Below are 57,671 nucleotides of genomic sequence, written 5' to 3'. Positions count from 1 at the left end.
ATATCTTGTTTACTGATCGTACTAGCATTTAAAGCGATCCCCATTTGCTGAGATAATTTGGCCACTGACAGCATTAGGATACCATCATCAATGCGCAGCTGTGTTACGCCAATGTGAGTTAATTCGTTTACTTTGTCTAAACTGATACCTAAACGTTCTAAAGCTACTGTTGAAATATCCACAGTTAGCTCTAACCGCAAACCACGACACTCAGAGCCTAAGTCTGTCAAACGTTGCAATAAAACCGATGGATCATCCTCTGGCAGGTTCAAAGAAGTAAAAACACCCTCGAAACCAGATTTAGCCAAACGAGCTACTCTATTTTTTGTACAAGCTGTAATTGGTGCACTTAAGTACACGGAAAAACCAAACATAATATTCCCTCCATAATTTTCCCATTTTAACCGAAATAAATTGTATCTTTTATAAATAACCATTTCCCTGAATTATTCATACTTTTCCCTTAAGGACTACTTTTTGTTGTTGTCATGCTAGTTCGCATCTTTTTCGTTTTTCACCTGTTGGGTGTACAAAAAGAGCACATCCTGTGCTATTGTTAAGTCGTTGAAAACCACAAAGAACAGGAGTGCTCCTTATGTCAACTTTACATCATGAAAAACTTTTATTCAATGACCAGATCAACATTTCTAATGACGGTGGTGAGTTAGCGAACGATGCCGGAACTTTATTAATTGCTGAATTTCTGCACCAAATTCACTTTGACCAGCTCTTAGAAGATAACTTGCATTTTAAAGATGACCGTAAATATTGTACCTTTCCCTTGAACAATTTATTTAAGCAGTTGCTGTTGCAATTGCTGGCAGGATACTGCCAAGATCAGTCGGCTAATACCTTGTCACACGCCGTTGATTTTAAGCTGGTCTTGTCTCAAGCGGTCGCTTCCCAGCCGACACTTTCACGCTTTATCAATCACATTTCAGCGTCTGGGCTCTTTTCAGTCAAATCATTGCTCGGCTCGGTAGCTCACTTTGTTCTTGGGCAGCTAAATCAACATCAGCTGATCCTTGATCTAGATTCGACACATGCCGATACGTTTGGTGACCAAGAAAAGAGTGCTTATAACGGTCACTACCAGACCAACGGTTATCATCCTTTACTAGCCTTTGATGCTTTATCGGGCTGCTTGTTGAATGCTCAATTACGCCCCGGCAATCGCTATACTTCCCAAGGTGCGACTAAATTTTTATTACGGAGCTTACGGGCCTATGACGGATCTTCCCTGGATGTCTTAGTGCGAGGAGATTCTGGTTTCGCAGCTCCAGGGATCTACCATGCGTGTGATAAAAAGCAGGCTAAGTTCGTGATTCGTTTAAAAGCGAACTACCAGCTCCAAAGTCGGGCTGAAAACCTGATCCAAGTGGGTGACCAGGACTTCACCGAAGCTGAAGTCCAATGGCATGTCCTGCGAGACTATTGTCCTCAAAGTTGGTCACGACCTTATCGTGTGATTATTAAATCAACGCGGCCGGCGGGCAACTTTCTGTTTGACCATGAGTTTATCGTGACCAACTTGGAAGAATTAAGCGGTCCACAAGTCTTTGCCCTCTATCACCAACGCGGTTCCATGGAAGACTTGATCAAAGAAGTTAAACGTGGCTTTCACTTTGATAAAACGGACAGTTCTAGTTTTGAGGCCAATGAGTTCCGGATGCTGGTAGCTGGGGTCGCTTATAATATACTGCAAGCCATGAAGAACTTAGTTTTACCAACAAAGCTTAAACACGCTCAGGTCGGGACGATCCGTTTTAAATTACTCCATGTGGCAGCTAAGGTCACGCACCATGCGCGTCAAATCTGGGTCCATTTATCTCAGACCAATGTGTTCGATAAATTATTTTGGCAGACACTGTTCAAGATTCAAAATCTAAAAATATATCCGCTGTGAACTCACAAAATAAAAAATGTTTTTCTTAGGGAAAGGGTGAAGTCTGTCCTTTTTTAAACAGTCCGACAACAAAACTAACAAAAAGCTGCTTTTTTTACACACTAAAGTAACTTTGCACAAAGTTTTAACTGCAACGAAAAGTATGAATAATTCAGGATTTCTATATGGAAAACAATTCCAGATACTTTCAAGAATTTCAACAATCAAATATACAAATTACCAAATTCAATATATCATAGATATAATTGAACGTTTACAAATTAAACACTAAATACAACATTTTGGGAGTGTCAAGAAGTTTGTGTAAATGAAAATCCCTTCTCCTGGCAAAATAAAGTATTAATCGAAAAGTGATTCTAACGTGTCTTTGACTTGACCAAATCCGCGATGGCTACGATTGAAGTACTTTTCGTTATAGCTTATGACTTGAACTCCAATGAAATTGTCTAAAGATTTTTCGTTTGGAAATTGTTCCTTTGGTTTGGTCTTGCGTTTGATTCTTTTGTTCAGTGATTCTAAGATATTGGTTGAATAAATTGTTGGTCGAATGGCCGGGGGAAAACTCAGGAAAGCTAATAGTTCATTTTCAATGGATTTAAGTTGCTGGATCAGATTGGAATACGATTTCCCCCATGCACCATAAAAATCATTTAAGATCTTGTGTGCTGCAGTTACATCGGTCGCTGAATGCAACTCTTTAAAGTCATTTAAGATCGCCTCACGATCTTTTAAACGCACATGCGAACCAATATTGCGCATAACATGTACTAGGCATCTTTGAAATTTAGCTTTCGGGAAAGCGTGCAATAATGCTGGCTGCAGACCAACCATTCCATCTGCAATGATCAACTGGACTTGTTCTAATCCACGTTTTTTAAGATCTTCTGCCATTTCTGACCAAACTCCTGTATTTTCACTTGGAGCGATTCGATAATCAAGAACTTCTTTGATGCCGACAGATGTAATACCTAAAGCAATATAGACCGCTTCTCTTTGAACTGAATCGCGGCGCAAAGGTAAGTAAGTTGCATCTAAGAAAAGACAAACATAGTTTGCCTTAATAGTTCGTTGATGAAAAGCTTCAATCTGTTTTGTTACCTGAGCAGTGATATTAGAAACAGTACTAGGTGAATAATAAGAGCCATACATTTTTTCAATCAAATCTGCAATTTCACGGGTCGTAACGCCCTTGGAATAAAGCTGAATGATTGTTGTTTCTAAAGCGTCCTGACGACGAGAATAAGCTGGAAGCAGGTGGTTATGAAAATGGCCTTTACGGTCACGCGGCACAGCAATTTTCAACTTACCATATTCAGAGTCAATTAAACGATAATACTGGCCATTACGAGAATTGCCAGTATTAAAGCCACTGCGGTCATAAGGATCATAACCAAGTAAGGCAGTCAGTTCAGCTTGCAAGATGTGATTAATAGCCGTTTCGAGTTGTTGACGAAAAAGTTCTTTAACATCGCCATTTGACAATAGAGTTTTGGTTAGATTTTTGTAAACTGATCCATGGGGAATCCCTCCGTTTTGGTTTGATTTGGATGATTTAATCATACGGGGAAGGGATTCCCTTTTCAACAGGACTTTTATTCATTTACACAAACTATTTTATACTCTCACTCAATTTTATAAAACGGACAAAAACATCAGTCAAATATCTCTGAAATTCAAATTTTTAGAGCAACAAATACGCTTTATACCTTCAAATGTTTACCAAATAAATCAACCGTGTTTTCATGATACTGTTGCAAAACAATCATCTTAAAACAACATTCCAATTTATTCCCCATAAAAATGTCTCATCTTATTCATCTAGATTTTGACCAGCTATTTTAATTTAAAGCAAATATTGTGATAAATTTATTTAATTAAAAATGCCTATTATAAAGATAAAAACACAACATTATGGCAAATTAGATAATATTTGTTACTTTTTTGACTTGACTATCAACTGCTTTTTATCTATCATCTAAAGTGTTAAAACCGTTTTTAAAGAAAGAAGGATATACAATGAAAGCAGCCGTTGTTCGTGATAACTGTGATTTAAAGACGTCACTTTACGTTCTTTACATGAAGGTGAAGCTCTTGTAAAAATGGAGTATTGTGGTCTATGTCACACAGACCTGCATGTTGCCGCTGGAGATTTTGGTAAGGTTCCTGGACGGATCATCGGACATGAGGGAGTCGGGAAAGTCATCAAGACAGCTGGAGATGTAACTAACCTGAAAGTGGGAGACCGTGTTTCGATCGCCTGGTTCTATTCTGGCTGTGGCCACTGCGAATATTGCACAACTGGCCGAGAAACTCTATGTCGGAATGTTTTGAACTCTGGTTTTAACGTTGATGGTGCCATGGCAGAAGAATGTATTGTCCCTGACGATTATGCAGTGAAAGTACATGATGACCTTGATCCGATCGAAGCTACTTCTTTGACCTGTGCGGGCGTAACAGTTTATAAAGGACTTAAAACTGGCAACCTAAAACCGGGGCAATGGGTCGAATCAATACGCCCACAACGTTTTTGGGGCTCATGTCGCAGCTGTCGATATCAACGATGAAAAATTAGCTGCTGTTAAAGAATTAGGCGTTGATTTGACGATCAACTCTCAAAAAGAAGATGCTTCACAGCTTTTACAAGATAAAGTCGGTGGTGTGAATAGTGCCGTCATCACAGCTGTTAGCAAAGACTCCTTCACAGATGCCGTGAATGCTCTGCGCGCTGGCGGGACATTAGTAGCGATTGCCTTGCCTCAAGGTGATATGCAACTTAACATTTCTAAAACCGTTTTAGACGGGATCAATGTTGCCGGCTCGTTAGTCGGGACTCGCCAAGACTTGGCAGAGGCTTTCCAATTCGGAGCCGAGCGAAAAGTAAAGCCGATCGTGCATACGCGTAAACTGTCAGAAGTCAATGACATTATCGATGAAATGAAGAACAATGAGATCGTCGGACGGATGGTCGTTGATTTCACTTAAATTCAGCTTTTCCTTTAATATAATCTAAGCAGCAGAAACTTTTGCAGTGAAACAGCCATTAACTGCAAAAATTCCTGCTGTTTTTTTAGATCCAACTTAATAAAAAAACAGCGTTTAAACCAATAGATCTAGTTGGTTTAAAACGCTGCGCTTAATGCTCATTCAATCAGTTTTTTTAGCTGCTCGATCCGGTCATCCAACGGCGGATGGGTATCGAGTAAATTTGTCAAATTAAACTTACGCTTCTTTGGCTCTTCCAAATCATTGTCCTTCATTTCTTGCAGATCTTTTTTAGACAAAGGAGTTCGGAAACATAAAGTAGCCGCCTTGCTGGTAGCATACTCACTTGGCACTTGATCTCCCTTTAATTTGGTTAAAGCATCGATCAATCCTTGCGGATCCTGGGTCATATCTACCCCGGAAATATCGGCCAGACTCTCACGTTGCCGAGATAAGGCCAATTGCATCAGTGTGGCGATCGGGACACCGATCAATTGAATCAGCCACCCGCCGATCAGCATTACTAAACCGATCATTGCACTACTTTTGTCATCATCTTTTTTGCGATTGCTGCGGCCGCTATCACCAAACCACAAAGTGTCTTCACCAAGTTCAACCAAAAAATATCCTGCTCCAGCAATAAAGCTTGTCAAAGCAACAGTGATCGAACCTGAACGAATGTCATAATTCTTGATATGCGACATTTCATGGGCCAAGACACTTTTTAGTTCTTCACGATTCATCATTTCTAGCAAGCCAGTGTTAACACCAATGGCTGCGTGCTCTGGATCGCGTCCTGTCGCAAACGCATTTGCTTCTTGGTCCTCGACCAAATAAACCTCAGGCAACGGGATCTCAGCTGTGATCTGTAATTCATCGATCACATTAAGCAGCTGTTTTTCTGCTAACGAGGCGTTTTCCGGTTCCAACTTTCTGCCATTGACTGAACCCATAAAGACACTGGTCGTATTGTAGTAAATATATAAGGAATAACCTAGTGCCGCAACCAAAAAAGCTCCCGCAACGATCAAGGTGATCGTCCAGATTCCCCCAGCATCATCGGAGGTCATCCACCCTGCGAGATAGCCGATAAAAAGGCCGATCACAGTCACCAAAGAACTAAAACCGATCATGACGAAAGTTGAATTGCGTTTATTTTTCGCAATTTGTTCCTCAATGGTCATAACTCAGTCGCCGCCTTAAAATTTAACTTGTGGAGCTTCCCGCTGGGCCTCATCAGTAATAACTTCCAAGTTTGGCTTTGTGCTAAAATTGAACATCTTAGCCACTAAATTAGATGGGAAAGTAGTCACAGCATTGTTATAAAACAAAATGTGTTTGTTATACATCTGTCGAGCTGCAGCGACTTTATTTTCAATCGTTGTCAGCTGTTCTTGCAAGTTCAAGAAGTTGGTACTTGCCTTAAGGTCAGGATAATTTTCAGCTACAGCAAACAAATTACCCAAAGTATGCGACATCTGCTGATCGGCCTTTGAGCGCTCATTAACATCCAAGCTGGAATCAGCGACTTTACTACGCATCTCCGTCAACTTAGTAAATGTTTCTTGTTCATGCGTGGCATAGCCTTTAACTGTTTCCACAACATTGGGGATCAGATCAGCCCGATATTTCAATTGAATATCGATCTGCTTTTCTGCAGTATTGATACTGTTAGTAGCTCGTTGTAATTTATTATAACTTGACCATAAGTAGATCGCAATAATTGCTACGATCACAATAATAATGATCCAAACCATTTAAACTCATCCTTTCATGTACTTTACTATGCTCTAACTGAGATTATAACAAAAATGTCAGTCTAAAAGCCATCAACATGAACTTTAATTGTGAACAACTTCTTTTCAGCCATTCTTATTACTTTTTTATTTCTGGGAAAAGTGTTTTTTCTTTTGGACTTATTAGCACAAACGGGGGTTCTAATATCGTAAAGTTCACCTTAACAAGGCATTATGTTAAACTTTCTGTCGAAATCAACGAACTGCCAAGATATGTTGCAAATTTTTGTTTGGTTGCTAGTTGGAGAGAACTCTCGCTGACCTTTAGCCAATTTGCTTTAATTGGCTAGAACTTTCGCTGATTTTTAGCCGATTTACTTTAATTGGCTAGAACTCTCGTTGACTTTTAGCCAATTTGCTTTAATTGGCTAGAACTTTCGCTGACTTTTAGCCGATTTGCTTTAATTGGCTAATACTTTCGCTAACTTTTAGCCGATTTATTTTAATTGGCTAGAACTTTCGCTAACTTTTAGCCAATTTATTGACAAAAAAGAGCACCCCCTATTGATCGAGGTCACTCTTTCTTAGCACTTAACTTAAGTACTTCTTCGCGAATCTTTCATAGAACTCTGCTGCTGCCAAATATTCGTCAACGTCCACATACTCATCGATCTGATGAACAGAATCATTTCCTGGTCCTACCACGATCATCGTTGGTGCAGTCGGACTTTTGACAAAATTAGAGGCATCCGTTGCGCCTGGTTCTCCGACGATTTTGACCGAGTGACCTAAAATATCAGTCAGCATCGTTTTAGCCGTGGTAACATACTCACCTTGTAGGTCACCATCGACTGCCTCGCCTAAATAGTCATATTGCAGCTCAAATTTATGCTGCGGCATTTGGTTAACTTGCGCCACCACGTTCTCCAATATTCGTTGGATCTCAGCGACACTATACAAGGGATTGATCCGAATATTTCCACGAGCCGTGATTTTGCCGGGAATACTGTTGACCTGGTCTCCGCCCGAGATCATCGTAACGTTATGCACCACAGGTCCCAATGTTTCATGGATCTTTGGCAAATGGCGCAGCTTTTCATTGGCTAGTTGGATAAAGTCCAGCATGTTGTCTAAAGAATTGATCCCAGCACCGGCCTGCGAACTGATTTCAACTTTACCATAGGAGGTGATCGTATAATCGATGTCACCGTTGCTGGCATAGACTACATTCAGATTCGTCGTATCCTCACCGATCACCAAAACATCCAAGTCATTGACATAACCTTGTTCAGTTAATTTTTTTGAACCCCACATGCCGGTTTCTTCACCGACCGTCGCCAATAGCCGCAATTCACCTTTTAAGACAACATTTTCATCAAGCAAAGTTAAAAAAGTTCCGATCATTCCAGCAAGACCGCTCTTCATGTCAGTCGTTCCACGACCATACATTTTACTGTCATTGTCGTACAATTTGCCAGAAAATGGATCGTCTTTCCATGCTGAGCGGTCGCCTAAATTGACCACATCCATATGCCCAGAAAAGCCTAACGTAAATGAACCATTTTGCGGGCCGATCGAAATTACAACGCTTTGCCTATCTTCTTGATAAGGAACACGAGTAAAACGAACACGCTCGCCATAAGAAACAAATAACTTCTCCAAATAATCAACGACTTGTTTTTCATGATCATCGATCGTTTCAATTTTGATCAAGTCTTGCAAAAGTTTGATCTGTCTTTGTTTATCCATTTAATTATCTCCTTACAATACGGCCAAAATCACCAAATAAGTACAAGAGATCAGCAGTAACCCCAGCGCCATCTTCCAAGCCCATTTCCACCAAGTCGAAATATTGATATGTGCGATCTGCATCGCACCAACAACGACCGCTGACGTTGGTGTCAGCATGTTGATCAAACCAGAAGCGGCCTGATAAATGCTGACAACGATATTGGAATCAACTCCGGCAAAATGCCCCATTGGCCCGATGATCCCCATCGTAGCTGCTGCTAAACCGGAGGTCGACGGGATCAAGAAAGTCATTGGTAAATAGAAAACATAAGTTGCTAAAGTGTACATGATTTTGTTCGAACCTTGCAAGGCTAACTCGCCCCAATGTAAAACTGTATCTGTGATCATGCCGGCATCCATGACTACCTGAATTCCACGAGCTAATGCAACAACTATCGCAACGCTGGCAAAATCTTTGACTCCATCCATGAAATAATCAACAAATTTTTGTTCAGGTATGTGGTAAACAAACTTGATCAAGATCGACATCCCTAAAAACAACATCGTGATCTCGTTGAAATACCAGCTGCCAAACGCCACGGTATCTTTGCCAATTAAGGCACCTAAAAATGGTACATTTCTCAACCATTTTAAAAATGTCTCAAAAAATGTCCAGTTCGGGTTAATAGTCTGCCACGGCACCAAGCCAATGATCATAATGACAAATGTTAGTCCAAAGAGCCAAAGGACATGTTTTTGTCCCTTGCTCAACTTTGGTATATCTTCAATTTCTTCCTCATAGGATTGAAGCTCGCTAGCATCTTTATTTGCATATAGTAACGATTTCGTCGGATCATTTTCGATCTTAGCAGCATAATGATAAATGTACCAAATAGAAAAAACTAACGTAAGCGCTAGTAAAACTAAACGGGAGATCAAACCATCACCCATGGAAATGTGGAGCGTTTGTGAAGCAACACCTGTCGCAAACGGATTAACGGTCGAAGCTAAATTTCCGACCTGCGTCCCGACCAGCGGGATCGCCACAGCGACCAACGAATCCAGACCCATTGCTTGCATAATTGGGATCAACAAGGGGTAAAATGCCATCGTTTCTTCTGACATTCCAAAAGTAGACCCTCCCAATGCAAACAGCACTGTTAACAATGGGATCAACATTTTCTTTTGTTTGGAATATTTATGAACCAAAACCTTGATCCCGTCATTTAAAGCACCAGTTTGATTGACAACACCTAGGAATCCGCCAATAACAAGGATGAACAATGAGATCGATATCGCGCCAGTAGTCTTCGCATTACCGACCATTCCGATCACGGGAGCCATTAACACGTCCCATAATCCTTGCGGCTTGTTAGCTACAGAATGATAACTATGGCTAATAACATTTCCGGCTTGGTCAATATTGTATTTTCCAGCCGGAATGATCCAGGTTAAGATCTCAATTGCAACGATCAGTAAGAATAAGATCGAAAACGCAGACGGCATCGAAAATCGTCGTCTTTTATTTTTCTCTGACATAAAAAAGCCTCTTTTTTAATAACAAATTAACGTACTGTTGGATAACGACTCCCTAGTCATGAAATAAAGTAAGGGAAAGATCGTTACCTGTTTAACATAGCAAAAATATTGTCGCTTGTGGGTTAAATGAAGATTTTATTCTTATATACGATTATTTTTTTAGCCATCTCTCATAGAAAAATAATTTTGTATGCGAAACATAGTTCACTCCCCTATTTTCAAAAACCAACTACTTTCGTGGTAGAATAAATATAATTTTAAGTTGAGGAGATCAGTCATGAAACGAACCGTCAGCAATGCAACTTTAGCAAATTGGCAACGCTTGGGCAGTAACAACAAAAAATTGCTGCATCGTGCTAATAAAACAGATTCGCTGCGCAAAATTTTCCCAGACAAATACATAATTAATAAAGATAATAAAAAACAGATCCTAGATATTGCTGACTACATAGCCGAAAACAAGCTTGCCCCTACAAGATTCATTTGCCAGTTGGCAGTCCATGAAGTCACTTTTTCTGCCAACATTTGCCCAGCAAACAAAACACGTTTTTGCCAAGAAGCACTCGCGCTGGTACCCAATCTAGCACAATTGCCGGACTCAAAGTTATTCAAAGTTGATTTACAAGAACCTGACTTTCTGGGAGCACTCTACCAGACGTTGCAAGCAGAAGGTGCACGAAACAAAAACGGTCTGTACTATACTCCGGCTGATGTAGCTGATAAGTTGCTAGGCCAAATGTCGTTTTCTTCTGACCAAGACTTCTTTGATCCGGCAGTGGGAACGGGAATTTTTTTGATCGAACTAATTAAAAAATTTGCAATCCCAGTTGCTAATTTGCACGGCAGAGATATCGATCCCATTGCAGTCCTACTGGCAACGGCCAACATTTTGCTGCAAGCACCGGCAAACGACGATTCATACCCGGACATCAAAGTGGGTGATTATTTAAAAACACCTGTGGTCCAAAAGTACACCAATATCATAGGCAATCCGCCGTGGGGTGCGAAAAAAGTGACTGAAGCTGCTTTTAGTAAATTTAAAAAGGCTGATTCATTTGCCTATTTCATTGAAAAAAGTTTGCAAACCTTGAACATGAACGGCTCGTTAGCCTTCGTGTTGCCGGTCTCTATTTTAAATATAACTAGGCATCAACCGATCAGACAGCTGATCTTAACAAAAGGCTTGCTTAAATCTATTACCTACTTACCCAAGCTATTTCAGGGAGTTGTGTCGGATGTCGTGTTATTGGTGTTGAGAAAAGGCGAACCTGCCAATAATACCGTCACGTTTATTAATGGACCCCAGCAAATCGAACTAGCACAAGAAGCATTTAAGTCGCTGCCACACCAGAACTTGTTGCCAGTAAGGTCGTGTGATAGAAAAATCTTGCAAAACGTTTGGCATACTGCTCACGCTGATCTTTCAAACAGTATCTGGGGGCTAGGCATAGTGACCGGCAACAACCACGAATTTGTGTTACATGAAAAAACGCAAGGCACAGAACCACTGATCACTGGTAAAGAAGTTCAGCCGTTTGTGCTTCGCCAACCGCAAAGCTACTTAGAATTTCAGCCAGCAAAATTTCAACAAACAGCGGCCGAATCAATTTATCGTTCGCCAGAAAAACTGATTTACAAATTTATCAACAATCATCTCGTCTTCGCTTATGATAACCAGAAGCGTTTAACTTTGAACAGCGCCAATATTTTAGTACCCAAAGTCTCAACGCATAGCACCAAAACGGTCATGGCATTTTTGAATTCCCAGCTATTTCAATATCTAAACCAAATACTATTTGCAAGTCCCAAAGTGTTGCGGGGAAATTTGGAAGAACTGCCAATTGCGATACTTTCGGATAAAGAACGCAAAAGTTTGGAAAAATTAGTAACACGGCAATTAGCAGGTCAAGATTTAAGAAAAGAGATTAATAAATTTATTTTCGCCAAATACGGATTAACCCAATTCCAAATAGAGCGGGTCAAGCAAGTCCTAGCGGCAAACATTTTTGAATAAATAAAACATCCCTCAGGTGGCAAGCTTTTAAAGCTGACATCTGGGGGATAATTCTATTTTCAACTAATTTCGTTCTAATTGGCTAATTCTTCCACCGACTTCTAGCCGATTTGTCTCAATTGGCTAGAACTTTCGCTGACTTTTAGCCGATTGGAACTTAATTGGCTAGTACTTCCACTGACTTTTAGCCGATTTACCCTGAATTAGCTAATACTTCCACTAAGTTCTGTTTTATTTGAGCATTAAAAGAATTTACTTTTTATCATTTGTCTTCCAGTTACATCTTTTTTGCAGTGCTTTAAAATATTCTTGCTCATTTTCAAACCAATACTCAAATTTTGAGCCTAAATTACGATATCCTTTTTGACTGCCGTTAGGACCAACTAATTCAAAATGCTTTTTTAACTGATAACGAAGATAATATTCATTTCCGACTTCCCCCAAAAATTTCTTCAATTCTTTGCGCTCTAAATTACTGTTAGAAAACAGTACTCCGTAGTCACAAATCGTTTTGACATAAGCTAACTCTTTGCTTTGACAAAAGCCGCAGTGATCACAATACAAATAATAGCGATGGGAAGTCCAGGTAAATTTCTTACACTTCGGGCAACAAATTCCTAGCTGCAAAGTGCGCCCAACTTGACTACTGAAGTCATTGAGCGGGCAATATGGCGGAAGCAAAGAATCTGTTATTGCATCACGCCAAAGATCAGGACTAAGCTTGGGATACAGTTGCACTTCTTCTTTTAACTTCATTAACCAAGCGGCAACCTCTTCGACTCTTAACACTGTTTGTACTATTGGTTGTTTGATCTCGACTTTAACTGCAAGATCCATGAAGATCAACACACGCCGGATCTCCATGTGAAGTCTTTTTGCGCTAAAAATCTTCTGCAAAATATCAGAGGCGCGATCGATTTGCCGAAAGATATTGTTTATTAAAATCCTCTCACCACGATACCAACTATTATTTTGATAAGTATAACTTCCTCGGTAATTCTTGACATCTATCAAATAGGCAATATTACCGATGACTATCAACTTATCGACCTGAATGACTTCTTTGTTATACGCTAAATTCAAATTATTCAGCACTAATTCCGACTGATTGAAAAAAGTGTCAACAATTTTATCTAAGTTGCACTCGCCCAGATACCCCTGAACCAAACGCTGTAAGTTATTTTTTTCGTTTGCGTTCAATTGTGTTCTTTCTGCGAGGACTTGCAAATATTGATGTTCAAACGTTTGCTTTCTCATTTGACATGCCTCCCCTTTATAAATACGCAAAAAACACAAATTCGGAGCAAATTTTTGCCAAAAAATGTAAAAAAAATAGCCACTACCGTAATTTCGGCAATGACTGTTTTTACCTTAGCCTTGTTCGACAACATCGTTTTCAATATCTGCATACTTAATATTATTGATCCGGTACGCATCTTGAACCTTAATTTTTTCGATCGTATTTTCATCAGCCAGATCAAAGTAGCGAGCATCGCTGTGTTTAAGCATGCTTGTCGTCGGTTTTCCTTTGGCAGAGATCATTACAATGTGCCCCTTGCCAGCCTGCCCCTCAACAAATACTGCGTGAGCGTCATCATCAGCGATTTTTATGCTGATTTGTCGAAATTGCGCCATAAATAAGACTCTCCTTTTTCAAATTTATCCATTAAATTAGCATATTTTCCCGCTAAGTTAAAGTTTGTTTACCAAATTTTTGAAAAAGAAAGCATCCTGCCATTTGACAAGATGCTTTCAACCCTATTTAGAGGTCATTATTATTTTTTTAATGGTTCCCAGTTCCAATTTTCTACTTCTGGCAAATCAGTACCTTCATCACGAATGAATTGATTGTGTTTTGCAACCATGTCATCCATCCGGTTTGCGAAGTAAGCACCTTTTTGAGCATAGGCAGGAATTGCTTGAACTGCATCCTTAGCCAAATGGTAACGGTCCAATTCATTCAAGACACGCATATCAAATGGTGTTGTGATATCACCATTTTCACGGTAACCATGAATGTGAACGTTACGGTTATGCCGGTCAAAGAAGATGTCTTTGATCAAGTCTTCGTAGCCGTGGAATGCAAAGATCACTGGTTTATCCTTCGTGAAGTATTTGTCGAATTCTTCATCCGTTAAACCACGAGGATCGTTCTTAGGTGAACGTAACTTCAAGATGTCAACCACATTGATGAAGCGAATCTTCATTTCAGGGAATTCTTTGTTCAACAATGAAATTGCAGCCAAAGCTTCCAAGTTAGGTTCACTGCCGGCAGCGGCAAAGACTACGTCAGGTTCTGCGCCTTGATCAGTCGAAGCCCAATCAATATAGCCTAAGCCCTTGTCAACGATCTTCTTAGCTTCATCGATGCTGTACCACTGACGACGTGGATGCTTGGATGAAACGATCACGTTAATTTTTTCATAGTCGCGGAATGCCTTGTCACCAACAGCCAACAATTCGTTAGCGTCAGCTGGGATATATTCACGGATAAATTCAGGTTTCTTTTCAGCCAAATGTGTCAACAAACCTGGATCTTGATGAGTATAACCATTGTGATCTTGCTGGAAGACAGTCGAAGTGTCAACAATGTTCAGTGAAGGATATTGCTTTCTCCATGATTGTTCTTTAGCTTTACGCAACCACTTGAAGTGCTGAGTCAACATTGAATCAACGACACGACCAAATGATTCATAAGTTGCAAAGAAACCGTGACGTCCTGTCAAAACGTAACCTTCAAGCCAACCTTCAGCTTGGTGTTCTGACAATTGTGAATCGATGATACGACCAGAGTTGGCTAAGTTATGATCATTGCCTGGTTTGATATCTTCCATCCATTGACGTTTTTGTCCATCAAGGATAGCGTACAAACGGTTGGATTCACTTTCGTCAGGCCCAAAACCACGGAAGTTCGTTGGGTTCAATTCAGAAACCTTGTTCAACCATTTTGCCCATTCGATCATATCTTGATGTTGTTCAACCCCACGTTTGTCAAATTTAACGGCAAAGTCACGTACATCTGGGAATTTCAACGGCTTAGGATCAAGACCGCCGTTAGTGATCGGGTTAACTGACATCCGTTGGTCACCTTTAGGAGCGATAGTACGGATCTCATCTTTCAAAGTACCATTTTCGTCAAATAATTCTTCTGGCTTATATGACTTCAACCAGTCTATCAACATGTCTTTGTGTTCCATATGCTCTGCATCAACAGGGATCGGAACCTGATGGGCACGGAACGAGCCTTCGATCGGGTCACCGTCAAGATTGAACTTAGGACCAGTCCAGCCCTTAGGTGAACGGAAGATGATCATTGGCCAGTGAGGCAGATCAGCTTCCCCATCAGCTGCTTTGGCTGCTGAACGAGCTTTCTTTTGAATATCCTTGATCTCTTCGATCACTGTATCCAAAGTCTTAGAAAATTCTTCTGAAACCTGCATATGATCTGTGTCAGCATCTGCTTCAACAAAGTACGGCTTCCAACCCATTCCCTTGAAGTAGCTTATTAAATCTTCATCACTCATCCGTGAAAGGACAGTTGGGTTGGAGATCTTGAAACCATTCATGTTAATGATCGGCAATACAGCACCGTCTTTGACTGGGTTGATAAATTTATCAGAGAACCATGAAGCTGCCAATGGGCCAGTTTCTGATTCACCATCGCCGATTTCGACAGCGGCGATCACATCAGGGTTATCTAAGATCGCACCTGTACCGTGTGATAATGAGTAACCTAATTCCCCACCTTCATGGATGGAACCTGGTGTTTCAGGTGCGGCATGGGAAGCAACTCCTCCTGGGAATGAGAATTGTTTGAACAATTTCTTCATACCTTCTTCATCCTGCGAGATCTCAGGATAAATGTCAGAATAGCTGCCGTCCAAGTATGAGTTAGAAACCATAACTTGGCCGCCATGACCGGAACCTTCAATATAAAACATGTTCAAGTCATATTTGTTGATGACACGGTTCAATTGAGCATAGATAAAGTTCTGAGAAACAATTGTCCCCCAGTGGCCGATCGGCTTAACTTTAACATCAGATGCTGTCAAATCGCGCTTCAACAAAGGATTGTCACGCAAGAAAAGCTGACCTACAGAAATGTAGTTAGCTGCGCGCCAATATTTATCTAAAAGTTCTAAATATTCTTTTGAATCATAATTTACAGGCATAATTTAAGCACACTCCTTATATAAGTTGCTAAACCCTTGATTGCTATTTATCACTGACCGGTGACCCGATCTTCATTTACTATGATAAAGCATTTCAGTTAAAAGTCAACCTTTTAAGAAATTGGTACGTTCCAATTAAAAAGACCGCCGTTTGCCCACTACAGACGAAAATAGCAGCAATTTTTCAGTAATATTTAACAAATTCTATTCAAATTTTTGGCAAATTCAACTTTTTCCCATCAGCTGTGTTTGATTTTGCTCACTGATTATGCCATGCTGAAACATAGATTTTATTTGTAAGGGGGAACTGATTTGAAAAAACCATCTTCTACTATATTCCGCAATTGCCTGACTATCATCTTAGGCTCTTTCGTCTATTCAGTTGCGGTCAATGACTTGCTGCTCCCACACCAGATCGGTGAAGGCGGCGTGACTGGCCTGACGGCAATCGGCTATTATGCATTACATATTCAGCCAGCGATCACCAATATCGTACTCAATACGATCATTTTGCTGATCGGTTTCAAGTTGCTAGATAAAAAAACAATTTTCTATTCTATCTGGTGTGTTATTTGGATCTCCTTTTTTCTCAAAATGCCATCGATCTTGCACTATCATACCCAGCAAACGCTGATCCCCGCCATTATTGCCGGCGTTTTTATGGGCATTGCTTTAGGTTTGATCTACCGTGCGAATGGCACGATTGCCGGCAGTACGATCATCGCTTCGATCTTGAACAAGTATTTTGGGATTCAAACGGGAACTGCTATGCTTTTATGTGACCTAGTCGTGGCACTGCCTTCCGGTTTGATCATTGGGACCGAGCGCATGTTTCTCACAGTGATCGAGCTTTACATTTCTGCAGTAGTTCTAAATATATTCAACAATATGTTTGGTGCTAAATATTCACTTAAGATCATCACCCCAAATGTTGAGCAAATGTCGGCCGCCCTTTCTGACCAACTGAAGCAAGGTATCACTATGGTCCATACTCATGGCTACTATAGTGGAGAAAAACGAGCAATGATCTACATCATTTGTACTAAAAAACAAGTGGCTCAGCTATTTCCCTTGATCGAACAGATCGATCCTGATGCGATGATCGTCATCGAACAAGTTCACAGTGTTGCCGGTCACGAGCTGAACATGCTGAAATAAATAATTTGACGGACAAAAAACGGCTCAAAGCGGCCGTTTTTTTAATATTCAAATTGATACTCGATATCCTTATCAAGTGAATTATGAACGGTACAACGTTTGAGAACTTCATCAATAAATTGATGCTGATCACCGGAGCCAAGATCTGATTCCATATCAAAAACAACCTTGATCTTGGCAACCTTGGATGATTTATCCGGGAAGCGTTGGGTCTGACCCGTGGTTGTCACGTCAAACTTTTTCAGATCAACACCACGACTGGCAGCTAAAGATTCTGCGGTGATCGAAAGGCAGCCGTTTAACGCCATTAAAAGGTATTGAACCGGATTAGCACCTGCGTCCGTTCCTTTGGATGAGACCGGTTCATCTAAAATAATCGAATGTCCGCCAGATTCGGCTGCCACCTGACGACCAATGTGCTTGATACTTGATTTAGCTATATTTGCCATATAAATTCCTCCCATCAATAACAAAGTGCAACGCGGCGTTTATGAGACGAGCATATCGGGCTCAGACAGGACAGCGTGCTTTTGCGCTGTATTGCCTGAGTGGGATAGGCGGAATCTCTTGTCGCGCGAAACTTGACTAAATAACAGAGTGCAGCGCGGCGTTTATGAGACGAGCATATCGGGCTCAGACAAGACAGCGTGCTTTTTTGCGCTGTATTGCCTGAGTGGGGGATAGGCGGAATCTTTTGCCGCACGAAACTCAACTACAACCTCTATTTTAACTATTTTATGACTCAGTCCCAAATATTCAGCTTAAAAAACGCCTCCCCTATTAATTAGGAAAGACGTTGTTAGTTATTCTTCTTGTTCTTCTTCATCAGGATCCACAATGTCTGGAATGATTGCAGTATATGGAACTTCATCGACCCGATAAGCTTCACGGACTTTAATTTTAGAAATTTTGTTTTCTGCGGTCAGTTTAAACTCACTGCCGTCGCGATGTGCTAACATGTTCGGTTCAAATTCACCGCCGGAACAGATCACTACCAAATGACCCTTACCACCAGTGATATCAGCATCATTTTCTTCCTTTGTTCCCATGTAGACACAATACGATGGTTTCCCGTTGACTACTAACTTGATTTGCTGAACAACTCTAGCCATTGATGCAATCCTCCTATATATTAAAAGCACCATACATCGCGTATAGTGCCTAACGATCAATTAAATATTTTAATTTCAACTGTACTTCTAGCAGCAAAAGCTACCTTAACATCTTTAGATTGTACCATAATTTGTGCTATTTGTCTAAATCAGCGCTGTTCAAGGAACCCACCATACCCTGGCACACTTCCAGTTTTGGCACAAAAACGCAAGTATTCTTGGTACACCGCATTTCTTTGACTAACTGGAATCTTTTGCCATGAGACTAAATCTGGCAAACGTTTGATAAGGTCAGCATACGGGCCTCCTATTGTTACCACTTGCGGGCTACGAAAAGCCTGCGTGGCCAACTGCCTAACTTGTGGGTCAAAAGGATGTTTGACATCCAGATAATAATGGGTATGATCCTTAGCTGGCAAATCATGCTGCTGTCCCTTGGGGATCCCATAATTGAAGGATTCCGTGTTGGCAATTTGATACAACTGTTTTTTTGAATAATGCTGTGGATCTGAATCCACACGCCCATCACTTTCAAAACAATAAGCATCCCATTCACTAACAAAATTTCTTGTATCTAAGTCAATAATAAATTCAGCCATACGGGCGTTATTGAAGTTGGAAGAAGCGGCTGTATTTGCCGCAGAGATCTGCACTTTCATATTTTGCGGATAACGAAAAACCTGAGCAGACCGATTGTGAAACGCCGCGCTCGTGGTCAGATCTAAGGGGATTTTGGCGGTGGTGGCGTATTTTTGAAGTTTGGCAAAATCAGTAGAGCCAGTATAATTTTGCCGAATATATCTAATATTTTGCAGATCGATCCAACTGCGAAATAAGTGCAGGCGCTGACCTAAAGCATCTCTGTTTAGGCCAGCCTTGCCGGGATATGCCTGCCAGACATCTGCGCGAAAAGCTGTATAAAAAACGGCATGCGGCACAAGATTTCTTGCAAACTCATGAGTACCTAAAAGTTGCAAGAATCCATGATCGTCAACCACTGCTCCCAGCTGACGCAAGACCAGACGTAATTTCTTTTTAGCCTTCAACTGGCTGCCGACATACATTTGTGTGTAAACTTCAGAACCCACCTGCTGTGTTTGTTCAAAACTTTCAGCTAGTCTCTGGAAAACAGACACCTGTTTGACAAACGCAGGCTGGATTTGTTTAAGATATATTTTTAATGCAGCCTGATCCCAATGATCATGTTTTTGCAAAAAGCGTAGCTGCTTTTTAAGCACGCTTAGGGTAGAAAATCTTAGCCAGAAACCCCAGTCAGCCGGCAGCTCAATTTGGTAAGCTCTTTGAAATTTGGTGAGACTACTAAAATGCCCCACAATGCCCGCCAAAATTGTAGGCAATGCTATGAGATGAAACTTTGCCAATTTGTTCTTCATTAGTTACGACCTCTTGTCTGGATCATCACGTTTCAAAAATGTGGTGATCAGCAGCGCAAATATTGCAAAAACTATGATATTTTCCAAATTCATGGCCGCACCCCTTTTCACCCCTATAGTAACAACCTTTTGACCAAAACAACACAACAATGACTTACTTTTCGAATTGGCTAATTCTTCTACTGACTTTTAGCCTATTTATCTCAATTGGATAGAACTTTCACCGACTTTTAGCCGATTTAACCTTAATTGGCTAATTCTTCTACCGACTTCTAGCCGATTTGCCCCAATTGGCTAATACTTCCACCGACTTTTAGCCGATTTGTCTCGATTGGCTAATACTTTCGCCGACTTCTAGCCGATTTGTCCGAATTGGCTAATACTTTCGCCGACTTCTAGCCGATTTGTCCGAATTGGCTAATACTTTCCAAATCTTTTAGCCGATTCTTGCAAAATCTGCTGAGGGACATCCCTCTTTTTCTCGCCGACAAGATAGCTTATAATAAATATTATTAAAAACGGACAGGAGTATCGCCCTCGTGATTTTAGAACGACATTTTCAAATCAACCACATGCCCCATCCACTAACCGTTCGTCAAACTTTGCAGCAATGGTTAGTTCCCAAGAAATGGCAGCATGAATTACGGATCGACCGCTCCATTCTAGTTAATGGTCGTTACCTTCCCTATAATAATCTGGTACAAAATGGTGATCAGATCGATCTAACTTTAAACACCAACATCAACATGCAACACTATTTGCCAGCGTCTGACGTCAATTTTAAAGTCGTTTTTGAAAATTCAGACCTGCTCATTGTTAATAAACCAGCCGGCATCAAGACTCATCCGAATCGCCCAGACGAAAACGGAACGCTTTATAACCAACTCGTGACTTACCTTGACACGCCTCCACTGATGCTACACCGGCTGGATATGCTGACTAGCGGACTGATCATGATAGGCAAAGATCCGTTGGTGATCCCGATTTTGGAACGCCAGCTAGCTCAAAAAACGATGCAGCGCAATTACGTCGCCGTGACATCATTTGATCGAGACATGCCGCTAAAAGGAGTGATCGATGCGCCAATTGGACCTGATCTCGCTGACAAACGTAAGCGAAAAGTGACCGCCACCGGACTGGCTGCACGAACTCATTATGAAGTTTTACAGCATAATGACAAATTTGCGCTAGTGAAGTTGACATTAGAAACCGGGCGCACCCATCAGATCAGAGTCCACCTTGCCAGTCAAAACATGGCGATCGTCGGCGACCCCCTATATAGCAACATTATCGCAGACCAAATGTATCTTTACGCTTATCAGATCACTTATTGTCTACCATTCGACTGGGAGTTTAAAACAGTTGAAGATCAGATCCCAGAAAGTTTTTACAAAATGACAAAATAAAACCATTGCCAGTTTATCCTAAAACAAGCAATGGTTTTATTTGTGACGATACCACCGATAAATTTCTTCAGCTTTCTTCTTAGGCAAATAGCGGACTTGCACCACTTGCTTTTCATTACCTGAACGTAAAATTATTTTAAGATGACTCAGCTCGACCCTTGCCATCAACACCGTCTGTTGCATACTCATTGCTTGAATCCGGCCACGCGGGATCAAATACAGTTTTCGCGTTAATAAATGACCGTTTTGGGCCAGCAAAACATCTGCGTTAGTTAACGCCAACCTATTATTAACACTAGCGTAGTATCCGATCCAAAAAGCAACAGGCAACAAAACAACCGACAACCAGCCATATGGTTGAAAGAAAAGTCCGATGATCACTACCAGTAAAATTGTTGGCAACAGTATATTACGGATGATCTTCCACCTTTCAAAACGCCTACCCACAGGCAAGCGCGGTATTTTTTGCGGCAACCATTTGACCAAACGACTTGCATTTTTTAACGCCAGCCCTTGGCTAAGCACTGGCAGCAAAACTAATTGATCATCTTGTTCCTCATCTGCGGCTTGCGAGGCCAGCACTAATTGGACTGTCGCTAGCTTTAACGCTTGGCGCAAAAACGATTGCGAGATGACCACCGCTTGAATCTTTTCTTGACTGGCAGTCACGATATTTTGCTGTAACAAGCCTTTACTCGTGACTAATTGTTTTTCCTCTGGATGGACTTCAAAATGGAAATAGCGGTTGATCACTACCAAGTAAGAAAAACCCAGCGCCAACAAAATAACGACGATCGCTAACAAACTTAGGACCACACCACTTCTATTTTCTAAAGTTTTCACAGCAGCATTAATATACTTTTGTGGTATCACATCAGATAAGCGATTATATATCGCTAAAAAGCCTAACATCAAAGGCAGGAATCCCAACGAAGTCAAAGCATATAAATTGAGATCATGACCCTTGATCTGATAAGAAAACTCAGAACTTGCCGGAATATGCTCAGTTTCACTGTCTCTGTCTGGAAAGAAAATCTCAGTTTGCCGATCATTTTTCAAAACGGCATCACGTTTGGCCTGGATCTGTGTAACCACCGCGCGCGAGATCACGGGTAAAACTGCTTCCGGTTCATCAGCTGCTTGACTCGATGTCTCGATCTGTAAAGATAATAGACCAAACGGACGTAAATAAAACCACTGCTTAGTCTGCAAAGTTTGGATCTTAGCATACGAGATGTGTAAATGTTTGGGAAAAATGACCCCAGAGTGCAAGATAATTTCTTGTGCAGCGAGCTCATAACTATATCGCAGATATTTTAAAATTCCGCCGACAACTGTGGGCAGCAATACAGCAAACAAAGCCAACCAAAAATAGCCGGTAAACCTCTCATTAAAATTAAAGGCCAGCAAGATGAAAAAATACAGCAAGCCGCTTTTGAGCGATTGATACCAAAAATATAGTAAAGCTGCCGGATGAAGTCGCTTAGCTTGCATTAACATCCTCCTCTTGTGTCAATTCCATCAGACGTTGCTTTAACTGTACCGCGCTTTCTGGCAGCACTCCCGCAATTTCATGCGCAGCCGCAGCAGTTTCTATTTTCACACTTTGCAAATGGAAAAGTTGAAATAATGGTCCTGCTTGCAAAGTGACATTTTGAATGCGCGCAATCGGGATCGCAGTTTGCTTATGTAAGAAAAAGCCAGACTCGATCTCAACGTCTGTCGTTGTGATTTGGTACAGCCAGAAACGATAACGGTAGGGAATTATCAGCAATTCGACCACAAAGTCAAGCAAGACAAGCATCCAAGCTATATAGTTGATCCATCCTGGCCAGTCAAAATGATCCACCACCCAGTAGATAACGGCGCACATAACGGATCCAACGACTAGCGATAATAGCGCACTGATCTTCCACACTTTTTTTATTCTTTCTGGTAAGTGCTGTGATTTTTCCATTTGTTTTTCTCACTCCAAAAAATATTATTGACAGTAAACACGGTTGATCACCTAAAATTGACCAGTAAAGTATCAGTAAATTCTGTTCTTTGTGCTAAATCAAGATTTAAGTTAAAGAAAAACACCCTGGTCAGTTGCATTTAATCAAAGTGTCAGTTAATTTGAACAATAAGTTTTATTCATTCACAATTTGCGCAAACTTCTGTTTTAATTCCTGATTTGCAGTTTCGTTAAAGTGTAAACGATGATCATCCATTCCCTGATTTTGCATAGTGATCAAGACTTTTGGCGTGCCATCGATAATTGTAAAGAAGTAGACATGTTTTTGCATGTATTGTTGTGTTTCTGAATCAGCATAAACCGCAACTAACCCATATACTCCTGACCCAGCTTGACCATCTGCTGACCACTCCACATCAACTGGTACATCATCAACTGCAATATGTTCCTTTGCGTTTTGACCTAAAACCTCGCTAGGCAACTTTAACCCATACTGATCGACACTATTATCCGGCGTATACTCTTTATACTGTTGCTCCATTTCTTCACTAAAATGAGTCATAAATTGCTGCAGCTTCAACGCTTTACTATCGTCCCAATAGCGCTTTTGCTGCGGTTTCGCAGATTCTTTATCTGTGGATGAACTGGCAGTTGAATCTTTTTTTGAACTAGCACTTGCTTCACTTTTGTTTGCCTTTGAAGAACTTGTTTTTTGTGCGGTTCTTTCCGTTGCCTTATTATTGCCGGTACTTGCAGAATCATCAGCCTGCATCGAACAACCAGTCAGCAATAATCCCGCTATAACCAACACGCTCCATATTTTCTTGTTCATCAAAACCCCTCCTAGCAAAAAATAAATTTATTCTGTAACTTATGTACTTTCTTTACTATCAGCTTAGCAAACTTTCTGTTCTCTGACCACAAAAAGAGAGCAGGCCAACGAAGTGCCCCATAATTGTTAGTTTTTGTGTCTAACAATTATGGGGCACTTTGGAGTTCACATATCTATTTACGCCGATGTTTAACATAAGTAGCAAAGTGCAAAATACTTGCCAGCAAAGCAAAGAAAATCACTACAAATGAACTGTAACTCAACCAAAAATGTGTTTTAGGGAATAATCCCAATCCCACCTGGATCCCCATCGCTGCGAGCGCCATGATCGCAACCATAAAGAAAAGTTGGATATATCTTTTCACTGTACTGTCATCCCTTTTCTGAACTGAACTTAGTTGTTGTCCTCGTTTTAAACATTCGGACTTTTTGGCCGCAGGTAATTCCTGAATGCCCCATGTGTTGGTCATAACTATCTCGTTGACTTTGATCACACCCGCAGCAGACATGACCTGATCGATCGTCCGTAAACTCTGGTCAGTGACACCCGTTACCCAATTTTCAAAGGTCCCAGTGTAACAGTCGGTAATACTGAGGTAGTGTTTATTCTTAAAACGATCTGGGTGAGTTTCACCTTGTTTGTCAAAGCGAACTAACCTTTGACGCAGACAGTCAAAAAAGTCTTTCATCTTGCCTGTTAAACTACGCCAATAAGTCGGCGCGGCGATGATCCAGACATCACTTTCAAGTAATTTACCTTCTAATTCATCCAAAACCGGATCTTTTCTTTCATATGTATCGGGCTTAAAATCATAATCTTCCAAATATATGATCTCGGTCTTATTGGCAGGATCTACTCCCTGTAAGACTGCATCTACTAATTTTGCCGTAACTCCATCACGTCGGTGTGAGCCCAAAATCCCGAGCACTTTCACAACAAAGCCTCCTTGTATAACTATAATTTCTAAATCAGAAAAAATGGAGTATTCCTAAAACCACTGGCGGTATCAGCAAAGCTGGCAAGAAGTTCAAAGTATTGATCTTCTTAATTTCCAAAACTCCTAAACCAGAGGCAAAGATCAACACACCACCCACGATCATTAATTCATTAAGCAAAGACGCGCTTAATGCTGTCCTTAAAAGGAGCACCAAAATATACAGACCGCCCTGCCAGCAAAACAGCACAGCCGCACCCCAAGCGATCCCGATGCCATAAGTGGCGCCCAATACGATCGAAGTGATCAGATCAAGTGTACCGTTTGTCAGCAGGAAAGTATAATCGTGATGCAAAGCAGCGTTGATCGGACCTAAGATCGACAATGACCCAAAACAATACAATAGAACTGCTGTTGCCAATCCTGCGCTTAAATCACTGTTAGTAAAGCGTTGCACAACTCGGTCAAAATTTTCTTGAATATTCCAAGCTGTCCCTAAAGTTCCACCCACGGCCAAACTAATAATAAATAAAACTGGCAAATGGCTATTGTCTAATGGTTTGATCACGGTATGAATACCAACAACGATCGCAGCCAAGCCGATTGCTTGCATCAACACCGTATGATACTTTGGTTTAAGGCGGCTTTTAAGCAGACTCCCAATGATGCTGCCGACAATGATCATCGCAGCGTTAAAAATCGTCCCGTACAAGTAACATCCCCCCTCCTTTATGTTAATACTAAAATCTTACCATTTTAGTCAGCAAAAGAACTGCTTTTTTAAAATTTTCCTGCTAAACAGTTTAGGCTTGAACGATTCACTGGTCACTCTTGCAACACTCATTACCGTGCCTTTAATAATATTCTTAGCCCACAAACTTCAATGCTAGTTGTTTGTAGAATTCGATGGCTTTCAAATAAATAGCAACATCGACATACTCATTAGCTTGATGCGAAGTATCTGAACCTGGCCCACAGACTAAACTGTTAAAATCACCCTTGGCCTGCAAGAATTCAGCTCCGTCATTTGCACCTAAACTTCCTGTTAGTTTCAGCATTTCATGAAAAACATCCTGATAAATCTTAGCGGCCGTCTTTGCCAATGGTGTATCCGCTGAGCCAATGATCGATTCTTCCGGAAAACTGTATCTTAATGAAAGCTCATAACCTTCTTTGGAATTTAGTTCAGCTAAAACCGACTCAAGTTCAGCGTAAAACATTTTGTTAGGGTACTCTGGGATCGTTCTTATGTTCCCCATGTATTTTGCTTGTGCTGGAATACTATTGACCTGTTCACCCCCGCTGATCTTAGTTATCTCGTGAGTCACATGACCCAAAATCGGATCACCATGAGAAAACTTACTCAAACGTTTTTTAGCCAAATGATAGAAATCCCATAAATTATCGATTGCATTGATCCCTAGCCAAGGACGAGCACTATGCGCACCCTTACCGGTCGAGGTCACCTCATAATCTATCACGCCGCGTGCAGTATAAACCATTTCTTTCATATCGGTACTAGGTTCAGCGATGATCAGTCCGACCAGATCATCAGCATACCCAGCCCTTGTTAACTGAGCCGCTCCATACTCACCGGTCTCTTCACCCACAGTAGCTAACAAACGGATCTGTCCGTTCAATTTAGTTCCCGTTTCAAGCAACTCAATCATTGCGCTAACGATTGCCGCCAATCCACTCTTCATATCCGAAGCCCCGCGGCCAAACACCTTTCCATCTTGTATTGTTCCCGAAAAAGGTGCAAACTGCCAGTCAGCTTCATTACCCGCTGCAACAACATCCATGTGCCCGGACAAGCCAAAGGTCGGTCCGGTAGGATCTCCAAAGGTCACAACCAGGTTATCACGACCCGGAGCATACTCAACTTTTTCAAATTCAACTTCCGGATAAGGTGCAAACAAAGAAATTATATAGTCAGCAACATCTGTTTCATGCTCGTTGACCGATGGGATCTGAATCATCTTCTGTAATATTTCTATTTTTGAATTTTTATTCATCTTAATGACCTCACTGACTATCTTTTAATTGCTCTTTTTGAGCTTGATCCAACATTTTGTCTAATTCACCTGATTTTTTCAATTTATTGATCACTTTGTCGATCCGCTTTTTCAAGTCTTTATCGTCCTTATTTAAACCTACGCTGATAGAACTATTTTCGACGGAAATCTTTAATTTGATCTTAGAAATTGTATAAACATCTGGATACTTTATTTGATACGCTTTGGCATCTTCTTCACCTAAAACGACTCCATTAAGCTTACCGACCTTCAACTCAGTGGCCAATGTTCCCAGATTTCCTTTCAATTTCATCACCCGCCCTATTTTAGTTAAGTCAAATTTACATTAAATTCTATCACATTTTATTTTAATGATATACACTATTTTTGAATATTTATTAAGTTTTTCAAAAAGCAATCACTTTTGCTGAATATAGTGTATGTCTTATTGCTTGTTAAAGTTACATGAGACAGACTGTTGTGCTTATCCAACTTCTCAAATAAGTCGAAAAACACGACTTGTTGGAGAAGCCCGATCGTGCTCAACTTTTGCCCGGTCCTCTCCGGCTTGTTTTTTATAGTGTAAGCATCTTGAAAAATAAGCTAAATACCGCTAATATAGATAAGGTCTAGAATTTATGTTGTACGATACCAATAGATATAAAAAGTACCAGAAAGGAAATCAATAATGGTCCAAGTAAAATCTGCCTACTGGCAAAACGTAGTCGATGAGGCGCAAAAACATCCCGCAGTTCCCGGCTTAGATAAAATCCCCTTCTTTTCAATGGCCCCAATGGAAGCTGTTACGGACTCTGTTTTTCGGCGCGTCGTTGCCCATGCCGGTGGACCAGACGTGTATTTTACTGAATTTACAAATGCACGCAGCATTACACATCCAAAAGCAAAATTCACGGCACAAGCACGACTGCATGTCGCAAAAGGCGAAAAAATGCCCGTGGCACAGATCTGGGGCAATCGCGGGATCGATTTTGAAACTGCCAGTCAAGATTTAAAAGAACATGGCTACCAGGCTATCGACATCAATATGGGGTGTCCTTCAGGTACTATCATTAAAAATGGCGGCGGTTGTGATATGATCCGCCACTTCGATGATGCGGCTACAGTGATCGCCAGTGCTAAAACAAGCGGCTTGCCGATCTCGGTCAAAACCCGTCTAGGCTTTAACGAACTCGACACATTTGAAACATGGATCCCATTCTTGTTAAAACAAGATATTCCTTTATTAACGATCCATGTCCGTTCCCGTAAAGAAATGTCCAAAGTTCCAGCCCACTACGAATACATCGACCGTTTAGTACAATTGCGCGATGAGCTAGCACCACATACCTTGTTACAGATCAATGGCGATGTCAAAGACCGGACTGCCGGATTAGAGTTAGTCCGGCAACATCCTGGTGTCGACGGTGTCATGATAGGCCGCGGGATCTTTGAAAATCCTTTTGCCTTTGAGGAAACACCAAAAGAGCATACGCTGGAAGAAACCTTGAGTCTATTGCGGATGCAGCTGGATCTATATGATAAGTTCAACGCAGATTACGGCCCACTGAACTTCAAGAAATTGCGCCGTTTCTTCAAAATCTATGTCCGTCACTTTAATTATGCTTCCGACTTACGGATCGCTTTGATGGATACCAAAAACACCACACAAGCTCGCGAGTTATTGGATAAATTTGACCAACAATGGGCAGCACAAAAAGCTGCAGACACAATTGCGATCACACAGGACCGTTAATATCTGCAGATGTTACACTGTCTGCTTTTCAGGCAAACTTGCTATGGTATAAAATGAAAAGGAGCTACCGGCTGCCACCGCTAACTCCGATCACAATTTAAAATGACTTTCGAGAAAGCTAGTCTAAATGATTAGCTTTTTTATTATCGTTGGAAAAATCCAGCAGTTACTTTACACTAAATACTCACACAATTGGATTTACGAGCTCGAGTTTGCTTCACATTTCCAATTGTAACTCAAAGTCCGCTCGAGTTTGCGTCACATTCCCGGTTGTAACCCAAAGTCGGCCCTAGTTTGCGTCACATTCTCGTTTGTAACTCAAAGTCGGCCTTAGTTTGCAGCACATTAAACATTTGCATCAACGATTTCTCCAAAACAAGTCGCTTACTGTTAACAGTTGCCATTAAAATTAGCACTCACTACTTGTTTTTCTTTGCCGGCAAGTTGATCAAATTAACGACCTGCATAATCGTGAAGATCATTGATCTTTTTTTGCGATAAGCAATGTACTTGGGTTTCCAAGCTGAAACATACTTTTCCTTATAGTTCCGCAAGCCCTGAAAACCATAGAGTTTATAACCATATTCGTAAATCAAATGTGATATCCGCTCTTCAATAAAGCTAAATCGCGAGCTGCCGACTCCGGCTAGAGGTGCCATCCCCAAGTTAAATTGCTCGTAACCCTGCTTACTCATTTCTGCAAATAAAGAAATGAACAAATAATCCATGATCCCAGAAGGTGCTTGATCACTAGAACGCATCAAATCGATCGAAGTTATTTTACAATTTCCTTGGGGCATGAGCGAGGCAAATGCAACCGGCTTATTGCTGTGATCACGCACAATTGCTACTGAGGCTTGTTGTAAATAAAACTCATCAAAAAATCCTAGTGAAAAGCCCTTTTCAATTTCATGCCCCAACCATTCATCCGAAATATTTTTCAATTCAGCCATGAACTGTTTGTCAAACGGCGGCTGGCATAGTTCAAATTGATATCCTTGCCGCTTAAATTTATTGACTAAGGCCCGCTCTGACCGTAATTTTTTACCAGCCAGCGTAAAGTTTTTTAAATCAACATAGCCTTCCTCACCATTTTTAAAGAAATCAAAACCTCTTTCATGCAATTTGATGATCAAAGATTCGGCAGTTTCATAAAAAACCAGGGAGTAATCATCCAGATCCGCATCATTCATAAACTTGGTCAGTGCATCATCCAAGTGATCCATATTACCAAAGGGTTCGCCTAAGATCACTAGTTTGTCAGCAGTTTTTTTATACAGAAAGATCACTTGGTCTTTACCGTCAACTTGGTAGCAATACATTTGCTTATCAAATAAATATGCCAGGTGAGAAATTTCATTACCGCCATATTCATCAATGACCCGCCTGACCCGCTCACTATCAACTGAAATATTTAAGCGCGGATTTGTCGTGTAAAAAAAGTAATGTAATAAACCGATCAAGACTAAAGCTGCTAGAATCAAACCAACAAAGCCCATCAGCCAAATTTTTTGTGATGGGAAAAATAAGGCGTTGGGTACAATAAACTTATGGTGCAGGTGCAACATCTTTTGATTCAACACGCCAACGACCGTATATACAATAAACGTGCCTAAATAAGTAAACAGAGTCCATGAGATTGCACCCCAAGACGGCGCCATCCTCTCACGATAATACGCACCGCGAGAAAACCATGCCACCAGCATGATCAGCGCCAAGAAAACAAACATCTTCCAAGAAAACTCACCATAAAAAAACAACCAGCGTAGTGTATTTAAGATTGCAATCGTTAAAGCAATGATCGTTAAACTAAATGCCTTTTTCACACGGGCGGCCGTTCCAATACCAACCCCAATCAAAATAAAAGCCATCACGATACTGATCAGCTGATTTAAAAAGTAAAAAGTATATGGATAAACATCTAGGAAATACTTATTAGTCATCGCAAAATTAGGCGTAGTGGAATTGATCAGCATCAAGACCCCTGAGAAGAATAAAAAGCCGGTTAGCAAAAACTGTGCCAGCCTCTGCAAAATATTTTTAGGCAGTCCCTGCAAATATGCATTGAACCGTTTGCCCATATCATGGATAAAGAAGAAAACACCCAAAGCAAATGGAAAAATATAGTAAAACAAACGGTACAATAAAACCCACACGACTGCAATATTTTTATCTACACCAACCAAAGCCAATTCCATGATCATAAAGACATCAAAAGATCCTAATCCGCCAGGAACTAGCGAAACTTCGCCGATTACAGAGGCAATCACAAATAAAGGTATAATGCTCCAAAAGTTCTGCGGGCTGGCGTGAAGCATAGTCCCGATAAAAATAAAGAAACTAACACAGCCAAACCACTCAAAAAACGAGCCGGTGATCAACCGGGACGCATTAGCCAAAGTCAGCCCTTTCAAGATCCCCTTGTCATTAAAACGTGTTAATAATAAAACAAACGGAAAATATAAACTGCCACCGAACAGCCAAATCAAATAATGAGTAACAGTCCGGTCTTTCAAACTAAAAACGATCATTAAGGAAATAATACAAAAAAGCGAAAGCCCAGAGACCAGAAACAGGGCTACTTTAGCAATAGCACCAACAATCTTTTTTTGCGAATCTTTTTTGTTACTTGAAATGTCAAATTAAGTTAGAAATAACATAGCTGTTTATCTGTGATGTTTTCCATGAATACCTCAATTGGTGTTTTATAATTTAATGATTTTCTTGGAATATGATTACGCCGGATACTGACTTGTTGAACTAAAGCATTTGGTAAATTGCGAAAATCCATGCTCTTGTTGAGACCATCTCGTCTAATTAGTCCATTATTATTTTCGTTTAAGCCACGCTGGTTAGGAGCCCCAACTTCGGCAAAATAAGTACTAATATCATGCTTATTTGCGATTTCTTTCCAACCAGTGAATTCTTTACCATTATCAAAAGTAATTGACTTGAAAAGGTGTTTTGGCTGTTGGGACAACCATTGATTAAGATGTTTATTAACGCATTCAGCCGATTTTTGTTGGATGTTTAAAATGATTTCAACTTTGGAGAGACGCTCAACTAAGGTCATAACTGCACCTTGATGTGCTTTGCCTTGGACGGTGTCTGCTTCTAAATGACCAAATTCATGTTGAAAATGAGGATAATCCTGATAGCGTTGATAAATACTTCTGCCGAGTCGGCCAGCTTTACCACGCCGTTCAACGTAACCATTTGGATGCCTTTTACCTTTCATTGGCAACAATTTCACATTGAAAACACCTCTTTGAAAAAGTCGGTATAAGGTTCTCATACTACAACTGATCTGTATCTCAGCTCGACCAATAATCGTATCAGGGGTCCAACCTAATGCGAGTTTCTGCTTAATGTATTTGGTTTCATCTTCTGGTAATTCAATTGCTTTTCGACCGCAATGAGTTTTATTAACTCGATAATTTTCTTGAAATTGACTAATTGAATTACCAGCATCTAGAAACCGGTAAACACGATAAACGGTTTCGCTGGAACGTTTAAGAGCTTTAGCGGCATGATAGGCTTTAATATCTTGTTTCCAAAAATTATATATAAAGGTTAATTCACGTGTGGTAAGATGTTTATAAGTCATTTGTGGTTACCTCTCTTTTGATTAGGGATATTCAAAAGTCTACCACAAATGGCTTTTTTATTTCTAACTTAATTTTACAAACGACGTTATAAAAAAGTGCACGCAAGCTGGCACCCAAAACGCCGCCAAAACCACCAATATTCGTAAAGGTATTCGTGATCCAACTTGTTTTTAAAACATACAAAACTGGATATTTATCGGGCAAAAACTTTGTGACCATGAAATCGTAGTTTAACATAGGGGTCACAGCCGCAAAGCCCAAGAGCAGCATTAATAACACCTGCCACGAACTTTGCGATGATAGTCCCTGACTGATTTTAGACACACTCACGTCTTTTGCGATCCTGCCAACTTCATGGATCACAAATAACAGTACGGAAAAGATGAAGACGCCCTTGATCAAACCCATCCGTCGTGAAATAGAGTTTTTTACTGCATTAAATATATTTTTCATAGACTAGGATCCTTCTTAAAAATAACCATACTTATTTTTATTAAAAGTATAGCATAACTAATTTCTTCCTAACTAAGAACTTACCAATATGCCGTCGAAAACAAGCATTCATTTATCCGTTATAGGTCAAAAGTTGCCAGATGTATGTTGCTTCCCTCAACTGGGTAAACATACACCTGGCAAAATTTAGCTTGTGACTTGATTCTTACGCAGTAAATATTTTCTGCCTTCATCCAGCAATACTAAGGGCACTGGTAAACAAAATAGGAAGAGCCATGAAGCTAGATTCAACGGCGCTGTATCGAAAATGTCTTGTAAAAACGGAACGTAACACATACACAGCAACAATATTCCTTCCAAAACGATACCCGTATAAACTAAGGAATTAGAAAAGAAGTTCTTGTGAGTAAATAAAGTCTCAGTTTCAAAGCGACAGTTCAATACAGTCGCCATTTGGCAGAAGATCACGGCTCCTAAGGTGACCGTTGTTGCTTGCCGATAGTCAAAACCAGATGAAGCGAGTGCCGGATAATAATGCCCGTTTAACGCATTATTCAAGAAATAACCGCAAATTGCCAGCAATGAAGCCGATGCGCCATACCATATGAACGCCTTTAACAAAACCTTCTTATTGATCAAGTGCTCCTGTGGCGCACGCGGTGGCCGGTCCATGACTTCTTTTTCTGCTGCCTGCCGGCCTAAGCCAAGCGCTGGGACCATGTCGGTTCCTAGGTCGATCGCTAAAATTTCCATAACCGTTAATGCAAGAGGAATTTTGCCGCCGCTGAACAGGAAAAGTGCTGAAGGGATTGCTTCCGGCAAGTTGGAATTTAAGATATACAATAAAAACTTCCGAATATTGCTGTAAACTCCGCGTCCTTCTTTAACCGCAGCTACGATCGAGGCAAAGTTATCATCACTCAAAACCATGTCGGCCGCTTCTTTAGCAACTTCAGTCCCCGTCTTACCCATAGCGACTCTGATGTCTGCTTTTTTCAAAGCAGGAGCGTCATTGACACCATCGCCTGTCACCGCAACAATGTGTCCTTCTTCTTGTAACAAGGAAACGACCCGATATTTTTGTTCTGGAGCCATTCGTGCAAAAACAATTTCTTGTTTTAAATCTTGCCGTAAACTATCGTCATCCATCTGGTCGAGTTCCTGACCCGTGACTACTTTGACTGGATTATTACTATCAACGATCCCAATTTTTCGTGCGATCGTCTGAGCAGTCAAACCATTATCACCAGTAATCATAATCACCTTGATGTGAGCACGGCGACATTCTTTGGCAGCAGTCAACGCTTGTTTACGTGGCAGATCATACATCGCAGTTAAGCCTAGAAAAGTCAATTTGCTTTCAACTTCTTGCTGATCGAGGCTTTCAGGATCTTTGACTGCTTGCGGATCTAAAACTTTGCCCGCCACAGCTAAAACACGCAGCCCCTGCTTAGCATAACCGTCATTGGCTTCTTGGATCTCATTGATTTTTTGTTTGGTCAATAACTCTGTTACTCCATTGTTGAAATAAGTCGTACATTTTTGCAAGACGCTGTCTGGGGCACCCTTCGTAAAGCTGTCGAAAAAATGCTCATTATTTTTAGCAATCACGACCGTCATCATTTTACGTTGAGAATCAAACGCAAATTCCCTTTGGCGCGGTTCTGACTTGCGTTCTTCTTGTGGATCAAGCCCTCCCTTTTGGCAACAACTTCTAAACATCCTTCAGTTGGATCGCCGATACAAACGTAGTCGTGATGTTTTTTGTCTGGCGGTTGGATCTGAGCGTTATCAGCTAACAAACCACCAGCTAAGAGTTCTTTTAATTCTTGATCTTTCGTAGCAGTTATTTTCTTTGGCCCATCATAGATCCCTCCATGAGGAGCATATCCTTGCCCACTCACATGATATGAATTTAAAAGAGTCCACAGGTGAACAACTGTCATTTGATTTTGTGTTAAAGTTCCTGTCTTATCTGAACAAATTACTGATGCTGAACCTAGAGTTTCAACACTGGATAACTTTTTAACTAAGGCATTTTTTCGTGCCATCCTAGATACTGCTCCTGCTAAAGATAACGTCACAGTCGGCAAAAGTCCTTCTGGAATAAAAGCTACGATCATCCCCAGCGCAAAAATAAATGATTTGACCAGTGGATATTTGACGAAAAAGACTGCTGCGACAAAGAAAAGTAACCCGACAAATATCGCCAATAAAGAAATCTGTTTGGTCAGCGTATTCAATTCTTTTTGCAACGGACTTAATTCATCTTTAACGTTTTGCGTCAAAGACGCGATCCGTCCAAAATCAGTTTGCATGCCTATCTTGACGACCACCCCAGTCGCGTTACCCTTCATCACTGAAGTCCCGGAATAAACAAAGTTGGTAATTGCTGCATGCGAGCTGTCCTTTTGGGTGTCTGGCTGTGCATTTTTGCTGACCAGATCGACTTCGCCAGTCAATGTTGATTGATTCAAACGCAAATCATGAGCGGCTAACAACCGAATGTCAGCCGGCACGCTGTCTCCTTCAGCCAGTTCAACAATATCGCCTGGTACTAATTGGGCAGCGGGTACCCTTTGGGTAGTTTTATTGCGAATAACCTGACTCGATTCGGCCAGCATGTCATTTAAAGCTGCAGTTGCTTTGCCAGCCTGATATTCCTGCCAAAAACTAAAAAGTCCATTGATCACATTGACCGCCCAAATGGCGATTCCTAATTCTGTAAGTTGCGCGATAAAGGAGATCCCACCAGCAACCCACAATAAGAGTGCCATTAAACTGGTAAAGTTTTGCAAAAAAATCAGTATTAAGGGAGTGTCCTTCTTTTTTGCCAAAACATTTTTCCCATATTGTTTCTGCCTTTGAGCAACTTCGCTTTCATTCAGACCAGCACTATTGGTCCCCAGTTCTTGGTATACTTTATCCTGCGATAATTTAGCTACATTTTCAATTTCAGTGCTTTTAACCTTCCGCATCTTAGCACGCCTCCATTCAAATTCAAAAACTGATAAATGGTGAAATTAAGATCGTTTGTCGCATTTACTGATAATGAAATTCAATCCAATCTCTCATCCTAGATTATAGTTCAAACATTTGAATATGGTGTACTTAAAGCCACATTAATGTTAGCGTTTTTATTAAACCTGATCTTGCCCATTATAAAATAAGAATCGGGTAGGAGATAGTTCGCACTATCGATCTCCCACACCACCGTATATGACGGTTCAACAACTTAATTGAATTAACTGATACAACTTGGACATGTTTAGCGATCCACGTTGTGTCAGTCTTTTATGGTTACAGTCATACACAGTGTTTTACTATGTACATTACGCCAATATTCTTTACGAAAATTAACATATGTCCCAGTTTGCTTGGGTGTCATGCCTAATTTAATCAATGCTTTATAATGAGTCCTGATATTCTTCCACTGTTTCCAGGTATACTGGCGAATGCGCGAGAGCAACCATTCGTTTTGCTCGAGAAATTTTTTCATCTTCCCAATGGAATAATATTGGATCCCGCCCTGTATTTTCTGCTTAATTTCGTGCAGGATCCTATCAAAGTTGATACCTCTGTTTCTCTTCGTGATTCTTTTCAATTCTTGTTTGATTATTTGTTTACTGTTTATCTGCTGATTTAAATTATTAAAATATTGATCATACTTTTATTACATTGGTATAGTTCATAGAACATTATGCTTCTAAAAAGCTGGACAATATCTGTCTTAATGTATACATGTTGGTCTATACCTATTATTTTGCACAATTTTATATATATAATTTTTTATGTTAAGATTCATGACGTTTATACCTCCATACCGACAAATAGCTCTGGTCAAGGATGCCTGAACGTGGAGGAGAAACTTCTTTATTACAATAATTGCTAGCAGATATTAAGGAAGGAATGAAAAAATAAAGTACTAATAGACAAGACAATTTAAATTTATTAGCAGTTTTTGTAAACGTTCTACCTTTACTTAAAAAATATTCAAGATTTGGGAGATTTTTGAATGGAAAAAAGGATTATGAATTATCATCAGTCGAAAGTGAGTTTTGTTTTGCTATTTATTTTACAGAAAGAAGTTTGGCCAAATTCTTCTCAAAAATTTTAAAAGAATTCAAATTAACCTTCACACAGTATGTTACTTTATTGATTTTATGGCAAGAACAAAAGCCCGTTAAAATGAGTGAGATCACGTCACATTTACAACTCGGTTATGGGACAACATCCCCTCTTTTTAAAAGAATGGGAAAAAATGAGTGGATCACCCGCAATTATTCACCCGAAGACAAACGCAAAGTATATATCGAACTTACAGAAAAAGCAAAGAAAAGATCATCAATGAACGCGTTAAAGAATATTTGAACTCCGTCAACAAAACTACTGATGAATACAAAAAAGAATTGAAATCAATTTACCAGGTAAACAACAAACTAAAAAACGCCAATGACTACCTCGAAGATTTGTTTTGATCACTCGGCGCAAGTGTTATTACTTTTTAACGAAAAGGAAATTTTTCTGACTCAAGGCAAAACTATCTTCAGAACATATCTACGCCTTGTGCTAATTTTAAAAGCAGTTTTTACCGGCTGTTTCGTAACAGAGCTATGTCGAATGATCTTGCAAAATTTAAAAATGCTGATTCACAATGATTTTTGAAAAGTCAGCAAAAACTTAACCTTTCTAGGAAGGTTCTTTAGGTGATCAAATGAAATTTAATCAGGAGAAAATGGTACTTCTTAAAAAAATCTCAACCGGACAGATCGATCCAGCTGAGATAGAAGAAAATCAATTGCTCAAACAACCGATTTTCAAACAAAAAATGATTAATTACACCCTCAACTTTAGTCAACGTACTGGAAATTATTAAGTTTCGCAGTTGCAATTAACCAAAAAAGGAAAAGATGAATTAACTTCTTTACTTCGCAGCAAACGTCAGGGTAAGAAAAATAAAGTTAAAATACCCTTGTTTTTTGCAGTGGAAACATTTGCCGGAGTTTTAATGTCAAGCTTTCTTTTCTAATTGTCTATCGAAAGTAAGCTTTAGAATTAGCAAAGATTTTTTTCATTTATTCTTTTTACTTAATTAATGAATAAAATCCTGAATTATTCATACTTTTCCCTTAAGGACTACTTTTTGTTGTTGTCATGCTAGTTCGCATCTTTTTCGTTTTTCACCTGTTGGGTGTACAAAAAGAGCACATCCTGTGCTATTGTAAAGTCGATGAAAACCACAAAGAACAGGAGTGCTCCTTATGTCAACTTTACATCATGAAAAACTTTTATTCAATAACCAGATCAACATTTCTAATGACGGTGGTGAGTTAGCGAACGATGCCGGAACTTTATTAATTGCTGAATTTCTGCACCAAATTCACTTTGACCAGCTCTTAGAAGATAACTTGCATTTTAAAGATGACCGTAAATATTGTACCTTTCCCTTGAACAATTTATTTAAGCAGTTGCTGTTGCAATTGCTGGCAGGATACTGCCAAGATCAGTCGGCTAATACCTTGTCACACGCCGTTGATTTTAAGCTGGTCTTGTCTCAAGCGGTCGCTTCCCAGCCGACACTTTCACGCTTTATCAATCACATTTCAGCGTCTGGGCTCTTTTCAGTCAAATCATTGCTCGGCTCGGTAGCTCACTTTGTTCTTGGGCAGCTAAATCAACATCAGCTGATCCTTGATCTAGATTCGACACATGCCGATACGTTTGGTGACCAAGAAAAGAGTGCTTATAACGGTCACTACCAGACCAACGGTTATCATCCTTTACTAGCCTTTGATGCTTTATCGGGCTGCTTGTTGAATGCTCAATTACGCCCCGGCAATCGCTATACTTCCCAAGGTGCGACTAAATTTTTATTACGGAGCTTACGGGCCTATGACGGATCTTCCCTGGATGTCTTAGTGCGAGGAGATTCTGGTTTCGCAGCTCCAGGGATCTACCATGCGTGTGATAAAAAGCAGGCTAAGTTCGTGATTCGTTTAAAAGCGAACTACCAGCTCCAAAGTCGGGCTGAAAACCTGATCCAAGTGGGTGACCAGGACTTCACCGAAGCTGAAGTCCAATGGCATGTCCTGCGAGACTATTGTCCTCAAAGTTGGTCACGACCTTATCGTGTGATTATTAAATCAACGCGGCCGGCGGGCAACTTTCTGTTTGACCATGAGTTTATCGTGACCAACTTGGAAGAATTAAGCGGTCCACAAGTCTTTGCCCTCTATCACCAACGCGGTTCCATGGAAGACTTGATCAAAGAAGTTAAACGTGGCTTTCACTTTGATAAAACGGACAGTTCTAGTTTTGAGGCCAATGAGTTCCGGATGCTGGTAGCTGGGGTCGCTTATAATATACTGCAAGCCATGAAGAACTTAGTTTTACCAACAAAGCTTAAACACGCTCAGGTCGGGACGATCCGTTTTAAATTACTCCATGTGGCAGCTAAGGTCACGCACCATGCGCGTCAAGTCTGGGTCCATTTATCTCAGACCAATGTGTTCGATAAATTATTTTGGCAGACACTGTTCAAGATTCAAAATCTAAAAATATATCCGCTGTGAACTCACAAAATAAAAAATGTTTTTCTTAGGGAAAGGGTGAAGTCTGTCCTTTTTTAAACAGTCCGACAACAAAACTAACAAAAAGCTGCTTTTTTTACACACTAAAGTAACTTTGCACAAAGTTTTAACTGCAACGAAAAGTATGAATAATTCAGGAAAATAATTCGGGTAAAAGATATCAGTTTCTTGTGTAAATATTCTTTTATCTGCATTTTGATGTGCAGCAGCAAAAATTTTTTTAATTTTTTCATCTTTTACCAAGTTAATATCCTCTAAATCAACTGGGAGGTTTGCGAGAGCTAAACAAAACTCAGCTCCAGATCGTTGACTGATATCTACCAGCCTTTGAGGAGAAGATTGGTCATCAACTGGAATATACGGGTGGCCAGCCTTGACCACCCTAGAAAACATGCCAACATAGAGAAAGTTTGCCCTCCGTAAACAATAACAGGAGAACCAATAGGTAGTTTCTGTTGTATCAAATAATGTGCTATATTATCAGAATATATCTGCAGTTGCCGATAATCCTATTTATTCTTCCGTTAACTTGTCATGAAACATGGTTAAAACGTGTTATTTAGTTGGCTTACTGTTCGTCAGCCGATGTGCGTCCTATGCCGACTTCCTGGGCTGGGTGCCAATTGCTGGAACGTAAGCCGACGTCGATTTGAGCTAACGCAGGCTTCAGTGGCACCGAGCACGTTTCGGTAAGCCGCTCGAATGGCTGATAAACAACCACCGAACTTAGCGCAATTTATCGTTAACTATTTTGATACTGGAACTTTAAACAAAGTGTTAGGTGCATTAGCACTTTGTCGGGAGATTAAATCTTACTACGCTGATTCAGAATCAGTGAGTTATCTCAATCTCAATTTCAGTCTGACAGTCGATTGACAAAATTACCGGTTATGAAAAGCAACGACAAAGCCATCAAAAGTTAGGTACATCTTCGTCCGCCATTCGAACACTGTCCCGACTGGAAGGCGTTTCGGCCAATCCTCAGCGGTGAAATTCCACTTAGCAAGCGTCCTTGGCTTGGTTAGTGGAAGACCAGTATTTAAGACGTGGTCTTCGGCTTAAATCTGTGTCCACCGCGTTCCAGCAATTGGCAGAAATGCCTGGAAGTCGGTGTAGGACGCGCCAACTAAGCAATTTTACGCTAACTCGGACTTTTTCCAGCGGGCCTAAGCTGGCTGCTTTTGGATTTAAAAAATAGCACGTTTTAATCATAATCACTGTCAGCAATAATCAGCCCATCCGAAATTAATAATGTTATTTTGCAAAACTTGACACCTATCAAGTTGCCATCAAGCTGAACTCACTATACTAGGGTCATCAAATCAAATAAGGAGTTGCAAATTATGAAATTCCAATTATTTCTCACTAAACATACGAATCAAATTACATTAGTTACGGGGATTCTGATTGTCCTTGGGATGCTCAGTAAATATCTCTTACAATTTACGCTCGGTTACCAAGTCATTTTAGCAGTTGCTTCAATTATTGCCGTCATTCCGATTGCGGTTCGTGCTTGGAGCGCACTTCGGAACAAAGTTTTCAGTATTGAACTGTTAGTTAGTATCGCAGTGATTGGGGCATTCATTATTGGTGAATTCAACGAATCCGCAATCGTTACTTTCCTCTTCTTGTTTGGCTCCTATCTCGAAAGCAAGACCTTGCAGAAGACGCGGACCGCAATCAAAGGCTTGACTGACATGTCACCAACTACCGCAACCTTAGTTACTGATGATGGCACCGAAGAAGTCGACGTTGATGATGTGGACGAAGGTGACGTTGTCCTAGTTAAAACTGGGAGTCAGGTTCCCGTTGACGGGATTGTTGTTGAAGGTAACGGCTACCTTAACGAAGCCTCAATTACGGGTGAAGCACGCCAAATCAACAAGCAACTCAAGGACTCGGTTTACTCCGGAACAATGGTTGAAAATGGCTATCTGAAGATCAAAGCGACTCAGGTTGGCGACGACACGACTTTTGCCAAAATTATTGAATTGGTCGAAGAAGCTCAAGATACCAAGTCCAAAGCTGAAAAGTTCATCGACCGCTTTGCTCAATATTATACGCCTGCTGTCCTCGTTTTAGCAGTCTTAGTCTTCGCCTTCTCCCGTGACTTCCGCTTAGCAATCACGGTACTGGTTCTCGGTTGCCCAGGTGCCTTAGTTATCGGCGCCCCAGTGTCAAACGTTGCCGGAATCGGGAATGGTGCCAAGCGTGGTATCCTGATCAAGGGTGGTGAAGTCGTCGATACTTTTGCCAAAGTCGATACCCTGGTCTTCGATAAGACCGGTACTTTAACGGAAGGTAACACTGCCGTTACAACCATGCACACTTACACAAACAGTGCGGATAATCAACTAGCTCTCGCTGCCGCTATTGAGGGCGTTTCCGACCATCCGTTAGGCCAAGCAATCGTCAGTTATGCCGACCAGCAGTCAGTGGGGGTCGCTCCCGTCCTAGATGACACTGGAACCGTTAAGGGGCAAGGAATCTGTGCACAAGTCGGTAAGCAAGAAGTTGTCATTGGTAATCAAAAAATGTTGACGGCTCATAATATCAAACTAAATCCTACTCAACTCAAAGATCTCAATGATTTACAAGCTGGTGGTCAATCAACCGTTATCATGGCAGTCGACGGACAAGTTCAACTCATCTTCGGGATTGCCGATACGATTCGTCCAGGCGTGAAGGACTCCCTCGCCGCATTAAAAGCCCAAGGAATCAAGAAACTCGTTATGTTAACTGGAGACAATGAACTCACCGCTCAAGCCGTTGCCAACGAATTGAACCTAGATGAAGTTCACGCCAACCTCTTGCCAGAAGGAAAAGTCGAATACGTTAAGAAACTAAAAGCAGCCGGTAACACGGTCGCCTTTATTGGGGATGGCATCAACGACAGTCCTTCAATCGCTAACGCCGATATCGGAATCGCAATGGGTAGTGGGACTGACGTTGCCATCGATACATCCGATGTCGTCTTGATGCAATCAAGCTTCCCCGCATTAGTACACGCCCACGGTCTCGCCAAGAAAACTGTCTCGAACACTCGTGAAAACATCTTCATCGCCATTGCCACCGTGGCCTTCCTACTGATTGGGCTAATCTTCGGTTATATCTACATGGCCAGTGGGATGTTTGTCCATGAAGCTAGTATCTTAGTCGTTATCTTCAACGCTATGCGGTTAATCAATTTCCAAACCAAGTTCGACAAACAACAAACAACTAAAACCATTCAAGCAGCCACAGCTTAATCAAGTCTCCCCAACTTGGTTACAGGCCTAGCAACCAATAACGGTCCGCCGACTAGTCTTCCCCAGCTAGTCGGCGGACCGTTTTAGCATAATGCAATCAAAAATGGGACTTTGTCAAATAGTGTTGATGGTCCATAGAACTCTATCTTTATGGTAGGGTTCTTTTTTTACTGCCATAGCTAGATTAAAGTGTTTGGGTTGGGAGGCAGGTGCGGGTCCGAAGCGTAGCGAAATGGGCCCGCACCTGCCTCCCACAGTGTTGACCTAAATTTTTTATCTTAGGCATGGATCAATTTGATGCGGATAAAGAAATGCCTTAAGTTACTGAATCCGTAACAGCTACGTTTAAGTTCTTTGATCTTGCGATTGATCCCCTCTAACGGCCCATTAGAGTAGTCATAGAGACAAGCGTTCCTGATCCCTAAGTAGTTCTTTTGAATGGTCCTCATGACGGTATCCATTTCAGTACCATTGGGACGGTAGTTCATAACTAATTGTCGTAAAGTAGCCCGATCGCGGTTGCGAATAAAGGTTAAGATCGTTTGATAGGTCTGATAGTTTTCTGCGAACTGTGGAAAATTCTTGAGTCCCAGATCGACCACATTTTGGGCAGTCGTGTATTCATTTAATCCCCGATAATATTTAACCTGGGAGGTCTCAAGTTGATTTTCAGCTAAGTGGAATAAGCGCCAGTTGCTTTTTAAAACTTTATAGTTGCGGTCGTGGTGGTCGTTGATCCCTTTTAAAACACGCAGCCGTTCATGGTCAAGTGCCCGACCCGCTAACTGAACAATATGGAAACGGTCAAAGACGATCAGTGCGTTAGGAAAAAGACGACGGACGAAAGTCTGATACTGTGCATTCAGATCCATGGTCACCAGTTGAACTTTTTGACGCTCAGAAAGTGTATAAGTATTGGTGAAATACTCGCGGATCGTCTGCGAGAGACGATCTGGCAATAAGGCGACCAAATCATGTGTTTTTGCGTCAATGCAGATAAAAGAAAAGCAGTTCTTAGTTGAACGAAATTCGTCAAAGCTGAGAGCTGTCGGCAGCTCTTTTGGCGTTACTAAAGCCCGCTGATCCTTATACAAGATCCGTTGAACCGAGGAAGCTGAGATCCCCACGGCCTGGCTGATCGTCTTGACTGGCAGTGAGTTCTTAGCTAAAGTCGCGATTTCGTGGACTGCTTGGCGGGTGATCGAGTGCCGAGGCGGAGCGAGCTGCGTCTGCGCGCTAAAAGTATGGTGGCAAGTTCGGCACAGATAACGCTGTTTGCGCAGGTTCATGCGGAGCGGTTGTTCACCTAGGCTGGGCAGTTTCATCTTGGTCAGGCGGGTCCCATTCTGAACAAGATTCGTGGAACCACAATTAACACAGCGTTCGACGGGGTAAGTCAGCGTAGCTGAAAGCAGTTTTTCGTGAACTCCGGCCTGTGAAAAATCAGTACAAGCTGAAATTTTGATATTTGGGTCTTGGATATTGAGTAAATTTAGGATAGAATCAGTTTGGGACATCATTTATACCTCGCTTTGATTTGGTTTTATCGCTTTAATCGTAGCATATGAGGACAAATGATGTCCTTTTTTGTACAAAAATAGTGCTGATGAACGCTCATCAACACTAAAAAGTTTAGACCCTCAAAAATGATAGACCAATAATAATTTCATAAATACGCTCGGTTAATTAATTGCGATTACAAACCAAAAAAGATCTTATAAATCCAAATTCCAATAACGGCACCAACAATTGGGGCAACCACGGGAACCCAACTATATTCCCAGTGAGAACTACCCTTGTTCGGTACTGGTAATAACGCGTGTACTAGCCGTGGTCCCAAGTCACGGGCCGGATTTAGGGCCGGACCGGTTGGACTGCCTAACGAAATAACCATGGCAGCAATCAAAAGTCCAACGCCAATATTGGCGATATCGATATTTTGATGAAAAAACATTCCGCGATATAATCCCATGGCACCAAAAATCAGGACTGCGGTTCCTACCATTTCCGTAACAAAACCGTTTAACTGACTGTTCGCATGATCACTAGTTGCAAACGTCCCTAAGACCGCCTCATTATCAGTCGTTTGCCGATAATGGGGCCAGTACAGTGCCAAAATCAAGCATTGGCCTGCGATTGCTCCTAGAAATTGCCAGATCCAGATTAAGTAAGGCGCAACGTGCGCCCAGGGAAAGATTCCAATCACGGCTTGCCCAATCGTAATCGCGGGGTTTAAATGGTTACCAGAAATCGAGCCAAACATCATGGCTGGGAGCATGACCCCCAGTCCATATCCCGATGCAACCAGGAGCCATCCTCCATTGGCGAGTCCTGGATCATCGTTGCCAGTCGTGTTCTTCAGGAATGCGTTAGCGACAGCACCATTACCTAGTAGTACTAGGATCAGCGTGCCAAAAAATTCAGCGGCGTAGCGTGCTTCCCATGAACCTGTCATCTGTAAATCCTCCTCGTATGGTACCGAGCATCTATGATAATTTGAAGATACCAGATAAAACTATTTATGTAAACGTTTTATTTTGCTTAAATAAGCGGTTTCTAATAATTCAACATAATTCTACCAAATACCCTGGGTTGTATAATTATGAAGCGCAAGTATAACACGCTCGCGTCAACATGAGATCTTCAACGTTAATGCTCGCGATCACAACTAGTGGATTCTCAGGAGCCGCTAGCTTCCACAACGAATCGTTATTATCTAATCACCCAATACATCAGTCCTTTTTAAATCCCTCCACGGCCAGAAGCAGAACACTTGCTCGTATATACCTATGGGGGTATATTATTTAGTGACAAATACTTACTAAAGGAGTCATCTAAAATGATTAAAGAAATACATGATCAAGATTTTGCCAAAGAAACAGATACTGGTATCGCCGTTATTGATTTTCGCGCGGACTGGTGCCCACCATGTCGCATGATGGACCCAATTCTTAAGTCCCTTTCTGAAGACCCCGCTTACAAGGACCAGGTCAACTTCGTTTCATTGAACATTGACCATGACCAAGCTACGGCCAGTCAATTCCAAGTTCAAGGAATTCCAACCTTCCTGATTAAGAAAGATGGCCAAGTCGTCAGTCACATGGTCGGAGCACGTCCTAAGCCTGATTTTGAAGCCGAACTCAAAAAAGCACTTGCCTAATTACGAAGGGGGCATCATGAATCATGGCAACTACTGAAGAATATGTCACTAACAAGCAGATCAAGACCCGGCTGAAGCGCTCGGCTGGTCAACTGGACGGCGTTTTACGTATGATGGACGAAAATCGTCCTTGCGAAGATGTCTTAGTTCAACTTTCAGCAGTGAAATCAAGTATCGACAAGGCCATGAAACTCGTCATCGCCCGTAATATTAATAATTGTGTAGATGCGATGACCACGGCTGATATTCAGAATCTTGAACACTCCTTGGATCTACTGCTAAAAACCAAATAACGCCAAAAAAGACGGTGTCGCCAATCTCAGTTGGTTATACCGTCTTTTTAGTGCCAGTTGACTCAGTTAAGCACCGTATCCGTCAGGCAACTTATCGAGTCAATCTTTCCAATCGCCCTTTTTCCAGTCATCGTCGTCATCACTGTGGGACTGCTCGGCATCCTTGGGCGCTCGTTTTGCTCGCTTCAACAGTACCGCCGTTGAAACCACCGTTAAGAACCCAGTCGCAATAATAAAGACAAATGTCCACATCACAATATCGCTAATCGCCATCTCGGGGCCCTCCCATATAATTTAATTGTCGTTAGTATAGCGCAGGCCCGTTGTAATAGCAAAAACGCCCTGGATAGTTTGCCCACACAATCGCTATCCAGAGCGTTTAATTCTTCAGCGACAACGACCTAATCGTTGTCATCCTCATCTTCTTCCTCCAAACCAGTTCGAGCATCGTTACCAAGATAAGCTTGTAATTCCCGAATATTGCGATTGTTACTGCCACGATAAGCAACTAACCAAGCCGCCAGTGCCGGCCGGGTTTCTTTTTCAGCAAGCTTGATAGCCCGGTCAACGAATAGGTTTTCCGTATCAAAATCCTTGATTGTTGCGGCCACGAGTTCATCAGCAGATTGATACTTGAAAGCCCCATTTTCTTCCAACATGGAATACTTGGTTAATTCAGCCGTTGTGGAAGATGGCTTCTGGTTTTCATCTAGGAGTAATTCGCCTAATTCAGCAAACTGACGGACATTCTGATCTAACAAACGTTGATATGCTGTCCGCAATGCCAATGATTGTGGTCCTTTAACGTACCACTTCACTTGGGTCAACTTAACGTAAGCAACCATTAAGTTAGATAAAATGTGATTCGTCATTGCGCCCGCTGTTGGAACATGGTGATCAATGTCACTCTGTTTTAATTCCGCTGCGTATTGTTCGTCGATCGTTAGTTCGCTCATCGTTTATTCCTCCTACTTAACCTTGACGTTTTCAACTTCGTAACCAAGTCCGGTAACAACTTGTGCCAAATCATCGGCATTCGTCACTTCAGGATCAAAGTTAGCCTTTACCTTGCTGGCATTGAATAGCACCTTAACATTCTCAACGCCGTCATGGTTAGCAACGGCCTTTTCGATCTTGGTCATGCATGATGGGCAAGTCAACGTTCCTAATTGCATAATAATTTCCATAATCAATTACCTCCGTGTCGTTCATTTGATAGTTCTATCATAACCGGATTTGATTGATCAGAACTTGACGGCCGTCAAGAAATTCAAAAAAGTTTTACGCTACAATATAGTTATTAAAACAGTAGGAAATTTAAAACGTCAAACCCTATCTACCAAGCAAAATCTGTTATAGTTAGGGTGAATTTATTCAGGAGGTGGGCCTTATGGCAGAACATGAATGTGTGCAGTTAGTCCCAATTTTTAGCGAACTCGGTAGTGAACAATTAGACACCATCGAATCGATCGTTCGTCACCACCACTATCCAGCCGGCAGCACTTTATTTGGTGCTGACGATCCACTGGATTCACTGATGATTGTTGCCAATGGGCAGGTTAAAGTCTATCAGCTAGCTGCCAATGGTCGCGAGCAGTTACTATACCTATTACAAACTGGTGATATCGATGGCGAAGCTGCCTTATTTGAAAATCAACGGCGGACCTCATTCGGTGAAGCCTTAGTACCGACGGATGTTTGCAGTATTCGCCGTTCAGACTTTCAAGACTTGATGCAAAAATATCCCAGTATCAGCATCAACGTCTTAAACGTCTTTGGCAAACGTCTCAGTCAACTGGAACGTCAAACAACCAGCACGGCCACTGAATCCGTCGAAGCCCGTTTAGCGAACTATATCACTGAAACAGCGGCAGCGCTCAAAACCGACACGTTTAAACTACCATTAAAGAAAAAGGACCTGGCGACGTTCCTCGGCACCACCCCTGAAAGCATCAGCCGTAAGCTCGCCTTATTCGAGCGTCAAGGCCTAATTACGCAAAAGCCTGGCAAGGTCATCGAAATTAACAATGCCGACCAGCTATTATTAACTGAATAATGGCTACTAATTAAATTATCCTTAATCCCCCGGATGACTAGCGAAATCACTGTTAGTCATCCGGGGGCTTTTACGTCAACCATCACGCTGCCTCATAAGGTGATTTACAGGCACTAACAGCTCCTGCATGCCGATAATTCAGAAGTAATCTTGACCTTTACATTAACATTCACAACCCATCAGCTACTGATTCAGGACTATTAAGATGATTAGTATCATTTTTTACTGAGTCGGTACCAGATGATACCACTGAGAATAATCTAAGGTATAATTAACTTAGTATTAGAAAATTTATTAGGGAGTGGATTTAATGGCAACCATTAATCAAGCAGCAGTAAAACAAGATCTCTACGATGCCGTCAACGGCGAGTGGCTCAAAACCGCCGTCATTCCGGATGACCATTCTTCAACCGGGGTCTTTATGGACTTAGTTGATGCCATTGAAAAAACGTTAATGCATGACTTTGATGCAATGGCGGCGGGAACAGTTACCCCGACGATCCTCAGCTAACCGAATTCATTAAGTTTTACCGCTTAGCTAAAGATTTCGACCAACGCAATGCCAATGGTGCGGAACCAATTCTGCCGTGTCTCAAGCAAATTGATAGTTTAAGCGACTTTGCTGACTTACAACAACGGATGCCCGATTGGATCTACGACGGCCCCCATTACCATTCAGCTTGGATGTCGACGCTGATATGAAAAATACCAAGGTCAACGCCTTATTTGCCCAAGTACCTGGGACTATCTTGCCCGACAAGACATACTACGACGAAGGCAACCAGGCCGGCCCTAAGTTGCTACCAATTTACGCTAAAATGATGACCAAACTGTTGCAAAAAACTGGTTACGAAAAGGACGAAGCACAAAAAATCGTTGATGACACGCTGCAATTCGATCGTTTGATCGTTCCGTGGATCAAATCCGCTGAAGAGTCGGCCGATTACAGTAAGATGTATAATCCTCGCAAATTCAACGATTTTGTTAACACTAGTCGTTATTTAGACTTAGCCGCCATCACCTACTCCGTCATCGATGTTAATCCCGACCTCGTCATCTTGCCAGAACCCGCCTTCTTCGATCACTTTAATGAAGTAGTTAATCCTGATAACTTCGATCTGATGAAGAACTGGATGAAAGCTAAACTCGTTCAACGGTACAGTGGTTACCTCAGTGATGAAATGCGGGTATTAGCCACGACTTATTCACGGGCATTGTCTGGTCAAAAAGAACCGCGGAACCAAGCTAAGAGTGCCTACTATCTAGCTACCGGAACTTTTGATCAAGTCGTTGGACTCTATTACGGCCACGAGTATTTTGGTGATGGTCTGCTCGTCACAGCGTTGCCAAAAACGGGATAACGACGGTTGTGAGGCCAATTGCGGTTGTGCCAATAGTAATTTAAATGTGGGGTCATCACGCAAACTAGTGGCAGCTAGATCGGCAGGGTAGCCGGCGATCAACTGCAGCACGACCTGCTCTAGTAGACTAACGTTGCTGTAACGAGCGTAATGGCGCTGGTCATCAAAATGGACTAATTGATACGCTAAGGTCGTGAAATTGAGTTGCGCCATTAATTCTTTGACCAACACTAGCCCAGCATCAGTGGAAAGTTCACCACCAGTGTGCGAAATATGTAATTTAGGATTGAAATTAACTCGTTTTTCCGGTAAAGTTGCCATGAGAAGGACCTCTTTCTTTTGGTGGATAGCTGACTTGTGGTGAATCAACTATACCAAATCGGAGGTTCTTTTTCTGCACTAAAAAGGTGAAAAATAAAAAACACAGTACCGCCCATGATAACGGGGTGACACTGTGCTTGGAGAACTTATGGTGAATAATTCAGGGAGTTATTGTCGTGTTATTGGTTGCTATTTTTTCAGCATAAGAAAAAGACCATATTGCTACTCGTTTATAGCCATATGGTCTTTTATATTAGTCAGCGAATGGTGCTTTGCCTAGATAAGCACTGATCATCCAAATATTCTTATCGGTTTCATCCTTGAAGCCATTAAGCATATCTTGAGTTGGGAAGTCTTTTTCTTCGTCAGTAACTTCGATTCCTTTTTGGTATTGGTCACGTAGGTACTTGAATTGATCAACTAGCCGTTGCATGAATTCAGTCATCGTTAATTGATCAAAAGCGACTTTGTCATCTGGTAGGCCAGTATTTTCAATGAATTCGTGAGTTGTTGCCAGTGGGCTGCCGTTTAAAGCAATCAAGCGTTCTGCAATTTGATCGAGCTGTTCGCTTAGTTGATCGCCATATTCGTCCATCAGCGGATGGAGACGGAAGAAGTTTTCACCGCGCATATACCAGTGTGTTTGTTGAACGTTGACCTTTAATTGGCTGATATCGGCAATCAGTTGATTGAGTTGTGCTTTTGATCTTGGAAAGTCATAATTGTAAGTTGTCATAATGAACCCCTCTTCATAACTATTGGTTACACTAATACTATAACAGTTGTGAAAGCGTTTTTCAAACCAAATACTTGTGGTCCATTGGCGGTATAAATCTTCGATAATTGCTACGGTGTGGCAGGTGAGTGTCGGCGTCATAACTGGGCTAGTCAGTTGATGTTGGGACCAGAGTTGATTAAAGTGCTGAATCTCAAAAACAAATTCGCTATTTTGAGTGACCTGTAACGAAGTGGCGTGGCCAGTATTATCATATAAAGTGGCGTTGCTGGCCTTCCAGTAGTCAGGAATCACGATTTTACCATGACTGCCATAAATGATCATTCTGCTAGGTAGTGGTGTTTTGGCGGTGATGAATAGGTGGACTAAAATATTCTTTTCAGTCTGCAGGATCACATCACTTTGTTGATCAGCTGCTGGTGCCTGTCGCTGACAGAGGCCGTGATAACTAGTAAAGCGTTGCGCTAATAAGTATTGAATATAGTCTAGCGGGTAGACGGCGCTACCATGAAAAGCACCACCACCGGCGGTAATATCTTGGAACCAAGCAATTTTAGTACCACCAGGATGATAACTTTGGGCATCGATCCAACTAACTTCACCGATCGCACCTTGCTGCAACAGTTGCTTGATTTTTTGAGTCAGTGCTAGAAAAACTGCCTTTTGAGCGGCCATTAATGTCACTTGATGCTGTTGAGCTAGAGTAAATAAATTTTGGGCTTGATCAAGGGTCAGCGTGAACGGCTTTTCCAGCAATACGCTTTTACCATGGTTAATGGCTAATTTTGCACCAGCATAGTGACCGCCATTATAAAGGGGAATGTAGATTACATCCAAATCAGGATCAGCGACTAATTCGGCATAACTGCCATACGCCCGCGGAATTTGATTGGCATGGGCAAATTTTTGTGTACGAGATAGATTGCGTGTGCCGATTGCTAAAACTTGTGCAGCCCCAGCTTCACGTAAGCCTGCGATAAAACGAGGCGCGATTTGTGCGGCGCCCATGATGCCATAGTTAATTAGTTGCACTTAGATCACCTCGAATAATGATTTAACTCTAACGTAGCAGTTTAGAAAGCGCTTGTACAGTGTGATAAACAAAAAACACGCCGTTATGCGTGTTTTTCGGTTAAAATTGGCCGTTGGGAATACCCGGACCTGTGTTGGTTTCAGTGCCAGTTGTATTATCGTAAGTGTTGGTAGTATCGCTACTGCTGTAGGTACTGCCATCACTATAGGTGCCAGTGTCATAATCGACGGTACTATCGGAACCATAAATCGTGTATGTCGTATTTGTAACACCGTCAAAGTATGGATTTGCCTTATTTAGCTCGGTTTCTTTATTGCTGACAGTTTCAGCACTTAAGTTTAATTGTTTACGTAATTTTTTCGAGATGCGATTGATTTCTTTAGTTGAAGCAATCTGGTAGGAACTACCGTTGATATAGGCATCTTGACCTTGTAGTTGATCAGAGAACATGTTAGTCGCTGCTGAACGATAATTAGCCGCCAAGCCCTTCATATCAGAAAAACTAAGATCTGTTTGTAGGTTGTTTTGAACAACACTGAGGATCTTTTGATAATTAGCGACTCCGTTTAATGACAATAGTTTCTTGGTGACAGCCTTGATCACTTGTTGTTGCCGCAATTGCCGCCCGTAGTCACCCTTAGGATCGTCGTAACGCATCCGGGCAAAGGAGAGGGCTTACTTACCGTTCAGGTGGTGGGTTCCTTTCTTGATCGTAATGTTATTAAAGGTGAAGGTCAGATTACTCGTGACCGTAACGCCGCCAACGGCATCGACAATTTTAGCTAAGCCACCCTTATTCAAGGTTAAATAATAATTAATTGGAATATTTAATAGCTTGCTGACGGTTTTTTTACCGGTTTTGGCACCACCAATTTCGTAAGCAGAGTTGATTTTCTGAATACTACCTGAATTATGCATATGCATCAAATTGATTGGCCAAATTATCAGTTTTACGTAATTTCTCTATATTCACGACTTGGGCTAGTCATGACTAGCCAAGTTTGACTTAATTTAGTTAGTTTGATTAGTTTTCATACTTGATCGCGTCAAAAAAGTAGCCACTAATCCCTTGGTCAAACACAATAATTTTAAAAGTAACTGCGCTATTTTCTTAGTTGGTCACTAGGGGGCTTAACGTGTGAATGTTAGCTAATAAGGCTTCGATCTGCTGGCTAAAGACGTTGCTTTGCGCCAGATGAATGATTATTTTTCCGGCGTGACGGGCTAGTTTTCCAGCAACGTGAAAGATTTGAAAGCGTAGTGTACTAATGGTCGTGTTGCGCTGCTCTTTTGGTAAGGCCATTAACTTCATCAAGGCAATCAAGTTATAGGCAATGCCGCTGATGGTTGCCCGCGCAGCATTGGCAGTAAAGCTGTGGCTATTCGTCTTATCCATAAAAAAGCCTGCTTTACTTTCTTTGATCAGGTTTTCCATGGCCCCACGCTTTTGATAGGCTAAGTACAATAATTTGACCCCGGCTTCAGTCATATTAGTGACCACATATTGCCGTTCAAAGAATAGTGGTTCTATACTTTTTCCTGTTGATAGCTTACTTAACATGGTAATCTATTAGCAGGATTTTTTAGTGCAAAATAAAAAAGGCCCATAAGCCTCGCACCTAAAAAATCCACCCACTACAGTATCATTTTTAAAGGACGTGAAAACTTATGGACCCTGTAGATAATAATATAAAATTTGCGCTCAGTATTAAAGACCCAAATGTGGTTTTTTACAAATATAACTATCAAGTGATTAAAGCTAAGCGCGCAAAAGTATATATAGCCACGGTTAAGTTCGACCAGAAACATTGCGCTAACTGTGGCTTTTGCGAGCTAATTCATAATGGACACTACGTATCACGCGTGACCTATCTGGCAGCGAATGCGAGTGAACCAGTTTATTTAGAACTCCATAAAGAACGCGTCATTTGTCGTAATTGTAAAGCGTCGTTTATGGCTACTTCTGATGTGGTAGACAAGTACTGTTGTATCTCCCGAGCCACGCGTCAGAAAGTGTTTATGAGTCTACAAGACGACCGCACTCAAGCTAGCATTGCGATCGATGCCGGCATATCAGCTAGCACTGTCTGTCGTTACTTAGACAACTATGATGACTTATTTCGCAGAAATCTTAACTATCTACCGGTTCATCTCGCCATGGATGAATTTAGAGGAATTGGTGGTCGGCTCCATTTCATCTGTATTAATGGCGCTGGTGAGCACGAAATTCAACAAATTCTGCCAGACCGATTCAAGCAAAGTATTACTGATTATTTTAAACAATTTCCAGCAAGTGTTCGAGCACGTGTCAAAACAGTTACCGTAGATCTAAATAGTTACTATCAAGACATTGCCAAGGCAATGTTTCCGCAGGCAAAAATTGTGATCGACCGCTTTCACATCGTTGCAATGATGACTCGAGCTTTTAATCAAACTCGGGTGCAAACCATGAAAAAGTACAATAAAAGATCCTATGAATATCGCACGTTAAAGTTCGCCTGGCGGCTTTATTTGAAGTATGCCGGAAATCTAGATGAGGAACATGTCTTTTATGACCGACACCTGCGAAAACAACTCACACAACTAGAACGTGTAGAACAAGGACTGACAATTAACGAAGAACTTAAAGCATCGTACGAGTCGATGCAAAGCATCATGGAAAACCTTAAGAATCAAGACAAAGACAAGCTTGTGGAAGATCTATATACAAATCAAAATATAAGTCCCTACATGAAAGCAGTGTTTCAAACGTTCAAAAAGAACTTAGTGGTTGTACTCAACGCCAGTGAATCGGACTATACGAATGGCCCAGTCGAAGGCATGAATCGAATGATTAAACAAATTCAACGCACAGCATTTGGATTCCGTAATTACCATCATATGATTTCACGTATTAAGTTACGGCAAATGAGAACAAAACCAATGAAAAAAACAGAGTTGAAAGTCGCATGACTTTCAACTCTGTAAAAGCTATTCATCAACAGGATTTGACAAAGAGCCGTTTTTTTTACGGGAAAATAATAAATAATTTGGGGACTTTGTCAAATAGTGTTGATGGTCCATAGAACTCTATCTTTATGGTAGGGTTCTTTTTTTACTGCCATAGCTAGATTAAAGTGTTTGGGTTGGGAGGCAGGTGCGGGTCCGAAGCGTAGCGAAATGGGCCCGCACCTGCCTCCCACAGTGTTGACCTAAATTTTTTATCTTAGGCATGGATCAATTTGATGCGGATAAAGAAATGCCTTAAGTTACTGAATCCGTAACAGCTACGTTTAAGTTCTTTGATCTTGCGATTGATCCCCTCTAACGGCCCATTAGAGTAGTCATAGAGACAAGCGTTCCTGATCCCTAAGTAGTTCTTTTGAATGGTCCTCATGACGGTATCCATTTCAGTACCATTGGGACGGTAGTTCATAACTAATTGTTGTAAAGTAGCCCGATCGCGGTTGCGAATAAAGGTTAAGATCGTTTGATAGGTCTGATAGTTTTCTGCGAACTGTGGAAAATTCTTGAGTCCCAGATCGACCACATTTTGGGCAGTCGTGTATTCATTTAATCCCCGATAATATTTAACCTGGGAGGTCTCAAGTTGATTTTCAGCTAAGTGGAATAAGCGCCAGTTGCTTTTTAAAACTTTATAGTTGCGGTCGTGGTGGTCGTTGATCCCTTTTAAAACACGCAGCCGTTCATGGTCAAGTGCCCGACCCGCTAACTGAACAATATGGAAACGGTCAAAGACGATCAGTGCGTTAGGAAAAAGACGACGGACGAAAGTCTGATACTGTGCATTCAGATCCATGGTCACCAGTTGAACTTTTTGACGCTCAGAAAGTGTATAAGTATTGGTGAAATACTCGCGGATCGTCTGCGAGAGACGATCTGGCAATAAGGCGACCAAATCATGTGTTTTTGCGTCAATGCAGATAAAAGAAAAGCAGTTCTTAGTTGAACGAAATTCGTCAAAGCTGAGAGCTGTCGGCAGCTCTTTTGGCGTTACTAAAGCCCGCTGATCCTTATACAAGATCCGTTGAACCGAGGAAGCTGAGATCCCCACGGCCTGGCTGATCGTCTTGACTGGCAGTGAGTTCTTAGCTAAAGTCGCGATTTCGTGGACTGCTTGGCGGGTGATCGAGTGCCGAGGCGGAGCGAGCTGCGTCTGCGCGCTAAAAGTATGGTGGCAAGTTCGGCACAGATAACGCTGTTTGCGCAGGTTCATGCGGAGCGGTTGTTCACCTAGGCTGGGCAGTTTCATCTTGGTCAGGCGGGTCCCATTCTGAACAAGATTCGTGGAACCACAATTAACACAGCGTTCGACGGGGTAAGTCAGCGTAGCTGAAAGCAGTTTTTCGTGAACTCCGGCCTGTGAAAAATCAGTACAAGCTGAAATTTTGATATTTGGGTCTTGGATATTGAGTAAATTTAGGATAGAATCAGTTTGGGACATCATTTATACCTCGCTTTGATTTGGTTTTATCGCTTTAATCGTAGCATATGAGGACAAATGATGTCCTTTTTTGTACAAAAATAGTGCTGATGAACGCTCATCAACACTAAAAAGTTTAGACCCAAAAAAACGCTACATCGCTAAAACTTGCGATATAACGTTCCTGTAGCGAAAGTTCTCAAAATCTACCGTAACTACAATTAATTAAAGTTTTTCTTTGTTAACCACGTTTAGCTTGTCATCCAAGTCGTAAACAACTGGTTGGCCTGTAGCCATTTCTAAGCTGACGATATCATCATCTGAGATACCTTCAAGATACTTAGTCAAAGCACGCAATGAATTACCATGGGCTGCGATAATCACGTTTTTACCGTCCAAAAGATCTGGAGCAATATGGTCTTCCCAGAATGGCATGACACGTTCCAAAGTAACCTTCAAGTTTTCACCGCCTGGAACAACATGTGGATCCAAGTTAGCATAACGACGTTCCTTAACAGCAGAACCTTCGTCATCAGCCTTCAAAAGTGGTGGTAAAACATCGTATGAACGACGCCATGTATGAACTTGTTCTTCACCAAATTTTTCAGCAGCTTCTTTTTTGTTTTGGCCCTGCAATGCACCATAGTGACGTTCGTTCAAACGCCATGTCTTGGTTTCAGGGATCCATAATTGGCCGCTTTCTTCCAAAGCAATGTGCAAAGTCTTGATAGCACGTGTCAAAACTGATGTATAAGCTTGGTCAAATTCGATCCCAGCTTCTTTAAGTTTTTTACCTGCTTCTGTAGCTTCTTGTACACCTTTTTCGCTCAGGTCAACGTCAACCCAGCCCGTAAAAAGGTTCTTTAAGTTCCATTCACTTTGTCCGTGACGGATGAATACTAATTTTGGCATATTTAGTACAGACCTCTTTCTTTTATTTTTATTATACAAGCTTATTTTACACTCAATTTTGCAAAATTAACAGTATTTTGTGAAAATTTAAGCTTGCTTTTCTTGAAGTGTTTTCACTAAGGATGAAACAGCTGCCTGCAGGTTTTCAGGTGTCGTAGCCAAATTGATCCTAATGTGTCCTGCGCCCCCTTGACCAAACATGCTGCCAAAGTCCACCGCTAATTTTGCTTGGTCTTGAACTACATGTTTAAGTTCTTCAGGTGCAACGACCGCTGACAGATCAACCCAGGCTAAATAAGTACCTTCTTGATCAGTGATCTTGATTTTGGGGAAAGCTGCCTGCAAATGAGCCTTCAAATAGTCATAGTTATCCTTGACTACCGCCAATAGTCCTGCTAACCAGTCGACACCATCGCTGTAAGCTGCTTGTCCAGCAACCATTCCTAAAATATTGCTTGCTGGAGCATGCAATATCTCTTGTTGTTGATCATAGCGATCACGCAGTTGCGGATTAGGGATAACAACATGACTGATCAACAATCCTGCCATATTAAAAGTCTTTGATGGCGAATCGACCATGATCATATTGTCGCGATAGAAACCATCCTTGATCGACAAAGCCGAAACAAACTTCTTATCTGACGGCAACAGATCATGGTGGATCTCGTCACTGATCACTAGCACTTGTTCTTTGCGACATAATTCTAACAAATTGGCAAGCTCTTCTTCAGTCCACACCCGCGCCACAGGATTATGCGGGTTGCATAACATCAAAACTTTGACGTCATTTGCCACCATCTGTTCCTCGATTTTTTCGAGGTCCATTTTATACTCT

General features: G+C 41.3%; 48 protein-coding genes and 6 pseudogenes (2 of these 54 running past the window's edge). 16 read left to right on the top strand and 38 right to left on the bottom strand.

The genetic code is table 11. From position 1 onward, the window contains the following. Positions 1-374, bottom strand: the 5' end (the start) of a protein-coding gene (locus BQ5903_RS03075; RefSeq protein WP_056972017.1) for a MupG family TIM beta-alpha barrel fold protein. Its footprint begins 682 nt before the window's first position; only the first 374 of its 1,056 coding nucleotides appear in the window; it begins with the start codon at positions 372-374; the stop codon falls past the left edge of the window. 221 nt (positions 375-595) lie between these two features. On the opposite strand from BQ5903_RS03075, the gene BQ5903_RS03070 reads away from it, so the two are divergent. Further along, positions 596-1,906: an IS1380 family transposase gene (locus BQ5903_RS03070; RefSeq protein WP_079578588.1), complete on the top strand. Its 1,311-nt coding sequence runs from the start codon at positions 596-598 to the stop codon at positions 1,904-1,906. 339 nt (positions 1,907-2,245) lie between these two features. On the opposite strand, the gene BQ5903_RS03065 is transcribed toward BQ5903_RS03070, so the two are convergent. Then, a complete protein-coding gene (locus BQ5903_RS03065) occupies positions 2,246-3,466 on the bottom strand; it encodes an IS256 family transposase (protein WP_231920911.1) in 1,221 nt (406 codons plus the stop codon). A 456-nt stretch (positions 3,467-3,922) separates the two neighbouring features. On the opposite strand from BQ5903_RS03065, the pseudogene adhP reads away from it, so the two are divergent. Further along, positions 3,923-4,888 (top strand): annotated as a pseudogene (gene adhP / locus BQ5903_RS03060) (alcohol dehydrogenase AdhP). A 158-nt stretch (positions 4,889-5,046) separates the two neighbouring features. Here the strand turns inward: adhP and BQ5903_RS03055 are convergent. From BQ5903_RS03055 to BQ5903_RS03040, 4 genes are all read right to left on the bottom strand, one after another. Beyond that, a complete protein-coding gene (locus BQ5903_RS03055) occupies positions 5,047-6,072 on the bottom strand; it encodes a M48 family metalloprotease (RefSeq protein ID WP_010497420.1) in 1,026 nt (341 codons plus the stop codon). 15 nt (positions 6,073-6,087) lie between these two features. After that, entirely contained in the window at positions 6,088-6,645 is a 558-nt protein-coding gene (locus BQ5903_RS03050) for a LemA family protein (RefSeq protein WP_010497418.1), read from the bottom strand. A 570-nt stretch (positions 6,646-7,215) separates the two neighbouring features. Continuing rightward, the gene (locus tag BQ5903_RS03045; protein ID WP_010497414.1) at positions 7,216-8,373 is read right to left on the bottom strand and encodes an ArgE/DapE family deacylase; all 1,158 of its coding nucleotides are present in this window, start codon (positions 8,371-8,373) and stop codon (positions 7,216-7,218) included. Between the two features lie 12 nt (positions 8,374-8,385). Next, a complete protein-coding gene (locus tag BQ5903_RS03040; RefSeq protein ID WP_079578806.1) occupies positions 8,386-9,894 on the bottom strand; it encodes a YfcC family protein in 1,509 nt (502 codons plus the stop codon). 277 nt (positions 9,895-10,171) lie between these two features. On the opposite strand from BQ5903_RS03040, the gene BQ5903_RS03035 reads away from it, so the two are divergent. Further along, the gene (locus BQ5903_RS03035) at positions 10,172-11,908 is read left to right on the top strand and encodes an N-6 DNA methylase (protein WP_056972372.1); all 1,737 of its coding nucleotides are present in this window, start codon (positions 10,172-10,174) and stop codon (positions 11,906-11,908) included. Positions 11,909-12,160: 252 nt separating this feature from the next. Here the strand turns inward: BQ5903_RS03035 and BQ5903_RS03030 are convergent, their stop codons facing one another. The 3 genes from BQ5903_RS03030 to BQ5903_RS03020 all read right to left on the bottom strand — a co-directional run bounded on the left by BQ5903_RS03030 (position 12,161) and on the right by BQ5903_RS03020 (position 16,080). After that, positions 12,161-13,165: a nuclease-related domain-containing protein gene (locus BQ5903_RS03030; protein ID WP_079578804.1), complete on the bottom strand. Its 1,005-nt coding sequence runs from the start codon at positions 13,163-13,165 to the stop codon at positions 12,161-12,163. A 114-nt stretch (positions 13,166-13,279) separates the two neighbouring features. Then, positions 13,280-13,543 (bottom strand): hypothetical protein, encoded by a 264-nt coding sequence (locus BQ5903_RS03025; protein ID WP_010497405.1) that lies wholly within the window; start codon positions 13,541-13,543, stop codon positions 13,280-13,282. Positions 13,544-13,683: 140 nt separating this feature from the next. Beyond that, on the bottom strand, positions 13,684-16,080 hold the full coding sequence (locus BQ5903_RS03020) for a phosphoketolase family protein (protein ID WP_079578802.1): 2,397 nt from the start codon (positions 16,078-16,080) through the stop codon (positions 13,684-13,686). Positions 16,081-16,392: 312 nt separating this feature from the next. Here BQ5903_RS03020 and BQ5903_RS03015 point away from each other — a divergent pair, with 312 nt between their 5' ends. Continuing rightward, on the top strand, positions 16,393-17,238 hold the full coding sequence (locus BQ5903_RS03015; RefSeq protein WP_010497401.1) for a YitT family protein: 846 nt from the start codon (positions 16,393-16,395) through the stop codon (positions 17,236-17,238). A 41-nt stretch (positions 17,239-17,279) separates the two neighbouring features. Here BQ5903_RS03015 and BQ5903_RS03010 read toward each other — a convergent pair whose 3' ends face one another. The 3 genes from BQ5903_RS03010 to BQ5903_RS03000 form a co-directional block, all read right to left on the bottom strand. Then, a complete protein-coding gene (locus tag BQ5903_RS03010; protein WP_010497399.1) occupies positions 17,280-17,687 on the bottom strand; it encodes an OsmC family protein in 408 nt (135 codons plus the stop codon). Between the two features lie 354 nt (positions 17,688-18,041). After that, on the bottom strand, positions 18,042-18,350 hold the full coding sequence (locus BQ5903_RS03005) for a hypothetical protein (RefSeq protein WP_010497396.1): 309 nt from the start codon (positions 18,348-18,350) through the stop codon (positions 18,042-18,044). Positions 18,351-18,499: 149 nt separating this feature from the next. After that, on the bottom strand, positions 18,500-19,744 hold the full coding sequence (locus tag BQ5903_RS03000) for a DUF3114 domain-containing protein (RefSeq protein WP_079578800.1): 1,245 nt from the start codon (positions 19,742-19,744) through the stop codon (positions 18,500-18,502). Positions 19,745-20,283: 539 nt separating this feature from the next. Between BQ5903_RS03000 and BQ5903_RS02995 the strand changes: the two genes are divergently transcribed. Next, entirely contained in the window at positions 20,284-21,150 is an 867-nt protein-coding gene (locus BQ5903_RS02995) for an RluA family pseudouridine synthase (protein WP_079578798.1), read from the top strand. A 36-nt stretch (positions 21,151-21,186) separates the two neighbouring features. Here the strand turns inward: BQ5903_RS02995 and BQ5903_RS02990 are convergent, their stop codons facing one another. The 7 genes from BQ5903_RS02990 to BQ5903_RS02960 form a co-directional block, all read right to left on the bottom strand. After that, a complete protein-coding gene (locus BQ5903_RS02990) occupies positions 21,187-22,644 on the bottom strand; it encodes a PH domain-containing protein (protein ID WP_056971501.1) in 1,458 nt (485 codons plus the stop codon). Then, entirely contained in the window at positions 22,634-23,107 is a 474-nt protein-coding gene (locus BQ5903_RS02985) for a PH domain-containing protein (protein WP_010497379.1), read from the bottom strand. Before BQ5903_RS02985 ends, BQ5903_RS02990 begins: the two co-directional genes overlap by 11 nt. A gap of 175 nt (positions 23,108-23,282) precedes the next feature. Next, positions 23,283-23,939, bottom strand: coding sequence for a DUF4767 domain-containing protein (locus tag BQ5903_RS02980; protein WP_010497377.1), 657 nt, complete (start codon positions 23,937-23,939; stop codon positions 23,283-23,285). Between the two features lie 173 nt (positions 23,940-24,112). Then, on the bottom strand, positions 24,113-24,874 hold the full coding sequence (locus BQ5903_RS02975) for a flavodoxin family protein (RefSeq protein WP_079578794.1): 762 nt from the start codon (positions 24,872-24,874) through the stop codon (positions 24,113-24,115). Positions 24,875-24,908: 34 nt separating this feature from the next. Beyond that, positions 24,909-25,586: a DUF554 domain-containing protein gene (locus BQ5903_RS02970; protein WP_010497373.1), complete on the bottom strand. Its 678-nt coding sequence runs from the start codon at positions 25,584-25,586 to the stop codon at positions 24,909-24,911. Positions 25,587-25,740: 154 nt separating this feature from the next. Further along, a complete protein-coding gene (locus BQ5903_RS02965) occupies positions 25,741-26,889 on the bottom strand; it encodes an ArgE/DapE family deacylase (RefSeq protein ID WP_079578792.1) in 1,149 nt (382 codons plus the stop codon). A 10-nt stretch (positions 26,890-26,899) separates the two neighbouring features. Further along, positions 26,900-27,196, bottom strand: coding sequence for a type 2 periplasmic-binding domain-containing protein (locus tag BQ5903_RS02960; protein WP_056971497.1), 297 nt, complete (start codon positions 27,194-27,196; stop codon positions 26,900-26,902). Positions 27,197-27,577: 381 nt separating this feature from the next. Here BQ5903_RS02960 and BQ5903_RS02955 point away from each other — a divergent pair, with 381 nt between their 5' ends. Further along, complete coding sequence (locus BQ5903_RS02955; protein ID WP_056971496.1) at positions 27,578-28,642, top strand: tRNA dihydrouridine synthase; 1,065 nt, start codon at positions 27,578-27,580, stop codon at positions 28,640-28,642. A gap of 419 nt (positions 28,643-29,061) precedes the next feature. Here the strand turns inward: BQ5903_RS02955 and mprF are convergent, their stop codons facing one another. From mprF to BQ5903_RS02930, 5 genes and pseudogenes are all read right to left on the bottom strand, one after another. Next, on the bottom strand, positions 29,062-31,278 hold the full coding sequence (mprF, locus tag BQ5903_RS02950; RefSeq protein WP_154022007.1) for a bifunctional lysylphosphatidylglycerol flippase/synthetase MprF: 2,217 nt from the start codon (positions 31,276-31,278) through the stop codon (positions 29,062-29,064). A gap of 11 nt (positions 31,279-31,289) precedes the next feature. Next, positions 31,290-32,249, bottom strand: a complete 960-nt coding sequence (locus BQ5903_RS02945; protein WP_079578786.1) for an IS30 family transposase — start codon at positions 32,247-32,249, stop codon at positions 31,290-31,292. A gap of 31 nt (positions 32,250-32,280) precedes the next feature. Then, entirely contained in the window at positions 32,281-32,703 is a 423-nt protein-coding gene (locus tag BQ5903_RS02940; protein WP_056988129.1) for a hypothetical protein, read from the bottom strand. Positions 32,704-32,889: 186 nt separating this feature from the next. Further along, positions 32,890-35,681: pseudogene (locus tag BQ5903_RS02935) on the bottom strand (cation-translocating P-type ATPase). 308 nt (positions 35,682-35,989) lie between these two features. Continuing rightward, the gene (locus BQ5903_RS02930; RefSeq protein ID WP_056972533.1) at positions 35,990-36,307 is read right to left on the bottom strand and encodes a group II intron maturase-specific domain-containing protein; all 318 of its coding nucleotides are present in this window, start codon (positions 36,305-36,307) and stop codon (positions 35,990-35,992) included. A 407-nt stretch (positions 36,308-36,714) separates the two neighbouring features. Between BQ5903_RS02930 and BQ5903_RS02925 the strand changes: the two genes are divergently transcribed. From BQ5903_RS02925 to BQ5903_RS02920, 3 genes are all read left to right on the top strand, one after another. Beyond that, positions 36,715-37,074: a MarR family winged helix-turn-helix transcriptional regulator gene (locus BQ5903_RS02925; RefSeq protein ID WP_079578782.1), complete on the top strand. Its 360-nt coding sequence runs from the start codon at positions 36,715-36,717 to the stop codon at positions 37,072-37,074. A gap of 343 nt (positions 37,075-37,417) precedes the next feature. Beyond that, on the top strand, positions 37,418-37,579 hold the full coding sequence (locus BQ5903_RS12195; RefSeq protein ID WP_156643409.1) for a hypothetical protein: 162 nt from the start codon (positions 37,418-37,420) through the stop codon (positions 37,577-37,579). A gap of 385 nt (positions 37,580-37,964) precedes the next feature. Then, positions 37,965-39,275 (top strand): IS1380 family transposase, encoded by a 1,311-nt coding sequence (locus BQ5903_RS02920; RefSeq protein ID WP_079578780.1) that lies wholly within the window; start codon positions 37,965-37,967, stop codon positions 39,273-39,275. Here the strand turns inward: BQ5903_RS02920 and BQ5903_RS02915 are convergent. Continuing rightward, a complete protein-coding gene (locus BQ5903_RS02915; protein ID WP_079578778.1) occupies positions 39,255-39,674 on the bottom strand; it encodes a hypothetical protein in 420 nt (139 codons plus the stop codon). The genes BQ5903_RS02920 and BQ5903_RS02915 overlap by 21 nt on opposite strands. A gap of 321 nt (positions 39,675-39,995) precedes the next feature. On the opposite strand from BQ5903_RS02915, the gene BQ5903_RS12190 reads away from it, so the two are divergent. Next, positions 39,996-40,169, top strand: coding sequence for a hypothetical protein (locus BQ5903_RS12190; RefSeq protein ID WP_010497337.1), 174 nt, complete (start codon positions 39,996-39,998; stop codon positions 40,167-40,169). Between the two features lie 467 nt (positions 40,170-40,636). After that, positions 40,637-42,541, top strand: a complete 1,905-nt coding sequence (locus BQ5903_RS02910) for a heavy metal translocating P-type ATPase (RefSeq protein WP_079578774.1) — start codon at positions 40,637-40,639, stop codon at positions 42,539-42,541. Between the two features lie 278 nt (positions 42,542-42,819). Here BQ5903_RS02910 and BQ5903_RS02905 read toward each other — a convergent pair whose 3' ends face one another. Continuing rightward, on the bottom strand, positions 42,820-44,061 hold the full coding sequence (locus BQ5903_RS02905) for an ISL3 family transposase (protein ID WP_079578772.1): 1,242 nt from the start codon (positions 44,059-44,061) through the stop codon (positions 42,820-42,822). A gap of 176 nt (positions 44,062-44,237) precedes the next feature. Continuing rightward, positions 44,238-44,996: an MIP/aquaporin family protein gene (locus tag BQ5903_RS02900; RefSeq protein ID WP_079578770.1), complete on the bottom strand. Its 759-nt coding sequence runs from the start codon at positions 44,994-44,996 to the stop codon at positions 44,238-44,240. Positions 44,997-45,380: 384 nt separating this feature from the next. On the opposite strand from BQ5903_RS02900, the gene BQ5903_RS02895 reads away from it, so the two are divergent. Next, complete coding sequence (locus tag BQ5903_RS02895) at positions 45,381-45,701, top strand: thioredoxin family protein (protein WP_003643543.1); 321 nt, start codon at positions 45,381-45,383, stop codon at positions 45,699-45,701. Between the two features lie 23 nt (positions 45,702-45,724). Then, on the top strand, positions 45,725-45,994 hold the full coding sequence (locus tag BQ5903_RS02890; protein WP_079578768.1) for a metal-sensitive transcriptional regulator: 270 nt from the start codon (positions 45,725-45,727) through the stop codon (positions 45,992-45,994). 99 nt (positions 45,995-46,093) lie between these two features. On the opposite strand, the gene BQ5903_RS02885 is transcribed toward BQ5903_RS02890, so the two are convergent. The 3 genes from BQ5903_RS02885 to BQ5903_RS02875 form a co-directional block, all read right to left on the bottom strand. Next, on the bottom strand, positions 46,094-46,267 hold the full coding sequence (locus BQ5903_RS02885; RefSeq protein WP_010497317.1) for a hypothetical protein: 174 nt from the start codon (positions 46,265-46,267) through the stop codon (positions 46,094-46,096). A 128-nt stretch (positions 46,268-46,395) separates the two neighbouring features. After that, on the bottom strand, positions 46,396-46,950 hold the full coding sequence (locus BQ5903_RS02880; RefSeq protein WP_010497316.1) for a Dps family protein: 555 nt from the start codon (positions 46,948-46,950) through the stop codon (positions 46,396-46,398). A 12-nt stretch (positions 46,951-46,962) separates the two neighbouring features. Next, positions 46,963-47,181 (bottom strand): heavy-metal-associated domain-containing protein, encoded by a 219-nt coding sequence (locus BQ5903_RS02875; protein WP_407936221.1) that lies wholly within the window; start codon positions 47,179-47,181, stop codon positions 46,963-46,965. Positions 47,182-47,384: 203 nt separating this feature from the next. Here BQ5903_RS02875 and BQ5903_RS02870 point away from each other — a divergent pair, with 203 nt between their 5' ends. Next, a complete protein-coding gene (locus tag BQ5903_RS02870) occupies positions 47,385-48,050 on the top strand; it encodes a Crp/Fnr family transcriptional regulator (RefSeq protein WP_079578764.1) in 666 nt (221 codons plus the stop codon). A 310-nt stretch (positions 48,051-48,360) separates the two neighbouring features. Next, positions 48,361-49,375, top strand: a pseudogene (locus BQ5903_RS12495) (M13 family peptidase); the annotation flags it as partial. Here the strand turns inward: BQ5903_RS12495 and BQ5903_RS02860 are convergent. The 5 genes and pseudogenes from BQ5903_RS02860 to BQ5903_RS02840 form a co-directional block, all read right to left on the bottom strand. Further along, a pseudogene (locus BQ5903_RS02860) lies at positions 49,364-49,732 on the bottom strand (transposase); the annotation flags it as partial. The pseudogenes BQ5903_RS12495 and BQ5903_RS02860 overlap by 12 nt on opposite strands. A 253-nt stretch (positions 49,733-49,985) precedes the next feature. Continuing rightward, a complete protein-coding gene (locus BQ5903_RS02855; RefSeq protein ID WP_079579644.1) occupies positions 49,986-50,468 on the bottom strand; it encodes a Dps family protein in 483 nt (160 codons plus the stop codon). A 192-nt stretch (positions 50,469-50,660) separates the two neighbouring features. Next, a pseudogene (locus BQ5903_RS02850) lies at positions 50,661-51,500 on the bottom strand (Gfo/Idh/MocA family protein); the annotation flags it as partial. 100 nt (positions 51,501-51,600) lie between these two features. Beyond that, positions 51,601-52,419, bottom strand: a pseudogene (locus BQ5903_RS02845) (LCP family protein). Positions 52,420-52,612: 193 nt separating this feature from the next. Continuing rightward, positions 52,613-53,062, bottom strand: a complete 450-nt coding sequence (locus tag BQ5903_RS02840; protein ID WP_079578760.1) for a transposase — start codon at positions 53,060-53,062, stop codon at positions 52,613-52,615. Positions 53,063-53,169: 107 nt separating this feature from the next. Between BQ5903_RS02840 and BQ5903_RS02835 the strand changes: the two genes are divergently transcribed. Further along, on the top strand, positions 53,170-54,453 hold the full coding sequence (locus BQ5903_RS02835) for an ISL3 family transposase (RefSeq protein ID WP_079578369.1): 1,284 nt from the start codon (positions 53,170-53,172) through the stop codon (positions 54,451-54,453). 253 nt (positions 54,454-54,706) lie between these two features. On the opposite strand, the gene BQ5903_RS02830 is transcribed toward BQ5903_RS02835, so the two are convergent. The 3 genes from BQ5903_RS02830 to BQ5903_RS02820 all read right to left on the bottom strand — a co-directional run. Further along, complete coding sequence (locus tag BQ5903_RS02830; protein WP_079578423.1) at positions 54,707-55,948, bottom strand: ISL3 family transposase; 1,242 nt, start codon at positions 55,946-55,948, stop codon at positions 54,707-54,709. 201 nt (positions 55,949-56,149) lie between these two features. Next, positions 56,150-56,836 (bottom strand): 2,3-diphosphoglycerate-dependent phosphoglycerate mutase, encoded by a 687-nt coding sequence (locus BQ5903_RS02825; protein ID WP_056972449.1) that lies wholly within the window; start codon positions 56,834-56,836, stop codon positions 56,150-56,152. Positions 56,837-56,923: 87 nt separating this feature from the next. Further along, a protein-coding gene (locus BQ5903_RS02820) for a MalY/PatB family protein (RefSeq protein ID WP_079578758.1) crosses the window boundary here: on the bottom strand, positions 56,924-57,671 show its 3' portion. Its footprint extends 443 nt past the window's final position; the window shows 748 of its 1,191 coding nt (coding positions 444-1,191); its start codon lies off the right edge, out of view; its stop codon occupies positions 56,924-56,926.

Origin of the sequence: Ligilactobacillus acidipiscis, assembly GCF_900116935.1 — a bacterium.
GTDB lineage: Bacteria > Bacillota > Bacilli > Lactobacillales > Lactobacillaceae > Ligilactobacillus > Ligilactobacillus acidipiscis.
The sequence above is the reverse complement of the archived record's forward strand: the minus strand, read 5'-3'. Positions and strand labels throughout refer to the sequence as shown.

What these genes read in the sequence shown, in the direction of transcription:
- BQ5903_RS03070 (WP_079578588.1), top strand. Translation starts at nt 596, where the DNA reads ATGTCAACTTTACATCATGAAAAACTTTTATTCAATGACCAGATCAAC.
- BQ5903_RS03065 (WP_231920911.1), bottom strand. Translation starts at nt 3,466, where the DNA reads ATGATTAAATCATCCAAATCAAACCAAAACGGAGGGATTCCCCATGGA.
- BQ5903_RS03055 (WP_010497420.1), bottom strand. Translation starts at nt 6,072, where the DNA reads ATGACCATTGAGGAACAAATTGCGAAAAATAAACGCAATTCAACTTTC.
- BQ5903_RS03050 (WP_010497418.1), bottom strand. Translation starts at nt 6,645, where the DNA reads ATGGTTTGGATCATTATTATTGTGATCGTAGCAATTATTGCGATCTAC.
- BQ5903_RS03045 (WP_010497414.1), bottom strand. Translation starts at nt 8,373, where the DNA reads ATGGATAAACAAAGACAGATCAAACTTTTGCAAGACTTGATCAAAATT.
- BQ5903_RS03040 (WP_079578806.1), bottom strand. Translation starts at nt 9,894, where the DNA reads ATGTCAGAGAAAAATAAAAGACGACGATTTTCGATGCCGTCTGCGTTT.
- BQ5903_RS03035 (WP_056972372.1), top strand. Translation starts at nt 10,172, where the DNA reads ATGAAACGAACCGTCAGCAATGCAACTTTAGCAAATTGGCAACGCTTG.
- BQ5903_RS03030 (WP_079578804.1), bottom strand. Translation starts at nt 13,165, where the DNA reads ATGAGAAAGCAAACGTTTGAACATCAATATTTGCAAGTCCTCGCAGAA.
- BQ5903_RS03025 (WP_010497405.1), bottom strand. Translation starts at nt 13,543, where the DNA reads ATGGCGCAATTTCGACAAATCAGCATAAAAATCGCTGATGATGACGCT.
- BQ5903_RS03020 (WP_079578802.1), bottom strand. Translation starts at nt 16,080, where the DNA reads ATGCCTGTAAATTATGATTCAAAAGAATATTTAGAACTTTTAGATAAA.
- BQ5903_RS03010 (WP_010497399.1), bottom strand. Translation starts at nt 17,687, where the DNA reads ATGGCAAATATAGCTAAATCAAGTATCAAGCACATTGGTCGTCAGGTG.
- BQ5903_RS03005 (WP_010497396.1), bottom strand. Translation starts at nt 18,350, where the DNA reads ATGGCTAGAGTTGTTCAGCAAATCAAGTTAGTAGTCAACGGGAAACCA.
- BQ5903_RS03000 (WP_079578800.1), bottom strand. Translation starts at nt 19,744, where the DNA reads ATGAAGAACAAATTGGCAAAGTTTCATCTCATAGCATTGCCTACAATT.
- BQ5903_RS02990 (WP_056971501.1), bottom strand. Translation starts at nt 22,644, where the DNA reads ATGCAAGCTAAGCGACTTCATCCGGCAGCTTTACTATATTTTTGGTAT.
- BQ5903_RS02985 (WP_010497379.1), bottom strand. Translation starts at nt 23,107, where the DNA reads ATGGAAAAATCACAGCACTTACCAGAAAGAATAAAAAAAGTGTGGAAG.
- BQ5903_RS02980 (WP_010497377.1), bottom strand. Translation starts at nt 23,939, where the DNA reads ATGAACAAGAAAATATGGAGCGTGTTGGTTATAGCGGGATTATTGCTG.
- BQ5903_RS02965 (WP_079578792.1), bottom strand. Translation starts at nt 26,889, where the DNA reads ATGAATAAAAATTCAAAAATAGAAATATTACAGAAGATGATTCAGATC.
- BQ5903_RS02955 (WP_056971496.1), top strand. Translation starts at nt 27,578, where the DNA reads ATGGTCCAAGTAAAATCTGCCTACTGGCAAAACGTAGTCGATGAGGCG.
- BQ5903_RS02945 (WP_079578786.1), bottom strand. Translation starts at nt 32,249, where the DNA reads ATGACTTATAAACATCTTACCACACGTGAATTAACCTTTATATATAAT.
- BQ5903_RS02940 (WP_056988129.1), bottom strand. Translation starts at nt 32,703, where the DNA reads ATGAAAAATATATTTAATGCAGTAAAAAACTCTATTTCACGACGGATG.
- BQ5903_RS12195 (WP_156643409.1), top strand. Translation starts at nt 37,418, where the DNA reads ATGAAATTTAATCAGGAGAAAATGGTACTTCTTAAAAAAATCTCAACC.
- BQ5903_RS02920 (WP_079578780.1), top strand. Translation starts at nt 37,965, where the DNA reads ATGTCAACTTTACATCATGAAAAACTTTTATTCAATAACCAGATCAAC.
- BQ5903_RS12190 (WP_010497337.1), top strand. Translation starts at nt 39,996, where the DNA reads ATGGCTGATAAACAACCACCGAACTTAGCGCAATTTATCGTTAACTAT.
- BQ5903_RS02910 (WP_079578774.1), top strand. Translation starts at nt 40,637, where the DNA reads ATGAAATTCCAATTATTTCTCACTAAACATACGAATCAAATTACATTA.
- BQ5903_RS02905 (WP_079578772.1), bottom strand. Translation starts at nt 44,061, where the DNA reads ATGATGTCCCAAACTGATTCTATCCTAAATTTACTCAATATCCAAGAC.
- BQ5903_RS02900 (WP_079578770.1), bottom strand. Translation starts at nt 44,996, where the DNA reads ATGACAGGTTCATGGGAAGCACGCTACGCCGCTGAATTTTTTGGCACG.
- BQ5903_RS02895 (WP_003643543.1), top strand. Translation starts at nt 45,381, where the DNA reads ATGATTAAAGAAATACATGATCAAGATTTTGCCAAAGAAACAGATACT.
- BQ5903_RS02890 (WP_079578768.1), top strand. Translation starts at nt 45,725, where the DNA reads ATGGCAACTACTGAAGAATATGTCACTAACAAGCAGATCAAGACCCGG.
- BQ5903_RS02885 (WP_010497317.1), bottom strand. Translation starts at nt 46,267, where the DNA reads ATGGCGATTAGCGATATTGTGATGTGGACATTTGTCTTTATTATTGCG.
- BQ5903_RS02880 (WP_010497316.1), bottom strand. Translation starts at nt 46,950, where the DNA reads ATGAGCGAACTAACGATCGACGAACAATACGCAGCGGAATTAAAACAG.
- BQ5903_RS02875 (WP_407936221.1), bottom strand. Translation starts at nt 47,181, where the DNA reads ATGGAAATTATTATGCAATTAGGAACGTTGACTTGCCCATCATGCATG.
- BQ5903_RS02870 (WP_079578764.1), top strand. Translation starts at nt 47,385, where the DNA reads ATGGCAGAACATGAATGTGTGCAGTTAGTCCCAATTTTTAGCGAACTC.
- BQ5903_RS02855 (WP_079579644.1), bottom strand. Translation starts at nt 50,468, where the DNA reads ATGACAACTTACAATTATGACTTTCCAAGATCAAAAGCACAACTCAAT.
- BQ5903_RS02840 (WP_079578760.1), bottom strand. Translation starts at nt 53,062, where the DNA reads ATGTTAAGTAAGCTATCAACAGGAAAAAGTATAGAACCACTATTCTTT.
- BQ5903_RS02835 (WP_079578369.1), top strand. Translation starts at nt 53,170, where the DNA reads ATGGACCCTGTAGATAATAATATAAAATTTGCGCTCAGTATTAAAGAC.
- BQ5903_RS02830 (WP_079578423.1), bottom strand. Translation starts at nt 55,948, where the DNA reads ATGATGTCCCAAACTGATTCTATCCTAAATTTACTCAATATCCAAGAC.
- BQ5903_RS02825 (WP_056972449.1), bottom strand. Translation starts at nt 56,836, where the DNA reads ATGCCAAAATTAGTATTCATCCGTCACGGACAAAGTGAATGGAACTTA.